Here is a 57,457-nt window from a genome sequence, read left to right on the forward strand (position 1 = left end):
GTGTTTTGGGCGCCGCCTGGGGCGTCGCGGGTTCGGGGCCCCCTGGGTCTCGTTCTTCACTCCCGGCGCTCAGTCGCTGCGCTCCTTCGCTCTGGTCGCTCCAGAACGAGACGGGCCCCGAACCACCAACGCTGACCGACCGCATGCGGGAAACTGGGGTGGGGACGGATGCAGGCCGAGTGGCGGTAGGGATCAAACGCGCCCAGGGGCGACGGAAGATCGGTAGTGGCGTCAGGGCCTCGTGAGACTCGGCGTCGCCGCGGGGCGCGTTCGGTTTGGACGTGGGCCCAGGCCGCTCATGGCCTTGCTGGACACAGTGGGTCTCTCGGGTTCGCCAGGGGTTACGTGTCGGGGTTCAGGTCTGTCAGGGGTTTGCGGAGGAGTTTGCCGGTGGCGTTGCGGGGGAGTTCGTCGAGGAAGATCACTTCGCGGGGGACCTTGTAGCGGGCGAGGTTCGCCTTGACGTAATCCTTGATCTCCTGCTGGTCCCGTTTCGAGCCGGGGCCCGGGACCACTACGGCGCGCAACCGTTTGCCGTACTCCCGGTCGTCCACACCGACTACGGCGGCCTCGAGGACGTCGGGGCGGTTGGCGATGAGGTGTTCGACTTCCTGGGGGAAGACGTTCTCGCCGCCCGAGACGATCATGTCGTCGTCGCGGCCGTCGATGAACAACAGGCCGTTCTCGTCCAGGTGCCCGACATCGCCGGAGGACATCAGGCCGTCGACCTGTTCCTTGGTGCGGCCGTCGGTGTACGCCTTGAACGCATGCGGGTTGTCGATGAAGATCGTCCCGGTCACGCCGGGTTCGGTGATCCGGGTGCGGTTCTCGTCGTACAGCGCGATCCGGACCCCGACCGGGGGCCGGCCCGCCGTCGTCGGCGCCGCCCGCAATTCCTGCGGGGTGGCCACGGTGATCACGGCGCATTCGGTGGAGCCGTAGAGGTTGTAGAGCACATCGCCGAAGTACTCGCCGGTGCGGACGACCACATCGGGCGGTATCGCCGAACCGGCCGCGAAGATCACGCGGAGCGAGGACACGTCGTAGCGGTCCAGAATCTCGCGCGGCTGGTCGAGGATACGTTGCAGCATGGTCGGCACCACGATGAGCGAATCCGCGTGGTAGCGCTCGATATTGGCGAGGGTGAGTTCGGGATCGAAGCGGCGCTGCTGGAAGATCACCCGGTTGCCCAGGCCGAGGCCGAGGCTGAACTGGGACAGTCCGGTGCCGTGGAAGATCGGGGCCGCCATCACCATGGTGCCGTTACTGGGTAGCGGCACCCGGTCGATGAACTGGGCGGATATGAACGGGCTCACCTTGTCGCGGGGGGCGCCCTTGGGAGTGCCGGTGGTACCGCTGGTCAGGATGACCGTACCGCCGGGTGCTGGAGGCGAAGCCGGTGCGGCGGTGGACCGACCGGCTGATACCGATTCGACCGTCGGAATCGACGAGTCGGCGTTATCGGCCTCGTCGACCCAGGTGAGGATGCGCGGGATCGTCGCCGGGATGGCGCTCATCAGGTCGAAGAACTCGCTGTCGTGCAGGACGGCTTTGACCTTCTCGCGTTCGGCCACATCGGCGAACTGCGGTTTGGCGAACCCGGTGTTCATCAGTACGGCGCGCAGTCCCAGTTTGCCGGCGGTGAGCATACTCAGGACCATGCCGCGGTGGTCGCGGGCCAGGATGGCCACCACATCACCGGCACGCAGGTCGCGTTCGACGAGTCCGCGGGCGAAGGCATTCGACTGTTCGTCGAGTTCACGGAAGGTGAGTTCGCCTTTTTCGTCGACGATGGCGGGGGCGTCCGGCCGGGTTGCCGCGGCGTGCATCACCACCCCGGCGAACGGGCCGAACTTGCCCGCGTTGATCATCGACTTGGCCGCGTGATCGAGCCGTAGCGGATCGAACAGGCCGCGTTTGCGCATCACATTCACGGCCGATGCGATATCGCCGGCCCTGCGAACGGGACCGGGCAGCGACAGTGTCATCGGCGACAACCTTCCGCGGCGTGACCGCCGGGACCGGCGGTCTACCTCCTCGAACTCCAGTGCTGCGCCAACCCTAGCAATACCGTCCGCCGGTACGCCGATATTGTCTCGGACAGTAATGAAACCGGGTACATCCTTGTGGGATGTCCCGGTTTCGTACCCGAGAGGTGTTGTCAGACCTCGTATTCCACCAGGACCCGGCGCAGCAGTTTGCCCGTGGGGTTACGCGGCAGATCGTCCAGGAAGACCACCTCGCGGGGAACCTTGTACCGGGCCAGGTTCTCCTTCACGTAGGTCTTGATCTCGTCCTCGGTGGGGGTGTGGCCCGGTTCGGGGACGATGAACGCGCGCAGGCGTTTGCCGAATTCCACATCGTCGACACCGACCACGGCGACGTCGAAGATGTCCTCGCGTTCGAGCAGCAGGTTCTCCACCTCCTGCGGGAAGACGTTCTCCCCGCCCGAGACGATCATGTCGTCGTCCCGGCCGTCGACCATGAGCAGGCCGTCCGCGGTGAAATGACCGACATCGCCGCTGGACATGTAGCCGTCGATGATCTGCTTGTGCCGGCCGTCGGTATAACCCTCGAACGGTGCGCCGCTGCGGACGAAGATCCGCCCGGTGACGTCGTTGCCGGTGACCTGTTTGTCGTTGTCGTCGTACAACCGCACGTCACAGGTCAGTGGTGGCCGGCCGACGGTGCCGGGGGCCTTGGCGAGATCGGCCGGTTGCGCGACGGTGGCGATGGCCACTTCGGTGGAGCCGTAGAGGTTGTAGACCACGGGGCCGAAGACCTCGGCGGAGCGGATGCTCAGCTCCGGGGAGAGCGCCGAACCCGCCAGCACGATCCCTTTCAGGGAGGATGTGTCGTACTTCGCCCGGACCTCTTCGGGCAGCTCCACCATCCGGTGCAGCATGGTCGGTACCGCGACGAGCAGTTCGGCCTTGTGCTCGGAGACCAGCTTCAGAGTGGCCTCGGCGTCGAACCGGCGGCGCATGACGATCTTGTTGGTCAGGCCGGTGCTGACCAGCCAGGTGCCCAGGCCGGTGCTGTGGAAGATCGGCGAGACGATGACGACGGTGCCGCGTTTGGGGAACGGCATCCGGTCCAGGAACTGCGCGGTGGCCACCGGGGTCGCTTTCTCGCGCGGCGCGCCCTTGGGCAGACCGGTGGTGCCGCTGGTCAAGATGATGAACCCGCCCGGTTTGCTCGGGACGGGCAATGCCTCGAGGCCGTTCTCGGCGATCAGGTCATCGAGACTCTTCGCGCCTTCGGGCAGTTCGGCGCCCTCGTCGATCCAGGTGAGGAAACGGGGCATATCGGCGGGCAGCGCGTCGAGCAGGCCCAGGAACTCGCTGTCGTGCAGCACCGCCTTGACCTTTTCCCGTTCGCAGACCTCCGCGAACTGTGGTTTGGCGAAACCGGTGTTCATCAGGGCGATCTTCACGCCGAGTTTGCCGGCCGCGGCCATGGACAGGATCAGGCCGCGGTGATCCCGGGCCAGGATGCCGACCACGGTGCCCTCGGTGAGGCCGGCCTTGCGCAGGCCGTTGGCGATCTTGGTGGACTGATCGTCGAGTTCGCGATAGGTCAGTTGCCCGCGTTCGTCGACGAGGCCCGGCGCCTCCGGTGCGATCCGGGCGGAATGCATGATCAGCGTGGCCTGCGGGATGTAGGTCTTGGAATCCTTCAGAGTCCGCAGGGTTTCCCCCGGATTCTTCAGATCGATGAATCCGCTGGACTGCAACAGGCCGTATGCCTTGACCGTCTCCAGCGTATGCGCCAGGTTCACCCTCGAACACCTCCACAGATTCTCGCGTCGGCACTCGCCCCAGCGATTCCGAACGGCATATCTGGGCTCACCGTAGCAGTGAAAGTGCACCGGCTCACAACGTACGCACCGGACAAAAAAGACACCGCGGCGGCGGTCCGTACCTCGGACGACAGGGGCACGCGTCGGATATTCGACGCGTGCCCCTGGAGTGAGCTGTGCGGATCCGGTCAGTTGTAGACCGAGCCCAGCGACGGGAAGGTGATCTCGCCGCGTACGTACTGGAACCCATCCGGATGCTCCGTGCTCACCGGAACGGGCCACCGGTGCCACAGGGTGCCGTACACCGCGGCCACGACCATGCCGGGGCCGGGATCGATCACCCGGGTACGGATGGTGGTGTCGGCGATGATGTCGACATGTTCGGTCAGCGGCTCCATCCCGCTGCGCCCGTTCGACAGGTTCAGCCAGACCACGTCCAGCCGTGCCCCGGCCTGATTGGGGGCGATGGTGCCGGGCCCGCCGAAGAAGGCGAACCGGAATCCGTCGAGGTTCAGGGCCACGCCCGATCCGTACATACCGGGGCCGCCACCGCGGCCGATATTCGACTCGGCCGGGACCTGGAACGGCTGCGCGGGCAGCGCGGTCTCCCGCGCGGCGTCGGTGACCCGCGGATCGCCGAGCAGCGTATCGACGGCGCGTTCGGCGCCGGGGTTACCCGTGGCGGCCGCCCGCAGCTGCTGGGTCGCCGAGACCCAGTCGACCTGTGCGGGCTCGGCGGTGGCATAACCGGTGAACAGCGTGGTGGCCGCGGCCGTCGCGGCCAGCGTGGTGAGGAGCCGACGGGCGAAGCCCTGTGTGCGCATAACCAGTCTCCTTGCAGATACGTTGTCCGGGGTGCTTCGTCCCGGGGTGGGTTCAGCGGGGTGGAGATGGTGGAACACGTATCGGCGCATCCGGCGTCGTGCGGGTGTGAACCCGCCCGGCCGGACAGCCGGAAATTCGGTCGTCACCAACATGTCACCCGGTCGGCACGCTGTCCAGAACGCCGCGCGGGGTTCGGGCGGGAATCTCGGTTTCCACCTCACCCGGATCGGGTCGTGGTGACTACTTCTCGACCATCGGAACGTTCAGCTCTTCTACCTGGGGCGGTGCCATCGTGGGCGGGGAATGCAGGCCCGGCGGCGCCGTAATTCACCCGTGCCGGATGATCCGGCGGCGTGGATCGGCCGAATAGCGTCGGACCCGACCGCCACCGGATTTTCGCTGAAGAAGGGTGCGACTCATGCCCGGCAGTTTCGCCGATCAGAAGATGACTCCGGACTACGCACGGGCGGTGGGTCGCGCCGCTTACTTGTGGGGCTGGCCGCTGGTGAATATGCACAACCGGCGCGTTTTCATGGAGCAGTTACCCGAGCCGGGGTTGCTGGCCGGGATCGTCCCCGCCGGACCCCCGGGAACGATCGGGATGCTGCGCGACTACATCCGCCCGGAAGAGCGGGTGGTCGCCTGCCCGAACCAGGACGTGGTCTACGGGTTCGGTGTGCTGGACGCCGAGCGCGGGCCCTCGGTGGTGCAGGTGCCCGATTTCGGTGACCGGTTCTGGGTGTACCAGGTGGTCGACCAGCGCACCGATTCCTTTGTCCGGCTCGGCAAGATGTACGGGACCGCGCCCGGGTTCTACCTCCTCGCGCACGAGTCCTGGGACGGTGCTGTTCCCGCCGGGATCACCGATGTGTTCCGCTACGACACTCGCTCGGGCGTCGTGATCCCGCGGGTGTTCCTGGACGATACGGCCGCCGACCGGGCGGAGATCGGGCCGCTGGTCGACCGGATCGGCATGTATCCGCTTGCGGAATTCGACGGTACGGAGAAGGTTTTCGACTGGGCGAATGCGCCCGCCTTCGGCGGCGGTGCCGCGACCGGCGATCAGGGTGAAACGCAGTGGGTGGATCCGGAGACGTATTTCACCGCACTCGGCGACGTGCTCGACGAAGTACCGCCCAGACCCGGTGAGGAGGCGCAGTACGACTGGTTCCGGTCGCTCCTGGCCGCCGCCGAGCACGACGAGGACCTGGCCGAGGTACTGCGGAGTACAGCGCACGATGCGGATGCCGTGGTCGCGGAACTGTTCGAGTTCCGCAATATCGGGATCCCGGTGGCGCACAACTGGACGACCCAGCGCAACGGGGCCGCGTTCGGCACCGACTATCTGTCGCGTACCGCGATCGGTAAATCGAATATCTTCGTCAACACCGTCAACGAAACCGCCTACTACTACCAGGATCTCGACGCCACCGGTAAACGCCTGCACGGTGCGAACACCTACACGGTGCGGTTCCCGGCCGGGCAGCTACCGCCGGTGCGCGGGTTCTGGTCGCTGACGGTCTACAACAAACACCATTTCTTCCATCCGCACGACCTGGACCGGTTCTCGCTCGGCACCAAGAACCAGGACCTCTCCTACGGTGACGACGGCTCGCTGACCTTGACCGTCGGCGGAGTCGGTCCCATGGACCCGGGGCCGCTCGCCAACTGGCTACCGGCCCCCGACGACGAGTTCACCCTGTATTTGCGTGCCTATTGGCCCGAGCAGAGCATTCTCGACGGGACCTGGGAGCCGCCTCCCGTGACCAGCTGACGACCTGCGGGCCCCCTGCGCCCGTAGGCCCGGCCGATGCCGGTCCGTGCCACGGCGGCGCGGACCGGCATCGTATGTGCTACCGGTTACTTCAGCTCGGCGCTGGTCTTGTTCAGCACCCGGCGGGCCACGATGAGCTGCTGGATCTGCTGGGTGCCCTCGAAAATGTCGAGGATCTTGGAGTCGCGACCCCACTTCTCCAGGAGCAGCCGCTGGGAGTAACCGACGGCGCCGGCCAGTTCGACGGACTTGAGGGTCACATCGGTGCCGGTGCGGCCCGCCTTCGCCTTCGACATGGAGGCTTCCAGCGAATTCGGCTTCTTGTTGTCGGCCATCCAGGCGGCGCGCAGCGCCAGCAGATAGGCGGATTCGTAGTCGGCCTCCATCCGCAGGAATTCGGCCGCCGCCGCGTGCTGGCTGTTCGGCGGGGTGTCGTAGGAGATATCGATCCCCGCCTCGGTGAGGATGACGCGCAGTTCCTCGAGGGCGGCCCGGGTGACACCGATGGCCATCGCGGCGACCATGGGGCGGGTGTTGTCGAAGGTCTGCATGACCCCGGCGAAACCCTTCTCCACGTTGACTTCCGGGCTGCCGAGGATATTGTCCTTCGGGATCCGGCAGTCCTGTAGCAGCAGGACCGCGGTATCGGAGGCCTTGATGCCGAGTTTGTGCTCGAGCCGGGCTACCGACAGGCCGGGTGCGTCGCGCGGGACCACGAACGATTTGATGGCGGCGCGACCGAGGCTACGGTCCACCGAGGCCCACACCACGATATGGGTGGAGCGCTCACCGGCGGTGACGAAGATCTTCTCGCCGTTGAGTACCCATTCGTCGCCGTCGAGGACGGCGGTGGTGGTGACGGCGGCGGAATCGGAGCCGAAGCTCGGTTCGGTGATGGCCATCGAAGCCCACACCTTGCCGAAACGTTCCAGCTGGTCGTCGGTGGCGACCGCCGCGATCGCCGCATTGCCCAGACCCTGGTACGGGATCGACAGCATCAGCCCGACATCGCCCCATGAGGTTTCCAGGGCGTTGAGCAGGGCGGACATATTGCCGCCGTTGGCATTGGGGACGGTATCGGGGACCGGTGCCGCCTCGGCCTCGTCCGACCGGCCACCGGCCGCGCCGCTGATCTTCTGGGTGCCCGAATCACTGAGACCGTCCACCATGGCGGCCATCGTGTCGAGCTCCACCGGATAGTCGTGCTCGGCGAGATCGTATTTCCGGGAAATGGGCCGGAAGATCTGCGCGGCCACCTGATGCGCCTGATTGGCACTGGCCCGCAGCTTCTTGGGAAGTTCGAGATTGATCATCAAAGTCTCCTGAGCAGGGATCGTGAATCCGCGCCGCGTGCCCGCGGCGTCCGGGACTCACACCAATACGATGCCTTCGGCGATACCGATACCGCGCAGGTCGCGGTACCAGCGTTCGACCGGGTGTTCCTTGGTGAACCCGTGCCCACCGAGCAACTGGACCCCGTCCAGGCCGAACCGCATACCCTTGTCCGTCGCCAGCTTCTTGGCCAGCGCCGCTTCGCGGGCGAAGGTCAGGCCCTGTTCCGCACGGGCGGCGCCGCGCAGCGTGACCAGGCGCAGGCCGTCGAGTTCGATGGCGATATCCGCGACCATGAAGGCGACCGCCTGCCGGTGGCTGACCGGTTCGCCGAACGCTTCCCGCTCGTTGACGTAGGGAATCACGTAGTCGAGTACAGCCTGACCGGTGCCCGCGGCCAGCGCCGCCCAGCCCAGCCGGGCCAGCTGGACCGCGTCGCGATAGTCGGCGGCGTGCTGTTTGGCATCACCCTCGCCGAGGATCGCGTCGGCGCCGACGGCCACATTGTCCAGGACCAGCCGTCCCAGGCCCGCCGCGCGCAGACCCATGCTCGGGTCCGCTTCCACCGATACGCCCTTGGCGTCGGATTCCACGATGAACAGGGCCGGGCGTCCGTCGAGTTCGGCGCCGACCACGAAGATCTCGGCGTCGGCCGCGGCCGGGACCAGGCTCTTCACGCCGTTGAGCCGGTAGCCGCTGGGGGAGCGCACCGCCTTGGTCTGCAGGCTGAACGGATCGAACAATGCCCGCGGCTCGCTGATCACCACGGAGGCCTGCGGAACGTTCTCCCCGGTGAACGCGGGCAGATAGGTCTGCTGCTGGGCATCGGTACCCCATTGGGACAGCGCCACCGCGACGCCGCTGGGCGCCAGCAACGGCAGAGCCAGACCCATATCGCCGTGCGCCAGGGCTTCGGCCACCATCACATTGGTGGCGGCGCCGCGCTCGGTCGCCGCGCCCTCGAGTTCCTCGGGCACGTTGATCAGGGTGATGCCCAGTTCCGCGGCGCGGCCCAGTAGATCCTTCGGCGCGGCGGCCGCCTCGTCGGCGTCGTGCGCGGCGGGCCGTAGGATCTCGGCCGCGAACTCGCGGACGGTTTCGACGATCATCTGCTGTTCGTCGGTGGGGGTGAGATCGAAGTAGTCCTTGGTCTTCGACTCGTTGTCGGGCAGCCGTTTGGGCGCACCGCCGCCGGCGACCTTGTTGAACGCGCGGGTTGCCGCACCCAGGGTCCGGAATCCGGTCTTGGTGCTCTCGTAGGTGACCCGGTCGATCGGTTTGCGCAGGTTGTACTTCTCGGCGAGTTCCGAGCCGGTGATCGTCGACATGACTCGCATGGCGGCGCCCATCCAATCCCGTTTGGGTTGGTGCAGGCCCACCCCGTTCTCCTGGCGGGCGCCGTGGTCCGGACGCCGCTTGGTAGCGCTCTCTCGAATGCTCATCATCACCTGTTTTCTCGCGCGGGGTGAGGGTCGGCCCCAGGTATCTTACTGCGGAGTAAGGCTATCTTACTGCGGAGTAAGAACGGCGTCGAGTCACGGGCTCGTCCTGGTGAGCGGACACAACGGAGGCCGTCGGGCGCCGAACCGCCCGCCCCGGGATCGGGACGGGCGGCAGCTCGGACGGTTCCTCGGTCGGTCGCTATTCCCGGACGTACCAGCGCAGCGTCGCGTACGCGGTGAGACCGGCGAACACGACACCGACCGGCATCACCATCAGCGCGATGGTGAAGATGTCGTCATAGGTGATCTGCGGGAAGACATTGCTGGCGAACAGATCGCCCAGGGCGCGGTCGATGACCAGCGGCCGGGCCGCGAACAGGCCGGCCGTCGCGAGCAGGCCACCCGCCAGCGCGGCGACGACGGCTTCCAGTAGGAACGGTAACTGGGTGTACCAGCGGGTCGCGCCGACCAGACGCATGATGTGCACCTCGGTGCGCCGGGTGAACGCCGCGATCTGCACCATATTCGCGATCAGCAGCAGCGCCGCCACCGCCTGCAGCAGCGCCAGACCGAACGCCGCGTTGCGCAGACCGTCGAACAGACTGACCAGCCGGTCCACGATGTCCTTGTCGTTGCGGACCATACCGACACCGGGGCGGTCGTAGAACTGCTCGTAGATGGTCGGGTACAGCGACGCGTCGGTCATCTTGACCCGCAGCGACGCCGGAAGCGGGGTCTCGCTCACATACTCGGCCAGTTCGGGCTGGTCCTTGAAGGTTTTCTCCTTGGCCTCCCGGACCGCCGCGTCCCGGTTGAGGTACTGCACGCTCTCCACGCCGTCGACGGATTTCAGATCCGCGGTGAGCGTGCGGCAGGGATCGTTCGCGCAGTCCGGGTCGGTCGCGGAGACATCCTCGGTCAGGTAGAGGCGCACCTCCAACCGGTCCAGGAAGTACTGCTCGGTCTTATCGGCGATCCGGACCGCCAGCAGGCCGCCGCCGAGCATCGTCAGCGATACCGCGGTGGTCAGAATCATCGCGATGGTCATGGTGACGTTGCGGCGTAGGCCCTCGGAGACCTCGCCGAACAGGAATCCCAAACGCATTACCGGCCCACCTCGTAACCGCCGGTCGCCTGATCGCGGACCAGATGGCCGTCGTAGAGTTCCACCACCCGACGGCGCATACCGTCCACGATCAGGGGGTCGTGGGTGGCCATGAGCACGGTGGTGCCCATCCGGTTGATGTGCTCGAGCAGGAGCATGATTTCGTAACTCGTCTCGGGGTCGAGGTTGCCGGTGGGTTCGTCGGCCAGCAGTACCAGCGGACGGTTCACGAAGGCTCGGGCAATGGCGACCCGCTGCTGTTCGCCGCCGGACAGTTCACTCGGCAGCCGGTCGGCCTTACCGCCCAGCCCTACCAGTTCCAGTACCTCGGGAACGGTCCGCTCGATGAACTGGCGCCGCTTACCGATCACCTCCAGGGCGAAGGCGACATTCTGTGCGACCGTCCGCTGCTGCAGCAGCCGGAAATCCTGGAAAACGCAACCGATACGCTGTCGCAGCTTGGGTACTCGCCGGCCGGGAAGCCCGTCCACCCGGTAATCCGCGACATGTATCTCCCCCTCGGTCGGGGCCTCTTCCTTGATCAGCAACCGCATGAAGGTCGATTTACCGGAACCGGACGGGCCGATGAGGAAGACGAACTCACCCTTGTCGATATGTACGGTGACGTGCTCCAGCGCGGCTCGTGTAGCGGTCGGATACGACTTGCTGACGTTGCGCAGGGTGATCACGAGGGATCAGTGTAACCATTCGATAACGAAGGCGCCGGTCGGCCGCATCCGGGGTGCTATGGGATGCGGACGGCGATCGCCGGGGTGGCCTTTTCCGGGTCCGCCGGGTGCACGCTGGATATGGGTGCGGGGTTGTGCTGGACGATATCGTCCGGTTTGACGAACAGGTACAGGACGAAGGTCGCCAGCCAGGTACCGGCGAGTATCACTGTCGATCTACGTGCGCGCATGCAATCCCTCCCGGCGCATCGCGGCGGCCACCCGGACCCGCAACTCGCGGCTCACCTCGAACTGTTTGCCCGGAAGTGTCCGGGCCACCATCCGGATGTTCATCTGGTCCACGGTCAGATCCTCGACCCCCATGACCGTCGGTTCGTCCAGCAGCAGCGGTTCGAGCCGGGGATCGCGGTAGGCCTGCCCGCCGACCTCGTGCAGCACCTCGTTGATCCGCAGAATATCGGCGCTCGCGGCGACCGGCACATCGATCGCCGCGCGCGCCCAATCCTTGGACAGATTGGTGACTTTCACGATCTGGCCGTTCGGGACGGTGACCACCTCACCGTCCGGGTTGCGCAATTTGGTGACCCGCAACGTCACATCCTCCACCGTGCCCTCGGCCGGGTCGGAGATACCGGTGACCGCGATCCGCACCACATCGCCGAAACCGTACTGGCGCTCGGTGATCAGGAAGAACCCGGCCAGGATGTCCTGCACGATGCGCTGGGCACCGAAACCGAGCGCGGCGCCCAGGACCGCGGCGGGTGCGACCAGCCCCGACATGGAGAACCCGAGCCGTTGCAGCACTTCCATCGCGACCAGTACATACGCGACGGTCAGTACGACCCAGGTCAGCACCTGCGCCAGGGCGTGCCGGTGTTTGGCCTCCTCGGACCGTACGAGTGCGTCGCCGCCGCGGAATCCGGAATCGATCCGGTGGGTCACCCGGTCGCGGACATAGGTCGCGAAACGCGCGAACAGCATGGCGCCCAGGATCAGCAGGATGATCTCCAGACCGGATGAACGCAACCAGGAGGTCACATCCGAGGACGCCGTCAACGCTGCGGCGAGAGTTTCGGTCCCCTCCGAACCCATCAGTCCACCTGCTCCTACTTGCCGCACCGGATGGCTTGCGATTCCCGGGATCCGGGGCCGCTAGCTCTCCTGCAGAACTGTACTCATCCGCCAGCGGATTCCCGATTCGATGAATCCGTCGATATCGCCGTCGAGTACCGACGAGGGGTTGTTCACCTCGTAGTTGGTGCGCAGATCCTTGACCATCTGGTACGGGTGCAGCACATAGGAGCGCATCTGGTTACCCCAGGAAGCGCCCTCGTTGGTTTTGAGCGCGTCCATCTGGGCGCGTTCTTCCTGGCGTTTGCGTTCGAGCAGTTTCGCCTGCAGGACCCGCATGGCCGAAACCTTGTTCTGCAGCTGCGATTTCTCGTTCTGGCAGGTGACCACGATCCCGGTGGGGATATGAGTGATCCGTACGGCGGAGTCGGTGGTGTTGACGCTCTGCCCACCGGGCCCGGAGGAACGGTAGACATCGACCCGGATATCGGTTTCGGGCACCTCGATATGGTCGGTGGTCTCGACCACCGGAAGCACCTCGACCTCGGCGAACGAGGTCTGGCGGCGGCCCTGGTTGTCGAACGGGCTGATCCGGACCAGGCGGTGCGTGCCCATTTCCACCGAGAGGGTGCCGTAGGCGTACGGGGTCTTCACCACGAATGTCGCGCTCTTGATCCCGGCTTCCTCGGCATAGGAGGTGTCGTAGACCTCGACCGAGTACTTGTGCCGGTCGGCCCAGCGGATGTACATGCGCATCAGCATCTCGGCCCAGTCCGCGGCATCCACCCCGCCCGCGCCGGAGCGGATGTTCACCAGCGCGTCCCGCTTGTCGTATTCACCCGACAGCAAGGTGCGCACCTCGAGCGCTTCGACATCGGTGTGCAGTGCGGCCCGCTCGGCGTCGGCGTCGGCGAGAGCGCTGGTTCTCGCCTCGCCCTCTTCCTCCTCGGCCAGCTCGTAGAGCACCGGCACATCCTCCAGGCGCTGCCGTAACTCCTCGACCCGCCGGAGTTCACCTTGAGCATGAGACAGCTCGCTGGTGACTCGTTGCGCGTGGTCCTGGTCGTTCCACAGCTCGGGGTCGGCGGCCTGGTGCTCCAGCTCGTCTATGCGACGGCGCAGCTCCTCGATATCGAGGACCGACTCGACGGTCTTCAGAGTCGCGTCGAGTTCGGCGAGGTCGGCGGTTACGTCTGGATGCACGGTAAACAAGGCTACTAGCAGCGTCCGGCGTGGTGAAACGGCGCGGCCCCGGTCGGCGCCCGGTGCCTTTCGCTCGCGGCGTCCTGGTGCACTCGTCGCGGCCGGCGCGGTGGCGGCCTGAGTCACAGATCGGTGGCACCGGCGGCGGATCCCGCCGCGCCGGATCCGACTCGATAGGGTTTCGATGTGGCTGCTCACTCCTCTGACCTCGAACTCGCGTTACGCCTGGCCGACGAGGCGGACGCGATCACCCGGGAACGGTTCGGTGCCCTGGACCTGAAGGTCGACGCGAAACCCGACCTCACCCCGGTATCGGACGCCGACCTCGCCGTGGAGGAGGCGATCCGCCGGATCCTGCGGCACGGCCGGCCCGAGGATTCGGTACTGGGGGAGGAGTTCGGCGGGAATGCCGAGTTCACCGGCCGGCAGTGGGTGGTCGATCCGATCGACGGTACGAAGAATTTCGTACGCGGCGTCCCGGTGTGGGCCACGCTCATCGCGCTGCTCGAGGACGGGGTGCCGGTAGTGGGCGTAGTGAGCGCGCCCGCTCTGGCGCGCCGCTGGTGGGCCGCCGCGGGACAGGGTGCCTGGTCGACTTTCCATCCCGGCGCGCCCCAGCCGATCTCGGTATCCGCTGTCGCCGATCTGGGGTCGGCCAGTCTGGCGTTCTCCAGCCTGTCCGGCTGGCGCGACCGGGGCCTGCGGGAGAAGTTCATCGGCCTCACCGATGAGGTCTGGCGGGTACGCGGGTACGGCGATTTCTTCAGCTACTGCCTGGTCGCGGAGGGGGCGGTGGATATCGCCGCCGAACCCGAGGTCTCGCTCTGGGATCTGGCCGCGCTGGACATCCTGGTCCGGGAGGCCGGTGGCACCTTCACCTCCCTCAGCGGGCAGGCGGGCCCGCACGGAGGTGATGCGGTGGCGACCAACGGGCGCGTACATCAGCAGGCACTGGATCGCCTGGGCGTCTGATTCCGGGCGGCCCCGCGGTCTCCCACGCGACCGAGCCCCGACCGGCAGAGTCGGACGGGGCCGGTCACCGGATCAGCCCATGGTTTTCTGGCCGTCGATCGCCTCACGAATGATGTCGGCGTGGCCGGCATGCTGCGCGGTCTCGGCGATGATGTGCAGTAGTACCTGCCGGGTCGACCACGCGTCCTCCTGGAACCACGGCGCCTGGGGCAGCGGCCACGCATGGTCCAGGTCGACGGTCGCGATCATGGCATCGGTACGGGCGGCCACCTCGGCATAGGTGTCCAGGACACCGGCGAGGGTTTCACCGGGCAGCAGCTGGAACTCGTCGACGCGGGCGGCGAAATCCTCGGGGGTCATATCGTCGAAGTCCTTCATGGCTCCGGTGCCTTCCACAATGAAATCCGCCCAGCTGCGCTCGACGCCGGTGACGTGTTTGATCAGGCCGCCGAGGCACAGTTCGCTGGGTGCCGGGCTGCTCGCCGCCTGCTCGTCGGTCAGATCGCGGGTGGTGAAACGCAGGAAGAAGCGTGTTTTGCCCAGTACCGCGAGCAGATCGGCGCGTTCGCCGGTCAGGGGGGTGGTGCCGGTTTCGTGGAGGGCGGTGGTCTCGGCCATGGTGTGCGCCTTTCGTCGGGGCTGCGTTGAAACGGTTCGTTTCCGTGTTCGAAGACCACGTTATGACCCATAGCGGCCACTTTTTGACCTCAATAACGCTGAGGAGGAAATTTCCCGACCGAAGACGAAGGTCGCCGGGCCGGCCCCGGGGTTGTGCTGGGGCGCAGCCGTTTTCCCGGGTTACCGCCGGGACGCGTCGGCGGGCGTGAGGTCGATACCGGCGGGCGGCCGGAGCCGGCGCAGGGTGCCGTCCATGCTGGTGACGTACAACGCCCACGCATCGCCGTCCCGGGCGATGCGGACCGAGGTGGCGCCATCCGGGGGTATCCGGATCGGGTCGGGGTGTTCGATCAGGCCGGTGATAACGGCGCAGCCCGTTCCCGTCTCCGGGTCCACTCGGTACACAGCGCCGGCGAGGTGGTCGGCGACGAAGAGGTCGCCGGCGCGGGTGGCCTCCATATCGTCGGGCAGGGCGACGAAACCGGGGAGACCGGCGACAACCGGTGCTTCGGCCGGTGCGTTCAGCGGAATTCGGAACAGACTCAGGGTCATATTGCTCGTGTAGATCGAGTTGCCGTCGGGCGCCAGCGCCAGGCCGTTGGTAAGTGGTACCGGGGACCAGGCGGGGGTGAACTCGCCGGTGGACGGCCGGTAGCGGGAGATTCCGGCCGGTCCGCCGCGCACGCCGATATTGGTGAACAGTAGATCGCCGTCCGGCAGCACGAGCAGTCCGTTCGGGCCGTTGAGGCCGGTGAGCAGCACTGTCACCGCGCCCGTCTCGGTGTCGTAGCGTTGCAGCGTGCCGGGCGCCTCCGCGAAGCCGTCGCCGGTGAGGAAGTACACCGAGCTGCCGGCCACCCGGACGCCCGCCGGATGATCGAGGCCGGTGACCAGTTTGTCGAATGCGCCGTCGGCGGAGATATGGGCCAGGTACCCGTCTCGGATACCGGTGACATAGAAGCCGCCGGCACCGTCGGAGTCCAGATTCTCCAGATTGCCGGCGCCCTCGAGCAGGGTCTCCGATTGCCATCCGTCCACGCACGACGGTGGCAGCACCTGGGCGTGGGCCGCGGGAACGGTGGCGAGCCCCCCTGCGGCCAAAGCCATCGCGCACAGTGCGGCGCGAGTCCGTGTCATCGCTGAAGCCATGGATCGCAACCTACGGGAAGCGATTCACCGATGCCCGGCATCGGATGATGACCGGCTCGACGGGCCGTGCACCCGAGTTGTCCCCATGGGGACAACTCGGGTGATCCAGCACTCCGGGTCGTACTTCTCGCGGCGGGGGTATCGCCGTCGCTCGTAGGATGGCCGCGTGGATACCGCCGAAGACACCGCTGTGGCACCTCCCGCTCACCCCGACGACCCCGCCCATGAGGTGTTACGCCGGGTCTTCGGGTACGACAGTTTCCGCGGTGAACAGCGCGGCATCGTCGAGCAGGTGATCGGCGGCGGGGACGCACTGGTACTCATGCCCACCGGCGGCGGGAAATCGCTGTGTTATCAGATACCCGCGCTGGTCCGTGACGGTGTCGGTGTGGTGGTATCCCCGCTCATCGCGCTCATGCAGGACCAGGTGGACGCGCTGAGCGCGCTCGGTGTCCGGGCCGGTTTCCTCAATTCGACCCAGTTCCCGGACGAACGCCGGACGGTCGAGGCGCAATTCGTGGCCGGTGAGCTCGATGTGCTGTATCTCGCGCCGGAACGGTTGCGGATGGAATCCACCGTCCAGCTGCTCGGGCGCGGGCGGATCGCCCTGTTCGCGATCGACGAGGCGCATTGTGTCTCGCAGTGGGGTCACGATTTCCGGCCCGACTACCTGGCCCTGTCACTGCTACACGAGAAATGGCCGGACGTCCCCCGCATCGCGCTGACCGCCACGGCAACGGAGAAGACGCGCGACGAGATCATCACCCGGCTCGACCTGGGCGGGGCACGCCGATTCGTCGCGAGTTTCGACCGGCCCAATATCCAATACCGGATCGAGCCGAAGAACCGGCCCGATCGTCAACTCCTCGAATTCCTGCGCACCGAGCATCCGGGCGATGCCGGAATCGTCTACTGCCTATCGCGGAATTCGGTGGAGAAGACCGCGGCGTTCCTCACCGAGAACGGGATTCGCGCACTGCCGTACCATGCGGGCCTCGACCACCGCACCCGTGCCGAGAACCAGGCCCGCTTCCTGCGTGAGGAAGGGCTCGTCATCGTCGCGACCATCGCCTTCGGGATGGGTATCGATAAGCCCGATGTCCGTTTCGTCGCCCACCTGGATCTGCCCAAATCCGTTGAGGGCTACTACCAGGAGACGGGCCGTGCCGGCCGGGACGGGCTGCCGTCGACAGCCTGGATGGTCTACGGGCTGCAGGATGTGGTCCAGCAGCGCAAGCTGATCGATTCCTCCGACGGCGATATGACCCACCGCCGTCAGCTGCAACTGCACCTCGACGCGATGCTCGCCCTGTGCGAGACGGTCGATTGCCGCCGCGCTCAATTGCTCGCCTATTTCGGCCAGGACCCCCGGCCGTGCGGGAACTGCGATACCTGTCTGAGCCCGCCCGAATCCTGGGACGGCACCGTCGCCGCGCAGAAACTGCTGTCGGCCGTATTGCGACTGAAACGGGAGCGCGGGCAAAGCTTCGGTGCGGGCCATCTCATCGATATCCTGCTCGGCAAGAAGAACCAGAAGGTGCAGCAGTACGACCACCACGAGCTGAGTGTGTTCGGGGTGGGTGCCGATCTGCGGGATACCGAATGGCGCGGAGTCGTCCGCCAATTGCTCGCGCAAGGTCTGCTCGCGGTGCACGGTGACTACGGTGTCCTCACGCTGACCGAGGCCAGCGAAAGCGTTCTCTTCGACGGTCGCACGGTCCGTCTGCGCCGGGAACCCGAGCGGCCGACTCCCTCGCGTGCGGCACGCAGTGCCAAGGCCGCCAAATCCGCGCCCGCCGACCTCACCGACGCGGATGCCGAGCTGTTCGAGAAACTCCGCCAGTGGCGTTCCGATACGGCCAAGGAACAGGGCGTCCCCGCCTATGTGGTGTTCCAGAACGCGACGTTGCGCGATATCGCGGCGCGTAAGCCCGCCGATATGGCCGCGCTGGGCGAGGTGAGCGGCGTGGGTGAGAACAAACTGGCCCGCTACGGCGAACAGGTGCTCGAGGTGCTGGCGGCTGGATGAACGGATCACCCCGGCCCCGAACAGCTTTCGTCCGATGATTCCTCCCGCCAGTGGTGATAGGGGACTGGACGCTGCACCTAGCCTGGATTTATGTCCGAGAAGCCGACACCGTGGTCGTTCTCGCGCCACGGAATCGGCTTGTCCGGACCGACTCCTGCTGCCGCCGGGGAACCCACGGTTACAGAATCCGCCGTGGAGCCGGCGACGGTGCCCATCGGAATCGGGGCCGTCGAGACCGAGGCGCAAGCACGGGGGACAGACGCTCGCCTTCCCCTCGCGGAACAAGCCCGTGCTGAAGCCCGGGTGCCGGTGGTGCAGGCCGGGCCCGATGCCGGGGATGCGGACCGTACCGCTCATCCGGAGCGGGACGGCGGCCGCCCGGTTCATTGGGGAGGGCACGCGCTGGTGGGGTTGGTACTCGGTCTCGTCGTCCTGCTGATCGCCGGTGGCTTCTGCCTCGGCCGCGAGACCGCACCCTCTGCGGCGGCCGGCCCGGGCGTCAGCACATTCGCCGCGGCGGCCCCCGCTACGGGTGGCGCTCGGCAAACGCCCACCGCCGCACCGGCACCCCCCGATCCTCCGGCAGACGGACCGGATTCACCCGATGTAGGAATCGGATTCGTCTTCGGCAAAGTCACGGACAATGACGGCGGTACCCTCTCGGTTCACAGCGAACTCACCCGGTCCGATGTCGTTGTGTACACCGATGGCGAAACCAATCTCTATGTCGCTATCGCGAGCGATCCGGCCGGGATCGATATCGGCGCTCCGGTGATGGTCTACGGCCGTAAGCACGCGGACGGTTCGATCAGCGCCCGCACCATCGCGGGAGTCTCCATGCACGGTAAACCCAAATAGGCCGGCCGGTATCTCGCGACCGGCGTGAACCGGCACCCCAGCGGTCAGAATCCGGCCGCAATTCGAGAACAATGGGGGTATGGCGAATACGAGCACGCGGACCCTGCGCCTGCTGTCGCTGCTGCAGACCCATAAGTACTGGCCCGGTAACGAGCTGGCCGGGCGGCTCGGGGTTTCGGCGCGGACCTTGCGGCGCGATATCGATCGCCTGCGCGATCTCGGCTATCCGGTGGAGGCGCAACGGGGCGTCGAGGGCGGCTACCAGCTCGCGGCAGGCGCGGCCCTGCCTCCGCTGATGGTCGACGACGACGAGGCGGTGGCGCTGGTCATCGGGCTGCAGACCGCGATGCAGGGCATGGTCGAGGGGGTCGCCGAATCCTCGGTGCGCGCGCTCGCGAAGGTGGTCCAGGTGATGCCGCCGCGGCTGCGCCGCCGGGTGGAAGCGATCCGGGCCATGACCGTACCCGCTGATTGGGGCGGCCGGCCCGGCCCGGGCCCGGACCCGGAGGCCCTCACCACCATCGCCCTGGCCTGCCGGGACAGCGAGCGGATGCGTTTCTCCTACACCGCCGCCGACGGCCGGCGCAGCGAGCGGTATATCGAGCCACATCGTCTCGTATCGCTGGGTCGCCGCTGGTACCTGGTGGCCTTCGACCTGACCAGGCACGACTGGCGCAGCTTCCGCCTCGACCGGCTCACCGCACCCGCCGGCGACGGCTCCCGTTTCCGTCCGCGTGAGCTGCCGACCGCCGATGCCGCGGAGTTCGTCCGGGCCGGGGTGGACAATATGCCGCGCCCGTATCGGATCGAGGCCCTGGTCGAAGCCCCGGCCGAGACCGTCCGTGAGCGGATCGGGCGCTGGGGTTCGGTCGAGGCGGTCGATTCCGGTCGCTGCCGGGTATCGATGACCACCGATTCGCTGGACTGGCCCACCATGGCGCTCGGCTCTCTCGAGGCCGAATTCCGCGTCCTCGAACCGCCGGAACTGCTCACGCAGATCCGCGCCTGGGGTGACCGTTTCGGCCGGGCGCAGAGTGGCCCGCCGGAATCGCTAGTCCGCGACTCGTAGCCGCCGCGGCTGCTGCCGCGCGTCCTCGCCGGGGATCTTCTCCGCGCTTCCGGCGGCGAACTCGCCGTCGTTCACCGCGTCCACGAGTTCGGTGGTCGCGGTCGCCAGCAGTTCGGGGTGGGAGAACGGCATCCAGTGCCCGGCCGGTACATCGCGACGCCACAGCCGCGAAACCCACTGGGCGGAATCGTCGTATCCGGCCGGCCGGACCGCGATATCGCGTCCCGCGACGATCAACTGGACCGGTACATCGGTTGTCCGCTCCCGCGGTTCGAGCATATGCGCGAGGATATTGGCCCGGTAGATCAGCAGGCCGTTCACCATGTCCTGCTTCAGGGTCGGGCCGAAGAAAATCGTCGACGGCGCTGTGTTGTTCATGATCTGGATGAACCGCCGCCAGCGCTGCTCGGTGGCGAGCAGACCGAAAGCCAGGCGCGGCAACCCGGGGGTCATGAAGAACCCGGTGTACGCCGAGGACAGCAGCTGGGTGAACGGCTGCCAGATATTGCGCGGACCGGGCTTGCGCAACCGGGCCCGCACCCACGCGGCCAGATGGTCCAGATTCGGGCCGGATACCGAGGTGAACGAGGCGATCCGGTCGGTGGCCCGCGGTTCGCATACCGCCTCCCAGACCTGTACCGAACCCCAATCGTGCGCGAGTACATGGACCGGCCGGTCGGGGCTCACCGCGTCGGCGACGGCGTAGAAATCGGCGGCCAGTTCCGCGAGCCGGAAATCGGCGACCCGGGCGGTGTGGGTGGAGGCGCCGTGCCCGCGCGTATCGTAGGCGACCACGTGGAAACGGTCGGCCAGCAGCGGAATCACACCGTTCCACAGGTGATGGGTATCGGGCCAGCCGTGCACCAGGATGACGGTCTCGGCGTCCGGATCGCCGTATTCGTGCACCGCGAGGTCGAATCCACGGTGGTGAACCGTCCGTTCGGTCGCGGGGATCTCCGATATCGATGCCGTCACGCTGTCTCCTCGTGCTGTGTGCGGGTTGTCGAGAGCTACAGGTCCAGTACCAGACGTCCACCCGCGCACCGTGATACGCAGACCAGGAGGTCGCCACGGTCGCGTTCGGTATCGGTCAGGGCACCGTCGCGGTGGTCGGGAACGCCTGCGAGCACCCGGACCTTGCAGGTGCGGCAGAAGCCTTGCCGGCACGAATACGGTTGATCCGGCCGGTGCCGCAGGAGTACGTCGAGGGCGGACCGGTCCGCGGGGACCGCGATCACCTGGCCGCCGGCACCCAGTTCGATCTCGAACGGGACGCCGTCCACGATCGGCGGCGCCGAGAACCGCTCGGAATGCAGTTCCACCTCCGGTATTTCACGTACCAGCGCGGCGACGGAGGTGACCATCGGAGCCGGTCCGCAGCAGTACACAGCCGTCCCGGGGACGACCCCGGACAGCAGTTCCGCGGCGGTGGGCAGACCGTGTTCGTCGTCGGTACGCACCGTGACGCGATCACCGAAGCGGCTCATCTCGTCCAGGAACGGCAGGGTGTCGCGGGCCCGTCCGCAATACACCATGGTCCAGTCGATACCGAGCGATTCGGCCAGTCGCAGCATGGGCAGGATCGGGGTGATACCGATACCGCCGGCCACGAAACGAACCCGCGCAGCCCGCGACCCGTAACCCGGCGCGGCGAACGGAAACGCATTGCGCGGGCCCCGCACCACCAACGCGCTGCCGACCGGCAGCGCCCGGTGTACCTCGTTCGAACCGGCACCGTCCGGGATGCGGCGCACCGCGATCCGGTAGCTGCGGGTATCGGCCGGATCGCCGCACAGCGAGTACTGCCGAAGGGCTCCCGACGGTAGTTCGACGTCCAGGTGCGCACCGGGTCGCCAGCGGGGCAGCTCGCGGCGGTCGGGTGCCTGGAAACGCAGGCTCACCACGTCTTCGTCGGATGCTTCCACCCGCCGCCCGGTGACCACGACAGGGATCCGCCGGTCGTCGGCCCGCGGCGCCGGGTCGCGCCGGTTGGTGAGCGCGGTCCAGTTCAGTCGCGCGTTCACCACCGCGTCGAGTAGGCGCAGCGTCCGGTCCCGGCGGTGTCTGCCGTGCAGGTCGGCGGGCAGTGGTAGGGACTGTTTCGGGGTCTGGACCGTCACGAGGCCGCCCGGGCCGCCGGTGACTGGGCCAGATAGGCGATGGCCTGTGCGGTGGAACCGACGGATTCCGGGCTGTAGCCGGGCTTGAAGGTCGACAGTGCACTGACCAGCAGGGCGGGAACTCCGGGGAGGGCCCCGCGCCACATCGATCCCAGGATCTCCAGGAGCAGCCGGGGGTATCCCAGGTCGGGCAGCGCGGGGTCCCGGTGCACCAGGTATTTGGTCCCGCGCACGAGCAGAACCAGGAACGTGGGGAAGACCAGCACCATCAGGGCGCCGCGGCGCAGATAGCCGACCCCGAAATATTCGGCGACATCGTGGGCCACATGGCGATGTTCGACCTCTTCGGCCCCGTGCCACCGATACAGATCGAGCATCCGCGGATCGGCGTCGAACCGCTCCAGTTCGCTGTTGAGCACCCAATCGCCGAGGAACGCGAAGAAATGTTCCAGCGAGGAGATCACCGCGAGCCGGTCCACCAGTTGCTGCCTTCCCGCCCGCGTGGCGGTGGATCGCCGCGGTCCGACGGTCTTACGGAACAGGTATTCGGTCTGCTGCACATACGGCCGCGGGTCGACGCCGTTGGCGTCGAAGAGCATTTCGTGGGAATCGGCATGGGTTTCGGCGTGCATGGATTCCTGCCCGATGAATCCGAGCATATCCTCGCGCAGTTTCTCGTCCCGCACGAACGGCAGCGCTTCGCCGAAGGTCGCCAGGAAGCTGCGTTCACCCTCGGGGAGTAGCAGATTCAGCGCGTTCAGCACATGCGAGGCGATGGGCTCGCGTTTCATCCAGTGCAGCGGCAGGGCGGTCCAGTCGAAGCGGACGTTACGGGCGGTGAGCGCTACCTGCCCCGGATCGGTCACCTGCCCGGAGGCAGGGTTGCGGAACAGCCTCATCGATCCTCCTCGATCGCCACCGGCAACTGCCGCGCCCGAATACGGTGGCACGCGACACCAGCTTCGCCCATGTTAGTGCGACAAGAAGTAACAGACAACCATGTCTATGGTGCGGCGACGGCCCCGAGCCATTCGACGATCGGCCGGAGGGTCTCCCATGACTTGCGGATCTCCGTGGCTGCCCGTGGTGTCGTCAGCCAGTCGGGGGCGCCGAACTCGCGGCTGAGCACCAGCGATTTGTGCCGTAGCAGGTCGATGCGCGGGTGGTCGATGGGGTAGCCCTTGGGGCGGGTCTTCAGCTTGTCGCCGCCGAGGGTGTACCCGGCCCGCACGAGCTTGTTCGCGATCTTCTCGAGCTCCGCGCCGCGCACGTCGTCGTCGATGGTGGTGCGCAGGCGGGCCAGCTGGTCCGGTGCGGCCGCGTACAGGCCGCCGGCCACGAACAGCCCGGGTGCGCCGATCTGGACGTACCAGCCGACACCGGGCGCGGTATGCACTACCGCGCCCTGATGGGTCTTGTACGGCGACTTGTCCTTCGAGAACCGCACATCGCGGTAGGGGCGGAAGATCTTGGCGGGACCGAAGCCGGGTTCGAGATCGGCGATCAGCGCGGTCATCGGGCGCTTCACGGACTCCTCGTATATGTGCTTGTTGGCGGTCCAGAATATCCTCGAGTTGTCGGCCTCGAGATCTTCGTAGAAGTCCGGCCCTGCGATCGGAAACCCCGCGAACTCGCTCATGACATCGAACCTATCGTCCGCCGCACGGGCGGACGATAGGGAGCCGATCGGTCAATCCCCGGGTTCGTCGTGAATCTCCATGGCCGCTGCCTCCGCGGGCCGCTTGTCCTCGGCGCGCACCTCCTCGCGATGCCGACGGCGACTCCACTCCTGGTCGAGTTCACTGGCGATGCCCAAGTGGCCGGTGTCGTCGTTTTCGTGATCGCGGATGACCAGCTCGTCCGGGGGTCGGTGATATAACGCTCGTACTCGCGGACCTCATCGGCCTGATCGTCGTCGCCCAAGTCGTAGTCCAGGTCCTCGCGCTCCTCGTCACCGATGTCGAGTACCTCGTCCATCAGTCGGTAGTCGGAACTCGCTCGGGCGCGGTCCTGACCGGGATCGCGTATTTCGGTCATGGCGCCACCTCTTTCGCAGACCGGCTCACCAGCGGCGACCACCGTGAGCTGTGGTTTCCACGCTACCGCCGACTGGTACCGGCGCCTACGGTCATCGCGCCGCCGTGGAGATCGGTTCCCGTCCGGCGGGCCCGGATCACGCATCGTCCGGCCCTCGACCTCGGCGAACGACGAAGGCCCGGTCCGTATGGACCGGGCCTTCGTGAGTGGAGCTGCCGGGAATCGAACCCGGGTCCTCCGCCGCGTCACCAGGGCTTCTCCGTGTGCAGTCCGCTATGCCTCTACTCGGATCTCCCGGTCTCGCGAACAAGCCGGGATGACGATCCCAGTCGCTGTTGGATGTCCCGCGTTACTCCGCGACCGAGTCGCGCGGTGAGCCCTCTAGCTGATGCCGGCACCGAAGCCGAGGGCGTACCTCGGGCCGACAGAGACGCTATCGCTTAGGCAGCGAGAGCGTACTCGCGCTGATGAGAATCGGCGCTTAATTGGTTGCAACGACGCTTACGGTGGTCTCTTGCCTGCACCGACACGCTTCCCCTGAATCTACGTACGCAGTCGAAACCGTTCAGCCCCGCACGTCCCGGCACCTTGCCGGGCTAGTCATATTAACACCTCGGCCGCCGTCGTTCATTCCCGTTTTCGGGTGCCGTCCGCGCCGTCAGCGCATCCCTTTGATCCGGCGGCCGATTTCACGGGTGACCTCGCGTTCGGCGGTTCGCCGGGCGAGGTCCTGTCGCTTGTCGTAGTCCTGCTTACCCTTGGCCAGGGCGAGTTCCACCTTCACCTTGCCGTCGGAGAAGTACATCGACAGCGGGACCAGCGTCTGGTTACCCTCACGCGATTTGCCGACCAGGCGTTCGATCTCGCGTTTGTGGAGCAGTAGTTTGCGGACCCGCCGCGGTGAGTGGTTGGTCCAGGTGCCGTGGCTGAACTCCGGGATATGCACACCGCGCAGCCATATTTCCCCGTTGTCCACGGTCGCGAAGGCGTCCACGAGAGAGGCCTTGCCCTCGCGCAGGCTCTTGACTTCGGTACCGACCAGCGCGATCCCGGCCTCGTAGGTGTCCAGGATCGTGTAGTTGTGCCGTGCCCGGCGGTTGGTCGCGATGACCTTACGCCCCTTCTCCTTCATGTCGACAACCTTAAAGCGCTGGAGCAACCGGATTATTCCCGGCCGGTACTCAGCCCGGTTGTAGCAGCAGGTAGAGGGTGAGAACCGCGATGAATGCGGCGACGAGCAGCACGGTGGACCATCGCGGCCGGTGACTTCCGCGCGGTCGGGTGCGCCGGTCGAGCCAGCCGCTGTCCACGCTGGGATCCGTATGCGAGGCGCGTGGTGGCGCATCGACCGGTTCGGCCGGTGGCCCCGGACCGCCGCTGTCTCCGCCGATGCTTTCCTCGGACCCGTCCCCGGATGCCATGCTCGCAGATTAGTGCCGCGGGCAGGTCTTCGGGAACGGGGCGCGCGAGTTCGGCAGTCAGCGCGGCGATCTCAGGATGCGCAGTGTGATTCCCAGGCCGACCAGGATGATGGCGGTGGCGATGAGTGCGGTCGAAAACGATTGGGTGATGGCGGCGATACCGGTGCCGAAAATGAGGCAGGTTGCAAGGGCCAGCAGTGCGGTGCCCCATTCCATACCGGCGATCCGGGCGGGTCGGTTACGCATTGCTGTCATATTTTCGGGGTACCCCACCTGCTGGGTTATCAAACCGTTATTGCTGTAGCGCTGGGCCGGTGCGTACACGGCCCGCAGATCTGCCGTACGGGGTTCGCGGTGGCTGACCATGGCGGGACCTCCGTCTCGGTGTCGATGCGGCAACTGTGTTCACCGTAACGGACAAATCTCTGCTTGGATACTGGGCAGCAAATCTAGAGAGAACCATCACAGCGATCGGTCCGCCGGTGTGCGATTGTGTGGTCGCTGCGTGATATTCAGGGTAAAAGCACTGTTCAGAGTGGCCGAGTCGGTTCGACACGCCGAAACCGTACCGGAGGTTTCTTTCCGGGTTTGCATCATGTTGCGGTCCCCGCATTTGGTTTGCCAAAAGTTAACCAATGTAGTTGCTGTTACCCGCTCCGTGATGGCAGTGGATGCGTCTGCCTAAGCTTGTGGTATGCGGATTCCATCTCGGTGCGCGCTTCGATCGCATGCACATCCTCGCGGGGCGTGCCCGCTTCCGGAGGGACGTCGGTGAGCGCATGGCACGAACGCACCGGCCGTATCGCGGTGCTGACGGGGGCGGGTATTTCCACCGATAGTGGTATCCCCGATTTCCGCGGGCCGCGCGGAGTGTGGGCCGAGGATCCCGTGGCGGAGTTGCTGTCCACCTACGACAACTACGTATCCGACCCCGAGCTCCGGGAGCGCTCCTGGCGGGCCCGTCGCGATAACCCGGCCTGGGCCGCGGAACCCAACCCCGCGCATCTGGCGCTGGTGGAATTGGAACGCGCCGGGCGCGGGCTCACCATCGTCACCCAGAACGTCGACCGGTTGCATCAACGGGCTGGATCCGATCCGCAGCGGGTGATCGAGATCCACGGGAACATGTTCGATGTGGTCTGCGTGAACTGCGGCTATACCGCGAGTATGGCCGCAACGCTCGAGCGGGTCGGAGCCGGTGAAGCCGATCCGCCGTGCCCGGAATGTGGTGGGGTCCTCAAGGCCGATGTGATCATGTTCGGCCAGGCGCTCGACCACCGCACCCTGCTCAAAGCGTCGCTCGCGGCCGAAACCGCGGAGATATTCCTGGCCGTCGGCACATCACTGCAGGTCGAGCCGGCGGCATCGCTGTGCGGGCGGGCAGTGGCCGCGGGGGCGTCGTTGATCGTCGTGAACGCCGAACCCACACCCTATGATTCGCTGGCGACCGAGGTCGTGCGCGAACCCATCGGCACCGCCCTACCGCGGTTGGTCGAGCTGATTCTGGCCCGCTGAGATCGGGCCGAGCACGCGGTCGAGGTAATTGTTGGTGAATCGGCCGTCGGGGTCGTAATGGCGGCGCACCGCGGCGAACCGGTCCCAATCCGGATACTTCCGGCGCAAGGTTTCCGCCGTCTGGAAGTGGCGTTTACCCCAGTGTGGCCGGCCCGCGTAGCGGTCGAAAATCGCCTCGCAGGCGCGGAAGAACGGCTCGTGGTCCATGCCTTGATATTGGTGCACGGCGATATAGCAGGTCTCGCGCCCGCCGGCGGGCGAGAGAAACGCGTCGTCGCCCGCCACCCAGCGCACCTCGATCGGCATGGGGCTGTCGAAACGCTGTGCGGTTTCCTTGATCTCCCGGATGGCTTCGACCGAGTGTTCGCGTGGAATCGCGTATTCCATTTCGGTGAACCGCAACAGCCGCGGGGTGGTGAACACGCGATAGGACCTGTCCACTTGCCGCCGATAGCTGAAGGCGTATGCGGCGGCCCGCTGCAGCGGCGGGATGAGAGTGGGCCGGCGGCGCGCCAGCCGGCACAGCGCGTCGCTCGCGTGATTGGACACGGCGATATCGGCGAACCAGTCGACGATCCGGTGGCGTGGCGCGGGCGGCAGTTCTACGCGGTTGTTGCGTTTGGTCATCGCCGTGGGGCTGTGGGCGAACATATAGAACTCGAAATGATCGTTGCCGGCGATATAGGAGTCCAGGTCGCGCAGGACCTCCTCGACCGGAACCGGTCGCTCCACGCCTTCGAGGACGAACGAGGGTACGAGCCGCAGGGTGCAGGCGGTGATCACGCCGAGGGCGCCGATACCGACTCGCGCCGCGCGCCATGCCTCCGCCCCGGAATTCTCGGTCAGTTCGACGGTCCTGCCGTCGGCGGTCGTCAGCTCGATCGCGTGCAGTTGCGCGGAGAGATTGGGTAACCGGCCGCCGGTGCCGTGCGTTCCGGTGGCGGTGGCGCCGGCGATGGTCTGCGCGTCGATATCGCCGAGGTTCGGGAAAGCGAGCCCGTATTCGTCGAGCCGGGGATTGAGTGCCGCGAGGGTGATCCCGGACTGGACTCGCGCCAGGCCGGCGTTCCGGTCGACGTCCAATACGCGGTTCATGCGGGAGAGGTCGAGTAGTAGCCCGTCGGTGAGGCAGGTGTCGTTGAAGGAGTGTCCGGAACCCACGACGCGGACGCGATGTCCGTCCGCGGCGGCTCGTGCGAGCTCTCCGCCCAGCTCCGCGTGATCGCGCGGAGCGGCCATCCGGGCCGGTGCGCACCGCTGATCGCCGGCCCAGTTCACCCATGAGTTGGTCACCTGTCCAACATTAGGGGATGGCGGCAGCGGCCGTCGGGAAAATTCGCGGAGAATATGACTGGTCAGCGGCGGCGCACCGAGCACGGTCCCGGTTTGGCGGCCTTGGCCTGTTCGACCTCGGCGAGGCTCAGTGCGTTCACGGTCAGTGCCTGCGGCGGTGTGTTCTCGGCCCGGATCCCGTTGAGCGTGATCGCCATATAGCGCCGCCAGATATCGGAATCGACGGGCCGGGCGAAATCGGCGAGCGAATCGACCATATAGATCAACGCGAACAGATCGGTGGCCTCGATACCCGGCTGCACCACACCCGCGTCCCGTGCCCGCTCCATCACCGCCGCGACCACCGGTCCGATCTGCTCTCGCGGGTAGCCCAGGCGCGCGGGATCATCCTTCATTTCCAGCATGACTTCGCTGAAGCCCCGGTTGGTCGCCATATGCCGGCACGCGTACTCGAACAGGCGCACCAGACCGTCCCACGGATCCTCGGCCGTGAGCGCATCCTGTGCGGCCTCGCCGAATTCGCGGATATGGCCGGCGAAGACCTCGGAGATGAGTTCGCGTTTATTGGCGAACCGGCGGTAGACGGTGCCCACCCCGACCCCTGCGCGTTCGGCCACATCGTCCAGGGTGATCTCCAACCCACGGTCGGCGAACAGTTCCCGGGCCGCGTCGATGATCCGCTGTTGATTGCGCGCCGCATCCACCCGGAGACGACGCGTCCGGGACGCAGTGGTGGCGAGGTTCACATCGGGAATGGTAGCAAGTTACGAATTAAGGCGAACCGTTTCGATCCGGCCGAACGCAACTCCCTGGTCTGCTGCGGATAACGTTGCCGCTGAACATCCGCCGCGCACGGTCCGTCGCCGTGCCCCCTGGATCGGAGGTGCCGGAGTATGAGCGAACCCGCAAAGCCCGGGCCGGCCGATGCTTTCGTGCTCGCGGCCGTCGCCTGCGGCGGGGGACTGGGGGCAGGGTTGCGGTATTGGCTCGCGCTCCGGATTCCGGCCCGGCCCGGGACGATTCCGTGGGCCACCTTGCTCGCCAACACCATCGGATGCCTGGCCATCGGCGTACTGATGGTGCTGATCACCGAGGTGTGGTCACCGCATCGGTTGATTCGTCCCTTTTTGGGGGTCGGGGTACTGGGTGGATTCACCACCTTTTCGAGTTACAGCTCCGAGGTTCGTACACTGCTCGGATCGGGTGCCACCGGTACGGCACTCGGCTATCTCGGGGGAACCGTGGTGGTCTGCCTGAGCGCGGTGGCCGCCGGAACCGGGACCACCCGGTGGATCGCCCGGAGACGCGGCGGGCCAGCGCGGTACGGCACGAGCTGAACGTAGGACGGTACGAGCGAGAGGGGTCGGGTCATGGTGGTGTCGGGGCGTCCGGATCTCCGTCGGCGAGCGTGCGCCGAGCGGAGGAGCCGGTGACGGCGGTCTGGGTGGTGCTGGGCGGAATGCTGGGCGCTCCCGCGCGCTACCTGCTCGACCGCACGGTGACCGCGTACACCCGTTCCCATCTTCCCCTCGGCACGCTGGCCGTTAACATTGTCGGCTCAGCGCTATTGGGTGCGTTGATCGGTGCGGAAACGAGCGGCATGGTGCTGGCGGGCGCGGGAATCGGATTCTGCGGTGCGTTCACCACCTTCAGCACGTTCGGATACGAGACGATGAGGCTCGCCACCGGCGGCGCCACCGGGTACGCGCTCGGAAATATCGTGCTGAATACCGGAATCTGCCTCGGCGCCGTCTATCTCGGTGCCGTGGCGGGGGGCCTTTTCGGATGATCACGATGACCAGCCGGGTCCGGCCGACCACGAAGGGAATTCCGAATATGGCGCACAACCGAGCCGGACGGCCCGCCCGCCCCGGCGATCTGGTGGACGTTCCGGGCCTGGTGACCGCGTACTACAGCCGCGTTCCCGACCCCGCCGAACCCACCCAGCGGGTGGTCTTCGGGACATCCGGCCATCGCGGCTCGAGCCTCGACGCCACCTTCAACGAGGCGCATATTCTGGCGATCACCCAGGCCGTCGTCGAATACCGTGCCACACGCGAGGTCACGGGGCCGGTGTATCTGGCCCGCGATACCCACGCCCTGTCCGAACCGGCGTGGACCACCGTGCTCGAGGTGCTGGCCGGAAACGATGTCAGCGCCGTAGTCGACGCGCGCGGACGTTACACGCCGACACCCGCGCTCAGTCACGCTGTGGTGCGCCACAATCGTGATATCACCCGGCCGCAAGCCGACGGCATCGTGGTGACCCCGTCGCATAATCCGCCGCGCGACGGTGGTATCAAATACAACCCGCCGCACGGCGGTCCGGCCGATACCGGTGCCACCGACGCCATCGCCGAACGCGCCAACGAACTGCTGCGCGGTGGTCTCGCCGAAGTGAAACGCGCACCACTGGCGCGGGCGATGGCCGCCGCCGGTCGCTACGACTACCTCGACCATTACATCGCCGACCTGCCCGCCGTGCTGAACCTGGATGCCATCCGCGGTGCGGGGATCCGGCTCGGCGCCGACCCGATGGGTGGCGCCAGCGTCGACTACTGGGAGGAGATCGGTCAGCGGTACGACCTCGAGCTCGAGGTCGTGAACCCGACGGTGGACCCGACCTGGAGTTTCATGCCCCTCGACGGTGACGGTCAGATCCGGATGGACCCCTCGTCCCCGCACGCGATGGCGTCGCTGGTGGCGATCCGGGACGATTACGACATCTCCACCGGCAACGACGCCGACGCCGACCGCCACGGCATCGTCACCCCCGACGGCGGCCTGATGAACCCGAACCATTTCCTCGCGGTGGCGATCGACTATCTGGTGGCGAACCGCCGCGGCTGGGACGCGCTCTCCAAGATCGGAAAGACCGCGGTCACGTCGGCGATGATCGATCGGGTCGTCGGGGTGCTGGGCCGGGATGTGCACGAGGTGCCGGTCGGATTCAAATGGTTCGTTCCCGGCCTGTTCAGCGGCAGCCTCGCCTTCGGTGGTGAGGAGAGCGCGGGTGCCTCTTTCCTGCGGATGGACGGAACCGTCTGGACCACGGAGAAGGACGGCATCCTGCTGGCTCTGCTGGCCGCCGAGATCGCCGCCGTCACCGGGCAGAGCCCGTCGGCCCGCTACCTCGAACTGGAGCGCAACCACGGCAGCCCCGCCTACGCCCGCATCGACGCCCCCGCCGATGCCGAGCAGAAGAAACTCCTGGCCGCGCTCGACCCCGGTCAGGTGACCGCCGCCGAGATCGCCGGCGAACCTATCACCGAGGTCGCCACCCGGGCCCGGGGCAACGGCGCCGCACTGGGCGGTTTGAAGGTGAGTACGGAAAACGCGTGGTTCGCGGCCCGCCCGTCGGGTACCGAGAACAAATACAAGATCTACGCGGAGTCCTTCCACGGCCCCGACCATCTCGCTCGAGTCCAGGACGCGGCACGCGAACTGGTCGGGCGAGTACTGGAAGACAACTAGATGTAACCGGCCACAACACCGGTCGGATTGTCGGCGTAGGTGCCCACGGTATCGATCCCGATTCCGCAACCGGGAGTAGATTCCGGCCCGGACGAACCGAGTTGAACGGTGTGCCGGGCGGCGCGGCTCCGCGATGTCCGGCGGCACCTCGATTGATCCCAGGGAATTGTGACGCCCGGCGCAGCGTTGGTTGCCTGGGTGAGTGGTGACCCCGTAGCTGACGATCGACCCGAATCCGGGAGCGAACACGGATCAGGTGGACGTAGCGCGGTCGCCGAGCCGACCCTCCGGCACCGGCTGCGCCACCGCATGAACAAGTCCGGCCGGGCGCCCCTGCCCAGTGAGATCTGGGTGCTGATCGCCGCCGCGTTCTGTATCTCGATGGGGTTCGGCCTGGTCTCGCCGGTGCTGCCGCAGTTCGCGTTGAGCTTCGGCGTCGGGGTGGCTGCGGCGTCCGCGATCGTCAGCGCGTTCGCCGCGATGCGTCTACTGTTCGCGCCGGTCAGCGGGCGATTGGTGCAGTTGCTGGGGGAGCGGCGGATCTACCTGGTCGGGTTGCTCATCGTCGCAATCTCCACCGGGGCGAGCGCCTTCGCCCAGACCTACTGGCAGTTGATGGTGCTGCGTTCCCTGGGCGGCGTGGGCTCGACCATGTTCACCGTGTCCTCGATGGCGCTGGTGATCCGGCTGTCCCCACCCGCCGAACGCGGTCGCGTCACCGGTTTGTGGTCGACGTGTTTCCTGATCGGCGGGCTGTCCGGTCCCCTGGTCGGCGGTGCGCTGGCCGGTTTCGGTCTGCGCGCCCCGTTCCTGATCTACGCGGTCGCCCTGCTCATCGCGGTGGCGGTCGTCTATTTCAATCTGCGCGATTCCCGGATCACCGAATCCGAATCCGCCGCCGACGTCACCACCGTGAGTTTCGTCCAGGGTTTGTCCCGGCCCGAATACCGGGCGGCGCTGTGGTCCAACTTCGCCAATGGTGCCGCGGTGTTCGGGGTCCGGATGGCGCTCGTTCCGCTGCTGGTGGTGGAGGTTCTCGGCCAGCCGTCCGGGATGGCCGGGGTGGCGCTCACCGTTTTCGCCGCGGGCAACGCGACCGTCCTGTTCTTCTCCGGGCGCCTCTCCGATACCTACGGCCGGCGCCCCCTGCTGATCTCCGGCGCCCTGGTGTGCGGTGTCGGAACCACCGGCCTCGGCCTGGCGCCGAACCTGACCTGGCTGCTGGTCACCTCGTTCGTCGCCGGTATCGGTTCGGGTCTGTTCACCCCCGCCCAGCAGGCCGCCGTCGGCGATATCATCGGCTCCCGGGCCCGTGGCGGCACCATGCTGGCCGGTTTCCAGATGTCCCAGGATCTGGGCACGGTCCTCGGACCCATCGTGGTCGGTGCCATCGCCCAGCGCCTGTCCTACGGTGCGGGTCTGGCGGTGACCGGTTCGCTACTGGCCGTAGCGGCCCTGGCCTGGTTCATAGTCCCCGAACCGATGCAGCGCGCCAGTCTCGCGAGCGACCCGGAGCGGCCCACTGATCCCGCCGCGCATCCCATCGCCCCGGAGATCGCCGCAGCCGAGGAAAGCGCCGGTTCCCCCGGAGAATCTGCCGTGCGGCCGCCCGCGGAACCGAAACACTGACCTGTGCGCGCGTGACCGGTTCGCCCGGATACGGCAGAGTGGTCGCGTGAGCAATTCGCCGTCCGACTACACCCCGCGGCCGATGTCCAACCGGACCACCTACGCCCTGGGCGCTGTGGCCCTCGTGCTGATCCTGCTGATCGTCTTCTTCGCGTATCGCTGGGGCTCCGGTGAAGCCGAGGTCCGCAACGACGGCTACGGCTCGGTCCGCAACCCGGCCGTCACGGCCGCGCTCCAGAGCGACGGCGGCGTCCGCCTCGGCCTCCCCGACGCCCCGAAAACCCTCGAAATCTACGAGGACCCCATCTGCCCCGGCTGCGGAAACCTCGAGCACCTCTACGGCCAGGAACTCTCCCAGAAGATCGACGAGGGCAAACTCGCCGTCCGCTACCGCTTCGTCAACTTCCTCGACCCCAAATCCGCCGCCGGCGACTACTCCACCCGCGCCACCGCCGCCCTCCAGTGCGTCGCTGACAGCGGCTCCGGTGTCGTCTTCTCGAAGTTCCACGAAACTCTCTTCACCACCCGCCAGCCGGAGGAGGGCTCCGACCTCTCCGACGACGAGCTCGCCACCATAGCCGCCGAAGCCGGCGCCCCGGCCTCCGCCGGCGACTGCATCACCACCGGCGCCCGCGTGGAGGCGGCCAGGACCCAGGCGAGCGGCGCCGTCGACGACCTGAAAGCCGCCCTCGAAGGCGATGCGGCCACCCCCAGTGTGTTCGACGTCGCTACCAAGATCGACGTCCAGAACCAGGGCTGGGTCCAGCAGGTTGCCCCCTGACCTCAGCGTTCACCCGGAATCCAGCCGATTTGGTGCCTGACGTGGAGGTGGTGTAACTTCGTTCAGGCAGCCGGGGAACCGGCGGCAACCATCCGGGGCTATGGCGCAGCTGGTAGCGCACCACACTGGCAGTGTGGGGGTCAGGGGTTCGAGTCCCCTTAGCTCCACCAGGGGTTATATGTTCTTCGCATGATGAAATAACCTGGTTTTACGACACTCTCTACGACAGCTGACCCTCACACTGAGATTCCGGTGTGAGGGTCTTTTTGTGTCAGCGTGGTGGTCATCGAACCAGGTCCGGCGGCTTATCTTGGCCACGCGTTCTGTGTGGCGTAGACCCCAATAACATCCGATGGACCCCTTGCAGTCCGTTCGACAGGCATGTGAGGACGCGTGCTGCCCAGACCTGTCTCCCCGCTTTCCGGTTGCCTACTACCGGACGGCCACCGTCAGCGCCCATCCGGTGCCGTCGCGTCCACGATGATCGCGCGTTCAGTCGGCGTTTCGATAGGCGGTGAGGGTCTGTTTGACGGCGGCGGTGACGGGGGGTTCTTCGGTGAGTGGGGTCCAGGTGTAGGCGTCGTGCTCGGTGAGCCGGACGGGTTCGGGAGCGGCGCAGTGGACGGCGAAGTTGAATTGGCGGCTGTGTTTGCCGCTTCCGGAGCGGTAGTCGAAGCTGTCGATGTAGCGGCCGATGCCGGTGACCTGGAGCCCGGTTTCTTCGGTGACCTCGCGGGCGAGTGCCTGGTCGAGGTTTTCACCGGGTTCGACTTTGCCGCTGGGCAGTTCCCAGATGCCGCCCATGAAATCGTTGCTGGGTCGGCACAGCAGCAGGATGCGTTCGTTGTGTTCGACGACCGCGCCGACGACGAGTTGCTGGACGCCGTCGCGTTCGGCTTCGGTGGTGAGGTCTTCGAGATGGGTCGTCATGAGGTCGATCCTTTCAGGTGGTTGGCGTGGCGGATGACTTTTTCGATGGCGTCGAGGTAGCGGTCGACGAGGGAGAGGTCGTGTTCGCGGTGCCACACCGGGAGCTTGAGTGTGTGGCGGTGCAGGTGTTCGGCGTGCGGGAATTCACCGGGGCGATAGGCGAATTCGCCAGCGTATTCGGGGAAGAGGGTACCGGGTGTCTGGAAGAGCTCCAGCAGGTTGAGAGGGCAGGTGGAGCCCGGTCGGTCGATTTCGCGGCAGCCCTCGGCGAGTAGCGCCTGGTGGATGCGTTCGACGGGGATTCCGCTGAGTTCCTCGGGCCGGTATTGCAGAGCTATCCCGTACCAGGAGGGCCGGATCTCGGGGCCAGGCCGGGGTGCGACGATCCCGGGTAAGCCTTCGAGTCGGTCGGCGATGTGGGCGGCGATCCGGTTGCGGCCGGTGAGGTAGTCGTCGAGGTGGCCGAGCTGGTCGAGGGCGATGGCGGCGGCGAGGGGGTGGATGCGGTGTTTGAGACCCATGCCTGTGACCGCCGCCTGGCCACCCTCGCCATGCAACTCGGCGACCCACGCACCGCCGCCGCGCTCGGTATGCAAGCTGTCACCGACGCCGCGCACTTCCACTCCCAACGCATCCGCGACGAACTCCGCGGCCTCGCCGCCGCCGCGACACCGCACCGCAGAATCACCGAGGTCGCCGAACTCCGCCCCACCATCGCCGCCCTACCGAGACTTGAGGTGACACTATGACCCCGGCCCCGGCAGCAGGCATCCTCGAAGAGGCTGCCACCCATGCCGGTCTCGACGCATCCACCGCAATCCCGCTCCGCACCGGAGCCCACGCCATCTATGAACTCGACGGCGGAATCATCGCCCGCATCGGGAAACCCGGCAGCGCAGACACCGCACGCCGCGAGCTACGCATCTCCCACTGGCTCAACCACTCCGGCATCCCCACCGTCCAAGCCGTGGAAACACTGCCGCAGCCAGTAGTCGTCGACAGCTATCCCGTCACCTGGTGGCAGCTCATCCCCGACCACCGCCCCGCCACCCCCGCCGAACTCGGCACCGCCCTCGCCCAGCTGCACATCCTCACTCCACCGACCACCTTCGACCTAGTGGAATACCAGCCATTCGCCGGGCTCGAGGACCGGATCACCACAGCCACCACCCTCACCGACGACGACCGGCAATGGCTGACCCGGCACTATGTGATACTCCGGCAACGATACGAACAGCTTCCGCCGGTGACCCGAGCCTCGGTGATCCACGGCGACGCCTGGCAAGGAAACCTCGTCGTCCCCCGCTCCGGCACACCGACATTCCTCGACCTGGACAAGGTCTCCCTGGGCCGACCTGAGTGGGATCTCGTCCAACTGGCCGTCGACCACACCGACTTCACCCGCATCGACACCGACGACTACGAAGCCTTCGTCGCCGCGTATGGCGGATACGACATGACCGCCGCGCCGGAGTTCCGGGTCTACGCCGACATCCAGGAACTCCGCTGGACTGCCTTCGTGATCAGCCTGTCCCACCACAAACCAGCTGCTCGCGCAGAGGCTGCCCATCGAATCGCCTGCCTCCGGGGCCACATCCCGAAACCCTGGCAGTGGAACGCGCTGTAAACGAAAGGCCTGAGCACCGCTCGGCGGCCCAATGATGAGACCTACAGTGCCCCATCCTCTCCTGTATTGCCCTGTCGGTCCGAGCGCCTCGCACCGGCACATCGGTCGCGTTCAAAGGGCGGGATCCCCGGAGGAGAACGAGTGATCGTTCAGCCACCGAAGTTCGGTTCCGGCCGCCTGTGTCAGGGTCATCCTTGCGGCCTCGAGGCGCTTCAGTCCCTCCTCAAACTTCTTCTCCAGGGTTTCTAAGGTCGTGCTGCTGAAATGGGGCATTGGTTCGTCCGCAGCAGCCCTGTGTGCCAGTGCCGTGGCAGCGCTGCGAAATCCACTATCGGTCACAGCCGCCTGAAGTTTGGCACTTGCATCGCCGACCAGGCGTGCATTGAGCATATGAAGCATGGCAGCAGTTGCACCGAGCTTGCGCGCGTGGTCCTCGACCAATTTGCGGAGCTCGTCTTCTTGTACCTCATCGAGGATGTCGTAGACCAGCCTGTCGTAGTCAGCCTGTGCGTGGAGCGCCGTTTCAACGGCTTCGCCGCACAATCGAAGCACAGCCTCTCGCTGCCATTTTCGATGTTCACGCTCTTCGGCGGCAGCGATTGCCAAGTTGTTCGTGCGATTGTTGATAGTGATGCCGATCAGCGTCACAGAGGCGATCAAGAGCGAGCCGATCAGGGGAAGCCATGATGTCACTGCGTCAGCATCGCACTGAGGTCTGACATGGTCAGGAGGTTATTGGCAGAGAAGAGGTTCCCGCGTGACCAACCGGCCACCGCCGAGAACCTGCGCCGGAAACGACCAGCAATCGAGAGCCCTTATAGCCAGGACCGCTCACAGGTGGGGTCACCACCGTCGCGGTAAAAACTATGCGCATCGTAAATACCCATGCTGAAAGATAAACATGTTCCGGCGGATTGCGCATATCACGTCCCAGAAAACTCAATTATCGATGGGACTGTAAAGACAACGGTGTAACTCCGAACCAAGGAGTAGCACTGTGACATCTGATGTGGCGGCAGCCGAAGTGGTCGATACTGCTGCGGTGGCCAGGCGTAAGGATCCGAAAACCTCGGCGGTGGATGCCGAACTGGTGGGCAAGCTGGTGGAGCAGGCCCGCGCCAGCGGGCTGCAGCTCAGCGGCGAAGGCGGGCTGCTGGCGCAGCTGACCAAGATGGTGGTCGAATCTGCCCTCGAGGGCGAGATCACCGACCATCTCGGCTATGACCACGGCGATCCGGCCGGACGTGGAACCGGTAACTCCCGCAACGGGACCCGCTCCAAGACCGTGGTCACCGACGTCGGACCGGTCGATATCGACGTCCCGCGAGACCGGGAGGCGAGTTTCGAGCCGCAGATCGTGCGCAAGCGGCAGCGCCGGCTCAACGGAGTCGAGAACATGGTCCTGTCACTGTCGGCGAAGGGCTTGACTCACGGGGAGATCTCGGCGCATTTGCGGGAGGTTTATGGCGCCGAGGTGTCCAAGCAGTCGATTTCCACCATTACCGACAAGGTGATCGACGGGATGGCCGAGTGGCAGAACCGGCCGCTGGACTCGGTGTATCCGGTGATCTTCCTGGATGCCATCCACGTGAAGATCCGCGATGGCAAGGTCGCCAACCGGCCGATCTATGTCGCGTTGGCGGTGACCGTGGACGGCACCCGCGACATCCTCGGATTATGGGCCGGTGACGGCGGTGAGGGCGCGAAATTCTGGCTGCAGATCCTCACCGAGCTGCGTAACCGGGGTGCCGAGGACGTGTGCATGCTCGTCTGCGACGGCCTCAAAGGACTTCCCGACGCCATCGGGCAGGTCTGGCCGGCCGCTGTTGTCCAGACGTGTGTGGTGCATCTGCTGCGGGCCTCGTTCCGATACGCGGCCCGACAGCACTGGGACGCGATCGCCAAAGCCCTCAAACCGATATACACCGCACCCACGGAGTCGGCCGCGCTGGAACGGTTCTACGAGTTCACCGAGGCCTGGGGCGGAAAGTATCCGGCGATCGTGAAACTCTGGGAGAACTCCTGGCCGGAGTTCGTTCCGTTCCTGGCATTCGACACCGAAATCCGGCGGGTGGTGTGCTCGACCAACGCGATCGAGTCGGTCAACGCCCGCATCCGCCGCGCCGTCCGTGCCCGCGGACACTTCCCCAACGAGCAAGCGGCCCTGAAATGCGTCTACATGGCGATCATGAGTCTCGACCCCACCGGTGCCGGACAGAAGCGCTGGGTCACCAGGTGGAAAGCCGCACTCAACGCCTTCGACATCACCTTCGACGGCCGACTCACCGCCGGACGAAAGTAACCGAATCACACCGAGTTACACCGTTATCTGGACAGACCCTTATCGATAGCTCGCAGCCGTTCATTCGATGGAACAGTTTCCGCCGGCAACGTGGTAAGGAGCAGCTCCTCTGCTGGACCGCGTCCATTGCGTGATGATGCGGTGTAGTTCAGGGTGACTGTTTTCCTCACAATCCGCCACGCCTTGGTACCAAGAAGTTCCCGGCTGCCGCGGTCGGGCTGCATCCGCCTTGCCGCGTAGAGAGCGTTGTCCTCGAGGAGGCGTGCGTCGAAGTCGTACGACAGGATCCACCGGAACTGCATGTGTCGCCGCAGGTACTCCGCGAGGCTTTCGTGTTGGAACATCGACATCCAGTCGAGGTCGGCCTCGGTGGTCTTCTTGGTCGAGTCGAAGGAGCGTCGATAGAGCTTCCCGGACTTCGACAGGTATGGGGGATCCAGATAGGCGACCACTCGGTTCGGGAGCAGTGTCTTGTAGTGCGAGGCGACTCCGCTGAGGGTTTCCCGCCAGTCGGCACGCCATACATCGATGATGCGGCCGGTGTCGTAGAGGTGGCCGACATAGCGGAGGCGCTCGGTGAGCGGTGCCAGATGGAACCGGCACCCGATTCCATAGCCAGAGGTCTGGGCGCGGCCCCCGATCGGCCCGGCTTGCCCGTGCAGGATTCCGGAGAACGTGGTCCGATTCAGGAATAGGCATTTTGTAGCGAGTTCCAGATCGGCTGCGGGTCGGCTGTCGCCGGGGACGGGGTTCCATGCTCGCCAGTAGTCCCAGCGATCGAGGGCGGCTGCTCCTCCGGGGGCGACGAAGCGATCGTGCTCGTCGGCAATGCGATCGATGAGCTCCTCGGTACGTCCGGCAGCGACCTGCCAGAACGCTGCTACCAAGGGATCGGCGTCCGCGAGGAGCGCACGTTCGACGATTCCGGCCCCGACCAGACGCAGAGCGGTTGATGCGCCTCCAGCGAACGGCTCGACAAGCAGTTCGACGCGCTGGATCTGGCGGGAAGTCTCGGCCGCAATGATCATTTCGCCGATGACGGTGGCCAGGCCGCTCTTCGCTCCGGGATAACGCAGTGGGCTCTGGTATCGGCCTCGCGCGAGCAAATGCTCGATCGTCGCTGGCGCAGCACTAATCTTCCGAGGCCGGTCGGCGATGGCGACGAGCCTCGGATCGGGACGCTGTGTGGCGCTCGCGCCAACCACTAGGTTCACCTGGATAAGTTATCTCGGGTTGCTGGCTCGAGTGTCGAGACCGAGTCTCTTCGTCGCAACGAGGCGAAGGACGTCGGTGCCGACGCCGATCGGGAAGGCGGCCTTGCCGTGGGCGGCGGCGACCGGGATGACCCCATCGATGTACATCGACGACCCCGTTCGGTCGATTACATCAAGGATCGCCGGTAGTGCCGGATAATCTTGGGGGTCAGTGAGCCCGCCTGACGTGTCGTAGGGAGATCCGGTCGGCGGCATGACGGTAGGTACGACGACGCGCCCGTCCAGTGTTCGGTAGATGAACTTGCGACCCCAGTATGTCTCTTTGCCGTACCCGAGGGCGTTGTTCGTGTTGGTCACGCGGCCAATGATGTCGACGTCGCAGAGAAGGAGATCGCCGGGGGCGAGGACGTCGTGGCGAGCGAGTTGACGGGCGTAGTCGACCATTGCACCGGTCTTCTCCAGGCCACAGACGTACGGAGCATTCCGGGGTGACGTCGTGGCCATCTTCTGGAAATACTCCAGCGCCCAGCCTCTGAGCTTCGCCGGAGGTCCGTACATCGCGAGCGGGCCATCGACGATGAACAAAGTCTGCCGCAGGATCTCCCTGCGGGATTGTTCCCAAAGCAGAGTTGCGAGTCCTACCAGGACAAGGAGTTCTACCACGGACATCAGCCGGCTGAGGGCCGACTGGTTCGTCCCCTCTTCGCCGACTTCTTCGTGGATGCGCAGCACATCGGTCGGGAACAGGTACTCGCCGCACTTGCACTCGATGCCAGCCGGGGTGACTGGGACATCTTTCTGGCAGCCGTCCGTGGGGCAGTTGACCGGGACATCTGAGGCTGGTTTTCCAGGCTCCCCGTGGAGCATGAACAGCAGATCGAGCAGGGTCTGGTTGAGTCGGTTGACCTCGATCTTCTTCAATCGGAAAAGTTGGTCGATCGCTTCTCGCCATGAGGTGGCGATGTCGACTCCCGCGCGCGTGTAGGCGCCGGAGACAGGGAGGTCCAGGGTGACGAGCGCGGAGTTCACTGCCCGGCTGATCTCGTAGGGATCGACGAACCGCTCGGCCTTCTGAGTCTCCATGATCCCCAGGTCTACGTACGCCGCCGCTGCTTGGGCAAATCCGTAGTGCACGGATGGAAGGCCATCCCTGATTTGCTCGACGACATACGACCCGTCAACGGCGATAGCCGAGGTGAGACGGACCTCTGCTGCAGGGAAAGCAAAGTCGGCTCGCGGTCTGATCCGCTTCGTCACCTCATCGAGGTCACGGAGCGCTTCGACGGGGACATGAAACGTGCGTTGATCGGCTACCGCGCGGACCGCGGCGGTGGAGTGGCTCAGCCGCGAGGCGATCTCGTTGGTACCGCCCACCGTCTCATACGGCATCAGAAGAGCACCTCAGTGGACAGGGGCAGAGGCTGGTCGCCAGCGGCCGCCCGTGCCTGGTTGACGAGTTCGGTGGCGTAGCGATCGATCTGGACCGGAACGATGTACGGCGAAGATAGCGTTTTCAGCCGTACATAGCCTCGATCCTCGGCCGAGAGGATTGCATCAGAGAACGACCCGAAGTCGTAGAACCTTCCGAGCTCGGTGAGTTCCTTGGTGTTATTCAGGTGGGCGACAACCCAATTGGCGGTATTCGCCTTCACCTGGTGGGCAACCCCTGAGACCTCTTGAGTGGCATACGTCATACCAAGGTTGAGCTTGCTGGCCTCCTTCGCGAGCTTGACCCACACATCTGCGTCGTCTTTGTATCGGTCACTTGCGAACAGGTTGTGCGCCTCTTCGAGCATCACCTGGATCGGCGGTGGCTTGACATCGGCACCCGACGTGAACACCTCGGTTTGCTTCGCAAGGATACGGCGCACGATGTTCTCGCTCAGAACTCGGGTGATATTCGGTGTGCCGACGTGGAGGTCCACGATGACGATACGTCCCTGGACCAGCTCGGTATAGATATCCTCGGCTGGGTCACGCTGGGTATCCGGGTTATGGAAATCCTTGAGTTCGATCAGATTTCGCCAGCCACGGACACGGCCCGATGAGCCCGAGGTAGAGCCGGTGTAGATGGGCTCCGTCGACTGCCAGCGGATGTCGTCGCAGAATTCGTCGGCTCTTTCGTTTCCGGCCTCTCGGAGCACGAGGATAGCGTCGATAACGGGTCGGATGTCGTTGGTCTGGATGCTCCAGATCCGTCCGGCTCGCTTGAAGGGGTCATGCCCGATGTGTCCGGTGATGTCAGCACGCAGGTCTTTATCCATGCTGATGAGGACGGAGTAGGGGTAGTTGGTGCCAGCGTTGAACCTCGGTACAGGGAAAGCCGCACGGAGTAAGCATCCGTAGAGCAGCAGCCTCCCACGCTGGGCGCGTGCCGTCTGTGAGTAGTCGTTTCGGACGTCGCCGAACTGAGTGGAGGCGAAATCGTTGACATAGCCGGAGGATCCGTCGGAGCGTAGCTTGTCGGCGATGAGGCCTTGGACGGCATCGATCTGCTGGGGGTCGAAGAAGTTGATGCCGAGTGGACGGACATGGGGCTGGGAGTTGTCGGCACCGAACTTGAAGATGCGGACATGTTGCTCCCCGATCGCGGCGATCTCGGTCCCGTCCTGGGAGTTCGGGTTGGCGTACTCCCCTTGCGGATCGAAGATGACCTGACCGATGGGAGGCTCGTCTGCGGCTCGACGTTCCTCGGACACCATGAATGTCCGTGCGATGATGGTTTTCGCTGTATTGGACTTGCCCATGCGGGTCATGCCGAGGAGTGCGGTCTTGTTGCCGATGAAATCGTGGATGTTGACCTCGACCGCTGCATCGGCCTGTTTGGACGCCTTCGCTCGCCTTCGGGTGGCGGAATACCGGACAGCGCCGAGGCGAACTTTCTTCACCTCGCGATCGGTCGGCTTGAGATAGGAGGCGATCGTCGACAGGCCCTCGCCGATGGGCTTCAGGACGCGGTAGGTCGAAGTGGCGTAGAAGTTGTCGACGTCGGCGCCGAACTCCAGGACCTTATCCCCGTCGACGTCGTCCTCGTAGAAGGTGCCCAAGACCTTGCATTTCAGGCCAGTGAAGGAGACCCGGTTCCGGGTGAACGGGTCCATCTCGACATCGAGGACTGCAGAGGGTGATGGGTCTTGCTTGTTGGACAATGCGGTGCGGAGAGACTCCTCCCGGACCGCATGGAGGTCGGCTTCCATGCTGAGCTGAGCGGTGCCTTCGACTCGAAGCAGCAGCACCTCGTCGTCATCGACCTGTGGTGTGTTGATATCCTGAGCGGTGGCGAGGAGGAATGAGAACTGGGGGAGGCCACCGGCATCGAACTTCCATCGGTCGTGGGTGAGTACGATTGCCTCGTTGTAGTCGAGGCGGAAGATTGCCCCGATCCGGGTCGAGTGGTCGTCGGCGAGTAACCGGGACTGCAGCAGGGAACCGGCGCCTACGCCGGGAATCAGCTCGGTCATGTGTCCTCATGCAACGGGGTGAAAGGGTAACGAAGACGAGGGTGTCACAGTCCACTGACAGAAATGGCGGGAATCGCCTCGATGTTCAGGTCTCGCCTTCAGCGACTGATATTCTGCTGGAGTAGCTTTCACCTGTGTTGCTCTGTTACCTGTCACGGCAGGCCAATCCTGGATCTGGCACGGTTTGCGTGATCGACCCGCCCCGGATTGCATACGGGGGCTTGATGATCGATCATGGCGCCGATGTTCTGATCTCGGGCCGACGGCGGTCTTGTTTCCTCACCTGGACGGGTTGCGGATCGGCGCGGTGACCTCGAACGGGTCGCGGGTGAACCTCGATGTGAGTACCTGCGGCGAGGCGGTGGCTTGTCCGGGCTGTGGGTCATCGTCGTGGCGGGTCCACAGACGCTACCAGCGGCGCTTGTCCGATACTGCGATCATCGGTCGGGAGGTATGATTCGGCTGCAGGTGCGGCGGCTGTTCTGCGACAACCCCGAGCTAGAGCGGAACCCGGAGGACCGAATCCCAGGTGGCGATGGCTCCAGGTGCCCAGCGTCCGCACGCACGAGCACGATGACAACATTTGTCCCCTTGAATGGGTGCATTTGTTGTCGTGGCGGATGTGACGCTGGCGCGGCTCGGCGTCATCGCGGAATAGCGGTGGGGCTTGTTCACGACGGCTCAGGCTGCCACTGTCGGTATCGCTCGCAAGCAGCTGTCTCGGATGGCCGCCGCCGGCGCGATCGAGCGCGTCGCGCATGGGGTTTACCGGATGGCCGGCGCGCCATCGGCCGAACACGAGACGATCTATGCGACCTGGCTCGCGCTCGGCGGCGTGACTGCCCCCGCGCCGGCACCGGGGTGTCCGCGCTCATGGCTGCCGGTACCACGGCGGCCACTGTCCACGGTATCGGAGACTTCCTGCTCGACGAACTCGACTACATCGTCTCCGCATGTAAGGGCACTCGTCTTCCCAGTGTGCGCCTACGGATCCGGCGCCTGGCCCCGGACGATGTGCTACCGGTCGACGGTCTGCCGACACTCACCGTCGAGCGGACGATCGCCGACCTCGTCGACCTCGGCACGGACATGTCACTCGTCGCCGGTACCGTAGGCGACGCTGTTCGAGCCGGAAAGCTACCTCCGCCGATCGGCTCGCCGAGCATCTCGGCGTGACCGGCCGTCGCACCGGCTGCGACGTCGCGGCGGATTTGTTCGAACTGGCTGGTATTCGTCCGGAAGGATTCCGCGTTCACTGACCGATCCGGCTACGCGGACTGGCGATCTCTGGAACTGGCGATCAAGGATGCGGCCAAGAAGGCCGCCCGCGCCGCCGGCCCTGGTATCAGTGCCGCGACCATCGACGTTCAGATCCGGTAGGCACGGTTCGATCAGTTCCTCTCGCGCGTATCCGCTGACGGTGAGAGGACCTCGGGCCCTCATCGTTGCCGCGGTGCTCGGGCGTCGTCGATCGTTGCCGAAAGGTGAGGCCAGGAGTTCGCCATCTCCAGCAGGTCCGGGGCGCTGAGTGCGGTGCCGGTCGCTGAGTCGGGGTCCGGCAGGAAGTGGACTGTTGTTCCGGTCGGGTCGGTGGTGTCGACGGGCAGGAGGTCACTCACCGGGATGCCGTGTTCGTAGCGTTGGGTCCAGGCGCCGGTGCGGCGGCGGTTGGTGTGGACGAGCCACTTGCTCAGAGCTGCGACGATGGAGATACCGCGGCGTGGGTGCCGATCCGGGAGGGTTTGCGTTTCCGGGTGGTCGAAGAATCGCAGGTCTTTCGTCGACATGATGGGTTTTTTGATCGGGCGGCCTCGGCCATCCGTCCGGGTGTCGGTGCCGCGGCCGTTGTCGGAGACCGATACCGAACCGTCGGGATGCAGGACGATGAGGCATCGGCCGGTTCCGGTGGCCTCTGCTTCGTCGGCCGCGTAGGCGACGACCTCCAGGATGAGATGCTGCAGGCCGCCGGGGGCAATGGTGGCCGGGTCGCGGCGGATGCTTTGAACATGCGCGATGTCCACCTCGGTGGTCCAGTCGTGGGTGGTGCTCGGCCATTCGGTTCCCCGCGTTTCGTGCATCAGAGAAGTCTGGGTAGTGGTTGTTGCTGTAGGCAAGTTGTGTCGACCTCTGCGGTGCAATCGACGTCATAGCGGGGACCCCGTGCCGAAACCCGTCACTGCTCCTGACACCCGAGAGGACGCGCGATCTGCCCGGCGACGTGGTTCTCGGCTCTTGGTTCGGATAGGTTGGAGGAGAGCTATTTCGGAGGATTCTGATGACTACGGGGGATGGCCTGCCCGCTCGTAACCGTCCTGTCGTCGCGGGCCGGGGTCGATCCCTGAGACCATCGCCCCCGCCCGAGCCGGTGGTTGCGCCCTCGCGGTTGAGCAGGTTCTTGCACTGGCCGGGCTGGGCGAAGCTGGGGGCGGTGGCGGCCACCTTCGCGACGCTCGGTGCGTCGGTGGCCGCGCTCGCCGCGCTGTGGTTCTCGGGTCAGTCGCTGAAGGTGTCCAACGACCAGCAATCCCTGGCTCAGAAAACGGCGATCACCGACCGCTTCCGGCTCGGTGCTGAACAATTGGCTTCCGACAAGGTCAACGTCCGTCTCTCGGGGATCTACCTGCTCGAAAAGCTCGCGAAAGATTCACCGGGCGATCACCCCACCGTTTTCGCTCTGCTCAGCTCGTTTCTTCAGACCCACGCACACAACGCGACATGCGCCGCGTACTTCACCGATCTTCCGGGGGTAGAGCCGCCGGGCTTCGATCCCGCCGCTCCCCGAAAGGCCTTACCTGCCGATGTCGAAACGGCGCTGACAGTTATCTCGCGGCGCGACATCACACACGATGACCCGGTGAACACACTGAATCTCCGCCGGGCCTGCTTGCCCGAGGCATGGGACTCCAGGAAGTCAGGGTCCGACAGTGCCGCGCCGCAGCTCGCCGGCGTCAACCTGACGAATGCCGTCCTTGACGGCGCGTACCTCCAGAATGCGCGCCTCACCGAAGCGAATCTCTCCAACGCGTTTCTCACCGTCGCCGTCCTCGGCTCCGCGGAGCTCACCCGCGCGAACCTCATCGGCGCGGAGCTTCTCGCCGCGACCCTCATCCACGCGAACCTCACCGAGGCCGACCTCTCCTGGGCCGACCTCTCCGACGCGTTCCTCACGGATGCGAATCTCACCCGAGCCGACCTCACCCGTGCGAACCTCTCCGGCGCGAACCTGGAAAACGCGAATCTCACCGCGGCAGACCTCTCCGGTGCGGACCTCACCGGCGCCTCTCTGGACGGTGCTGACCTCGCCGGAATCATCTACGACAGCGGCACACGGTGGCCGGAAGGGTTCGTTCCACCACCCTCTTCATGACGCGGTTGATACGAGGATCTCGTCCGCGCTCCGGCCACCCTGCCAAACCCTGAAATGGCCTCGGTGCCATAGGTTTAGAACAGAATTCGTGACGTCCGGGGTCAGACCGACAGAGAGTAGCGGTCCACGTCGGCGCTGGATACGGGATGGGATTCAGTGGGTGCGGCCAGTCGAACCGGCAGGCTGGTCAAACCATGGATCAGGAGGCTTTTTCGCCACGTCAGATCGCTGAATTCCCCGTCGAGCGATATATCCGGGAACTTGGCCAGCAGTCGCGAGATGGCGGTGGTGGCCTCCATGCGGGCCAGGGCGGCGCCGAGACAGTGATGGATGCCGTGCCCGAAGGCGATGTGGCGGCCCCCGGGTCTGTCGAGGTCGATCCGGTCCGGGTCGGCGAAGCGCGCCGGGTCGCGGTTGGCGGCGGCGAGTGAGATCAGGATGAATTCGCCCGCGTCGATATCCGTACCGCCCAGGGTGATCGGGGCGGTGGTGTAGCGAGCCGTCGCCACGTGCAACGACCCGTGACAGCGCAGGATCTCCTCGAGGTAGGCGGGTATCGCTTCGGGTTCGGTGCGTAGCCGCTCGGCCGATGCCGGATCGCGTAGCAGCTCCAGTATCGAATTGCCGATGAGGTTGACGGTGGTCTCGTGCCCGGCTATCAGCAGCAGGAGCAGCATGGCGATGAGTTCGTGGTCGTCCAGGCGGTCTTCGTGGTCTTTCGCGATGATCAGTTGGGATAGCAGGTCGTCGCGGGGGTCGTCGGTGCGTGTGGCGATCAATTTCGTCAGGTAGGTCAAGTAGCTGACCCCGGCCGCGGAGCGTTCCTCGATCGTGGCCGAGTCGCTGACGACGACGGCGGTCCACGAGCGGAAATCGTCCTTGTCCTCGTCGGGGACTCCGAGCAGTTCGCAGATCACCGCGGTCGGCAGCCGGAACGCGTAGCTGTCGATGAGGTCGACGGTCGTTCGCGCGCTGATATCGTCGAGCAGGGTGTCGGCGATCGAGGTGATTCTCGGCTGGAGATCGCGGATGGCGGGACCGGTGAATGCCTTGGCCACGAGACGGCGTAGCCGGGTGTGCTGTGGCGGATCGGCGAACAACATGTTGTCGCTGATGGCGGTGTCGAACATTTCGGCTGCGCCGTTTTTGGCCAGCACAGCCTGCCCCTCGGGCGACCCGATGCGTTTGCTGATGGTCGGCTCCGCGAAGGCCTGCTTGGCTACGTCATGATCGACGATCAGCCAGCCGAGTACACCGTCCAATCGAATTCGGTGCAGGGGACCGCGCTCACGCAGCGTCCGGTAGGTCGCGTGCGGATCTTGGTAGAAGTCGTCGGTCAGCTCGAGGATTCCCATCGCGCCGGTCACCGCCGACCGTCGGGCGAAAAGGTGGCCGAGCTCGAATCCATGTAGTGCACAGTCCCTCAGTCCTTTCGGCGAACGATCTGATCTTGCGCGCGATGCCGTCCGGAACGAAGTTGTCGATCAGGAGTGCATCAGCGAGAGGTCGAGCAGTTTCGATCGGGTGAACCAGGAAGCCCCTTCACGGACTAGCCCTGGTCGCTGTCCGCTAAACCTCCCACTGTGTGATGCAGTCATGTCCAAGTGCCTCGGCGAGTTCGATACGGTTCGGCGAACGCGACTGTGAGGAGACGGTGTCAGATGATCGAGCCCGAGAGCGAATTTCGAGGAGGAGGTGTGATGAGCGTCCGGGCCGAGCGTTTCCGCACAATCTACGACCCGAGCGCCGGCGAAGCGCAGCGATGGTACATAAACGACCACACTGTCATTCGTGACGAATCCGGCCGCTGGCACCTGTTCGGTATCACCCATAGCGAACCGGCGGATCCGTTCGACGAAATCGAGTTCGCTCACGCGAGCGCCGACGACCTGCACGGCCCGTGGACCAAACACCGTTCGGCGCTGGTTGTGGACCGCGAGCGCGGCGAGACGCATCTATGGGCGCCGTATGTGATCCGCGCCGACGGGCGCTACCACATGTTCTACGCGGGCGGCGGCGATGACCGCACCGCGGCGATGATCTGCGTGGCCACTTCCGATGATCTGTTCGAGTGGACCCGCGAACCGGCCGGGCCGGTCTTTCGTGACGGGTACGACGCCCGCGATCCCATGGTCGCCCGGATCGACGACCGCTGGGTGATGTACTACGCCGCGACGAGTTCGCCGTCGGGCGGCAACTATGTGGTCGCGTACCGCACAAGTACCGACTTGCGCACCTGGAGCGAGCGGCGGATCGCGTTCACCGACCCCACCTCGGGTACCGAGGCCGGTAACACCGAGTCGCCTTTCGTGCTGTGCCACAACGGTTCCTGGTATCTGTTCATCGGACCGCGACCCGCTTACGTCGGGACTGACGTGTTCCGCAGCGACGATCCCTACCATTTCCGGATCGAGGACCGTGTCGGCCATATCGCGGCGCATGCCGCCGAGGTGATCGACGACGGCGGGCTGTGGATCACCAGTTGCGGCTGGGGACAGGGCGGCGTATCACTGGCAGCCCTCGAGATCGGGAGAACTCCACCGGAAACCGCTCCCTGAGTGATATCTCTAGTGGTGCGAGCGCGGCCCGGAGGCGGCAGCCTGCGTCACCACGGAGGACCGTGCGAACACCGCCATCGGGTACAGCGAGTCCGACCGTTCGTCTCTTGGAGGGATCCGGCGTGGCACGTATCGGTGTAATCAGTATTTCCGACGGACGCGACTATGTGCACGACGGCATAGCCGAGTTCATCCGTACCAGCGAAGACCGGCTCGTCGCCGAACTCACCTCCGCCGGACACGAGGTGGTTCGTGGTTCCGCACCGGTCAGTGCCAACACTCTCGCCGTTTCGGTGGCGCGCGAAGTCGCGTCGGCCGGAGTGGACCTGACCGTGCTGCACTACGCAGTGTGGGCGTTCCCGCACTTCACGATGCTCGTCCAGGGAGCCACGCCGGGAGCGTTGCTGCTGCTGTCCAATATCGACCCGGTACAGCCCGGAATGGTCGGAATGCTGGCGGCCGGGGGAGCGCTGGATCAGATCGGTCGCGCGCATACCCGCCTGTGGGGCGATCCGGCCGACCCGGATCTGATCGAGAAGATCGGTGTCCAGGCAGTGGCGGCCTCGGCGGTGTCGAACCTCCGTGGCTCGACGTTCGGCCGGTTCGGCGGCCGGCCGATGGGGATGAACACCGCTGTCGCGAACACCGATCAGTGGCAGCGTGTTTTCGGTGTCGACGTCGAGGAGATCGACCAGTGGGAGATCGTGCGCCGCGCCGAACTGGCCGATGCCGCGGAGGTTTCGAAGGCCCGTGCATGGCTGGAGGAGACCACCGCCGGGGTGCACTACGACGGTGACAAACTCACTCCGGAGTTGCTGGAGCGCCAGATCCGTTCCTACCTCGCGGTGCGCGAGCTGATCGAGGAATGGAATATCGATTTCTCGGGTATCAAGGGGCAGCCCGAACTGACCCAGCACTTCGCCACCATGGACGTCACCGAGGCGTTCCTGAACGACCCATATGACTGGAACGGTGCGAAGCCGACGCATGTGTGCGCGACCGAGGCGGATATGGACGGCGCGCTGACCATGCAGCTGCTCAAGCAGATCGCGAAGACACCGGTATTGTTCGCCGACGTCCGGCACTACCACGCGGACCGCGATATCTGGGATCTGTGTAACTCCGGCCAGCACGCAACCTGGTTTGCCGCCCGCAGCGACGATCCGGCGGAGAACTTGTCCCGGGTGCACCTGTTCCCGGAGGTGTTCTTCTTCCCTGCCGGCGGGGCATCCGTGCACCATCTCGCGGCACCGGGGCGGATGACTTTCGGCCGGCTCACCCGTAACGACGGAAGCTACCGAATGCAGTTGATGCTCGGTGACTTCGAAACCTACGACGATGCCACCAACGAAGAATTGATGAACCAGTCGACTCGCGAATGGCCGCATGCGTTCGCCCGTCTGGACGCAGCTGCCGACGATTTCCTGTCCCGGTTCGGCGCCAACCATATCCACGCCGTGCCCGGTGACCATCGCGGGACGGTGCGGGCGGCGTGTGACCTGCTGGGAGTCACCGTGGACGAATTCACCCGGTGACCATGTTCATCGGAATCGATATCGGCACATCCGGTTCCAAGGGTGTTCTGACCGATGCCGACGGCACGATTCTCGCCCGGGCCGAGCGCCCGCACGAGGTATCGATGCCGTACCCGGGATGGGTCGAACACGATGCGGAAACCGTGTGGTGGGCGGATTTCGCCGCCATCGCCCGCGAACTGGTCGATGCGTCCGCGGGCGGGCGGCTGGAGGGCCTCGGGATCAGCGGTATCGGCCCGTGTCTGCTACCCGCCGATGCGGAGGGAAACCCGCTGCGGCCGGCCATCCTGTACGGCGTGGACACCCGGGCAACTGTCGAGATCGGCGAGCTGGGCCACGAATTGGGCCCAGGGGAGGTACTCGAGCGGGCCGGGTCGCCACTGACCAGCCAGGCGGTCGGGCCGAAGCTGCGGTGGCTGGCGCGGCACGAGCCGGAGATCTATGCGCGCACGCGCATGCTGCTCATGGCGAGCTCCTTTCTCGTGCGACGGTTGACCGGGCGCTACGTGCTCGACCATCAGTCGGCGAGTCAGTGCGTGCCCATGTACGACCTGCGCACACGGGAATGGGCGAGCGACTGGTCCGAGCACTGCGCTCCGGGCCTGCCGCTGCCCGAACTCGCCTGGCCCACCGAGGTAGTGGGCCGGGTGACCGCGGAAGGGGCGACCGCTACCGGTCTTCCGGAAGGGCTGCCGGTCACCACCGGCACGGTCGATGCATGGGCCGAGGCCGCCAGCGTCGGAGTGCGCGCTCCCGGCGATGCGATGGTCATGTACGGCACGACGATGTTCCTGGTTCAGATCCTCACCCGGCCGCGTCCGCATCCCGGCCTGTGGGGCACCTGCGGCGCGTGGCCGGACACCTACGCTCTGGCGGCGGGAATGGCCACCTCGGGTGCGGTCACCGAGTGGCTGCGCCGTCTGGTCGGTGGAGAATTCGGTGACCTGATCGCGGAGGCGGGCAAAGTACCGGCGGGTAGCCGGGGGCTGTTGATGCTGCCGTATTTCGCCGGCGAACGAACACCGCTGTTCGATCCCGACGCTCGCGGTGTAATCGCCGGTCTCACCACCAGCCACGGCCGCGACGAGCTGTATCGAGCCGCGCTCGAAGCCACCGGATACGGCGTGCGGCACAACCTGGAGGCCATGTCCGACGCCGGTGGCCGCGCCCGGCGCCTGGTCGCGGTCGGTGGTGGCACCAAAGGCGGCCTGTGGACCCAAATCGTGTCCGACGTGACCGGCCTGCCACAGGAGCTACCGGCGGAGACTGTCGGTGCCTGCCTCGGAAACGCCCTGCTGGCCGCTGAGGCCGCCGGCCTCGACACGTCCGAATGGAACCCGGTGACCACGATCATCGAGCCGGACGCCGAACGACAAGCGATCTACGACCAGTACTACCGGCGCTACCGCGAACTCTACGAATCGACCACGGATATCACGCATTTCCTGGCTACGGAACAACATCGGGCGGCGGACCATGGCTGAACTCTGGCATCTGGACGACGCACGTACACGCTCGATCAGCCCGGAGAACCCGACCGGTGCGGCGGGCGCGGGCGGACGTGCGGACACCGGCACCGGTTCGCGGGCGGCACGTGATCTCGGTGTGGGGTGGAAGGTGTCACCGTCGATCGACCTGGCGGCCGGTGCCACCGCGACACTGGCCGACGTTTCCGGACCGGGAGTGATCCGGCACTTCTGGCTGACCACCGACCGCTCGGTGCTGCGCCGGTTGACGCTGAGCTGCACCTGGGACGACGAGTCGCAGCCGTCGATCGACGTGCCGCTGGGCGATTTCTTCTGCAACGGCTGGGACGAGCTGGCGCTGGTGAGTTCGGAGATGGTAGTGGTCGCGCCCGCGGGCGGACTGAACAGCTACTGGCCCATGCCGTTTCGTGAACGCGCACATATCGTCCTGCGCAACCCGACCGATCGATCGGTACCGGTCTACTATCAGCTCACCTACGACGAGACCGAGGTGGGCGAGTACGCCGGCTACCTGCACTGCCGGCGGCGACAGAGCAATCCGCTGGGCACACCGGCGGTGCACACCGTCGTCGACGGTATCCGCGGCCGCGGCCGCTACGTCGGTACCTATCTGGCGATCGCACCGAATGCGACGGGTTGGTGGGGCGAGGGGGAGATCAAGTTCCATCTCGACGGAGACGCCGAGTTCCCGACGATCTGCGGTACCGGTACCGAGGACTATTTCGGCGGCGCGTGGAACTTCGACCTCGACGGCGCCTATCACGAGTATTCCAGCCCGTATCTGGGCCTGCACCAAGTACTTCCGCGTGACGAGATCTATACGCCGCGACAGCGATTCGGAATGTATCGGTGGCATGTGCGTGACCCGATCCGATTCCACCGGGAGCTGCGTGTCACGCTGCAGGCGCTGGGCTGGCAGGACGAGGAACGAGAGGCGCGGTATCTACCGTTGGCCGAAGCCGATATCGCCACCACCGCATGGTGGTACCAGGACAGGGGACCGTAATGCGCGCGCCCGCCACTACTGCCGCGAGAAATGACGTACGGCGACCGAGCTCGTATCACCGGCCACCGAGCCCGGACATCGCGATGCCGCGGACGAAAGATTTCTGCGCGAACGCGTAGATCACCAGCATCGGCAGCAACATCAGGATGGAGGTCGCCATGAGGATCGGCCAGTTCGTTTCGTACTGACCTTGCAAGCGGACCAATCCCAGTGTCAGCGTGGAGATCTCGTCGCGCTGGATCATCACCAGCGGCCAGAGGAAGTCGTTCCACACCGTCACCCAGGTGAGTACCGCGAGCACCATCACCGCCGGTCTCGCATGGGGTAGCAGAACCCGCCAGTACGTCTGCCACACCGAGCATCCGTCGAGGATGGCGGCCTCCTCCAATTCGGCCGGCAAGGTGATGAAGAACTGCCGCATCAAGTAGGTTCCGAACGCGCTGCCGAACAGCCCGGGCACGATCATGGCCAGGGGACTGTCCACCCAGCCGAAGGTGCGCATGAGGATGAACTGGGGAATGACCGTGACGGTCGTAGGCACCATCAAGGTGGCGAGATAGGCGACGAACAGGACATTGCGCCCTGTGAACGGCAACCGGGCAAAGGCATATCCGGCCAGTGAACAGAAGAACACCTGGCCCGCGGTGACACAGCCGGCGTAGAGCACGGTGTTGAAGAAGATCCGCCAGAACGGCATCAGGTCGAAGATATCGCGGTAGTTCGACCATGCCGGATGGGTCGGGACGATGCTGGTATCGGAGATGTCACCCTGCTTTTTCAACGAACTCGACAGTGCCCACAGCAGCGGAAACAGTGCACACCATGCCATCGCGACGAGCACGAGATACAGCAGTGCCCCGCGCACGGTACGGCGGATAACGGCACGATTCGCGGTCGCGGTCGCCACCTAGGCCTCGCCTTCGTAGGTATTGCGGCGGGTGAATCGCATTTGCAGCAGCGTCAGTGCCAGCAGGATCGCGAATATCACCCAGGCGAGTGCGCACGCGTATCCGATATCGCCGAAGGAGAAGGCATTCTGGTACAGCATTATCCCGAGCACGTAGGTGCCGGTTTCGGGACCCCCCTTGCCGCCGGTGAGGACGTACGCCTGATCGAACACCTGGAACGAGTTGATGACCGTGATGACGAACGCGAACGAGAGCGCGGGCCGGATCAGCGGCACGGTGATCGACCGGAACTGCCGGAACGTACCGGCGCCGTCGATACGGGCGGATTCGTAGACATCGGCCGGTATGCCCTGCATGGCGGCGAGTAGAACGATGGTGGCGAAGGGGACGCTCTTCCACACACTGACCAGGCACAAGGAGACCATCGACCAGCCGGGGTGCGTGAGCCACGGGACGGGACCGATACCGACCCATCCGAGGGCGGTGTTGAACACGCCGTAGTCGGTGCTGAAGGTGAGCCGCCAGACCACCGCCATCGCCACGGTCGAGGCGACCAGCGGCATGAACAGGATGCTGCGAAAGATGCCGATGCCCGTGAGCCTCCGGTTCAGGGCCGCGGCGACGGTGAGACCGATGACGATGGTCGGGATCAGCGTGCCGACGGTGAAGATCACCGTATTGCGCAGGGCCACCCAGAACAGTGGGTCGTGCGCGAAGAGCCGGCGGAAGTTACCGACGCCGATGAACGTCGGCGAACTGAACAGATCCCAACTGTGCAGGCTCAGGTACAACGTGAAAACCAGCGGGAACGCCATGAACACCGCAACCGCGATGAGGTTGGGGGCGATGAATATTCGTCCCGCGGCGGCCTTGCGCCGGCGCAGCGCGGAGGGGCGCGGTATGCCGAGCGTCGTCATACCGCATCCTGTGACTTGTGGCCGGCGCGGCGATCCACTGCGCGATTATCGCTCACTGTGCCCGGTGTTCTGCGGGACACCCGCACCCGGTCGGCCCAGCGAGCCGCTACGCCATTGTCGCTCACTGTGCCTCCAGCAGGTCGTTGATCTGTCCGGCAAGGCCTTGTTTGAACCATTCCGCGGGGGCGGCCCCGCGGAACACGCGGTCGTATCCCTGTTCGATCACCGCCTCGACGCGCGGCCACGCCGGCGTGACCGGCAGGTTGTTCGCATGGTCGCCGCCGGCGAAGACCTCGAGATTGTGCACCTTCGTATGTGCCCGCGCGAACTCGCCGGAGGCGAGCGCCGATTTCAATGCGGGGACGAACAGTCCTGATTCGGCGATGACCGCCTGACCGACCGGTCCGGTGGCGAATTTGACGAATTCCCAGGCTTGTTCTTTGCGTGGGCTGTCGGCTGCGATCGAGAGCCCGGTGGTACCGATATCGGATCGAGCGGCGGTACCGCGCGGCCCGACCGGTAGCACCGTGACGTCGAAGTCGAGGTCTTCCTGGCTGGTGTAGGTGCTGTACATCCAGTGCCCGGACAGCGCCATCGCGGCCTTGCCCTGGGCGAACATATCGGACGACGAGAGCGACTGCTGATATTCGATTTTCGGCATCACCTGATGCCGGGTGGACAGGTCCGTGTAGAACTGCACGCCCTCGATGAAGGCGTCGTCGTCGATATTGGTGCGGGCCGGGCCGATGGAGGGGGTGAACCATTCGACGCCGTTGTTCATGCCGAAGCAACTGGCGGAGTAGTAGGTGGTCCAGGGATCCACGAACCCCCACTGGGTGATATCGCCGGAGCTGTCCCGTTTGGTCAGTGCGCGTGCGGTGTAAAGGAATTCGTCGAAACTCCAGGAGTCTTCCCACCGTGCTGGTGGTGGTGGCAGTCTGGCGTCGGCGAAATGCTTCTTGTTGTAGTACAGGAAGATACCGGCCCACTGCTCGGGCAGTGCGTACTGAGCGTTCCGGAAGCGGAAGGTGTTGTACAGGGCCGTCGAGCTGTCCTTCCGCAGCTCGGCCGCGTACGCCGGGTCTTTGTTCAGGATCGTGTCGAGGTTCTCGAAGATGCCGCGTTCGGCGAGGAAGGAGTAGGACAGCTCCCACGACATCAGCACGTCCGGGCAGGTATCGCCCGCACAGTAGGTCAGGATCTGTGTCTGCGGATCGGGACCGGACATCTGGGTCCGGATCTTGATGTCCGGATACCGCTTACGGAACTCGTCGACGATCTTCAGCCGGACCTTCGCCTCGTCGGGTTTGGCCTGGAAGAAGAAGGTGAGTGCGTCGTCGTCGTTGGTACCGCACCCGGTCATCGAGGACGCTGCCGCTGCCGCTCCGGCCGCGACGGTGCCCCGCAGTAGCGTGCGCCGGTCGAACCTCCGAGTCGATCGCACCCGCGCCTCCGTCCGGCTGCAATAGGCGAACTTCTTGCTAGAAGAACGTAATACCGCAGTGGTGGATTCGTCTGGAGAACCGGCATGTGGATCTCGCCGACTGCCACTTCGGTGACTGTCCGGCTGGATCGGTCGACTCGGTAGCCGAGGGCGAGGACGCCCTCGCCGGCCGCGGTAGTCGCCGGCGCGCCGGGGCTGTACGACTCGGCCGACCGCGAAATCTATGAGTTGGCTAGTAAATGCATTGTCGTTCAATGATATTGGATCATGGCTGGGATTTCGGCCGTGTGGATTTCGTCGAATTGCTTGTATAGGTACGTTATAAGGCATTTGCGGTAAGGCTGAGATTCTTCGATAACCCTCCGTTCACCTGGTAATTTCCTGATTTTCTAGCGGTTCGATCGGTCCTTCGTCGCGGCTTCTCGACGAATCCGGGAATCACCGGCCGGCTTGGCGCCATTTCCCCCTGGTGATAATTCTTTATCTTGCATCC

53 protein-coding genes, 1 tRNA gene, 1 other RNA gene and 1 pseudogene are annotated in these 57,457 nt (G+C 65.5%); 22 read left to right on the top strand and 34 right to left on the bottom strand.

Annotated features, from left to right (window positions below):
- Positions 1-341 precede the first annotated feature (341 nt).
- The 3 genes from ABZ827_RS08625 to ABZ827_RS08635 form a co-directional block, all read right to left on the bottom strand.
- A complete protein-coding gene (locus ABZ827_RS08625) occupies positions 342-1,988 on the bottom strand; it encodes an acyl-CoA synthetase (protein WP_357234622.1) in 1,647 nt (548 codons plus the stop codon).
- A gap of 173 nt (positions 1,989-2,161) precedes the next feature.
- A complete protein-coding gene (locus ABZ827_RS08630) occupies positions 2,162-3,781 on the bottom strand; it encodes an acyl-CoA synthetase (protein WP_357234624.1) in 1,620 nt (539 codons plus the stop codon).
- A gap of 209 nt (positions 3,782-3,990) precedes the next feature.
- Positions 3,991-4,626, bottom strand: a complete 636-nt coding sequence (locus ABZ827_RS08635; RefSeq protein WP_357234627.1) for a hypothetical protein — start codon at positions 4,624-4,626, stop codon at positions 3,991-3,993.
- Between the two features lie 419 nt (positions 4,627-5,045).
- Between ABZ827_RS08635 and ABZ827_RS08640 the strand changes: the two genes are divergently transcribed.
- The gene (locus ABZ827_RS08640; protein ID WP_357234630.1) at positions 5,046-6,401 is read left to right on the top strand and encodes a DUF1254 domain-containing protein; all 1,356 of its coding nucleotides are present in this window, start codon (positions 5,046-5,048) and stop codon (positions 6,399-6,401) included.
- A gap of 86 nt (positions 6,402-6,487) precedes the next feature.
- On the opposite strand, the gene ABZ827_RS08645 is transcribed toward ABZ827_RS08640, so the two are convergent.
- The 7 genes from ABZ827_RS08645 to prfB all read right to left on the bottom strand — a co-directional run bounded on the left by ABZ827_RS08645 (position 6,488) and on the right by prfB (position 13,243).
- A complete protein-coding gene (locus ABZ827_RS08645) occupies positions 6,488-7,714 on the bottom strand; it encodes an acyl-CoA dehydrogenase family protein (RefSeq protein ID WP_357234633.1) in 1,227 nt (408 codons plus the stop codon).
- 57 nt (positions 7,715-7,771) lie between these two features.
- Entirely contained in the window at positions 7,772-9,178 is a 1,407-nt protein-coding gene (locus tag ABZ827_RS08650) for an acyl-CoA dehydrogenase family protein (protein ID WP_357234635.1), read from the bottom strand.
- Positions 9,179-9,374: 196 nt separating this feature from the next.
- Entirely contained in the window at positions 9,375-10,280 is a 906-nt protein-coding gene (gene ftsX / locus ABZ827_RS08655; RefSeq protein ID WP_357234638.1) for a permease-like cell division protein FtsX, read from the bottom strand.
- Complete coding sequence (gene ftsE, locus ABZ827_RS08660; protein ID WP_357234640.1) at positions 10,280-10,969, bottom strand: cell division ATP-binding protein FtsE; 690 nt, start codon at positions 10,967-10,969, stop codon at positions 10,280-10,282. The genes ftsX and ftsE overlap by 1 nt, the downstream gene beginning before the upstream one ends.
- 56 nt (positions 10,970-11,025) lie before the next feature.
- Positions 11,026-11,199 (bottom strand): hypothetical protein, encoded by a 174-nt coding sequence (locus ABZ827_RS08665; RefSeq protein WP_357234643.1) that lies wholly within the window; start codon positions 11,197-11,199, stop codon positions 11,026-11,028.
- Complete coding sequence (locus ABZ827_RS08670; protein ID WP_357234646.1) at positions 11,186-12,061, bottom strand: mechanosensitive ion channel family protein; 876 nt, start codon at positions 12,059-12,061, stop codon at positions 11,186-11,188. The genes ABZ827_RS08665 and ABZ827_RS08670 overlap by 14 nt, the downstream gene beginning before the upstream one ends.
- A 60-nt stretch (positions 12,062-12,121) precedes the next feature.
- Positions 12,122-13,243: a peptide chain release factor 2 gene (gene prfB / locus ABZ827_RS08675; RefSeq protein ID WP_357234649.1), complete on the bottom strand. Its 1,122-nt coding sequence runs from the start codon at positions 13,241-13,243 to the stop codon at positions 12,122-12,124.
- 186 nt (positions 13,244-13,429) lie between these two features.
- Between prfB and hisN the strand changes: the two genes are divergently transcribed.
- Positions 13,430-14,215 carry a histidinol-phosphatase gene (hisN, locus tag ABZ827_RS08680; protein WP_357234652.1) on the top strand — a complete coding sequence of 262 codons (786 nt, stop codon included), beginning with the start codon at positions 13,430-13,432 and terminating at the stop codon, positions 14,213-14,215.
- Positions 14,216-14,287: 72 nt separating this feature from the next.
- Here hisN and ABZ827_RS08685 read toward each other — a convergent pair whose 3' ends face one another.
- Both ABZ827_RS08685 and ABZ827_RS08690 read right to left on the bottom strand, forming a co-directional pair.
- Complete coding sequence (locus ABZ827_RS08685; RefSeq protein ID WP_357234655.1) at positions 14,288-14,833, bottom strand: DinB family protein; 546 nt, start codon at positions 14,831-14,833, stop codon at positions 14,288-14,290.
- 180 nt (positions 14,834-15,013) lie between these two features.
- Complete coding sequence (locus ABZ827_RS08690; RefSeq protein ID WP_357234658.1) at positions 15,014-15,982, bottom strand: SMP-30/gluconolactonase/LRE family protein; 969 nt, start codon at positions 15,980-15,982, stop codon at positions 15,014-15,016.
- A 166-nt stretch (positions 15,983-16,148) separates the two neighbouring features.
- Here ABZ827_RS08690 and recQ point away from each other — a divergent pair, with 166 nt between their 5' ends.
- From recQ to ABZ827_RS08705, 3 genes are all read left to right on the top strand, one after another.
- Positions 16,149-18,011, top strand: coding sequence for a DNA helicase RecQ (gene recQ / locus ABZ827_RS08695; protein WP_357234661.1), 1,863 nt, complete (start codon positions 16,149-16,151; stop codon positions 18,009-18,011).
- A 90-nt stretch (positions 18,012-18,101) separates the two neighbouring features.
- The gene (locus tag ABZ827_RS08700; protein ID WP_357234664.1) at positions 18,102-18,869 is read left to right on the top strand and encodes a hypothetical protein; all 768 of its coding nucleotides are present in this window, start codon (positions 18,102-18,104) and stop codon (positions 18,867-18,869) included.
- A 79-nt stretch (positions 18,870-18,948) separates the two neighbouring features.
- Entirely contained in the window at positions 18,949-19,938 is a 990-nt protein-coding gene (locus tag ABZ827_RS08705; protein WP_357234667.1) for a YafY family protein, read from the top strand.
- Here ABZ827_RS08705 and ABZ827_RS08710 read toward each other — a convergent pair.
- From ABZ827_RS08710 to ABZ827_RS08750, 9 genes are all read right to left on the bottom strand, one after another.
- Positions 19,921-20,913, bottom strand: a complete 993-nt coding sequence (locus ABZ827_RS08710) for an alpha/beta fold hydrolase (RefSeq protein ID WP_357234669.1) — start codon at positions 20,911-20,913, stop codon at positions 19,921-19,923. The two genes, ABZ827_RS08705 and ABZ827_RS08710, sit on opposite strands and share 18 nt — an antisense overlap.
- A 35-nt stretch (positions 20,914-20,948) precedes the next feature.
- The gene (locus ABZ827_RS08715) at positions 20,949-22,058 is read right to left on the bottom strand and encodes a PDR/VanB family oxidoreductase (RefSeq protein ID WP_357234672.1); all 1,110 of its coding nucleotides are present in this window, start codon (positions 22,056-22,058) and stop codon (positions 20,949-20,951) included.
- Complete coding sequence (locus tag ABZ827_RS08720) at positions 22,055-22,957, bottom strand: metal-dependent hydrolase (protein WP_357234675.1); 903 nt, start codon at positions 22,955-22,957, stop codon at positions 22,055-22,057. The genes ABZ827_RS08715 and ABZ827_RS08720 overlap by 4 nt, the downstream gene beginning before the upstream one ends.
- 104 nt (positions 22,958-23,061) lie before the next feature.
- Positions 23,062-23,697, bottom strand: a complete 636-nt coding sequence (locus ABZ827_RS08725; protein WP_357234678.1) for a DUF2461 domain-containing protein — start codon at positions 23,695-23,697, stop codon at positions 23,062-23,064.
- Positions 23,694-24,095, bottom strand: coding sequence for a hypothetical protein (locus ABZ827_RS08730; RefSeq protein WP_357234680.1), 402 nt, complete (start codon positions 24,093-24,095; stop codon positions 23,694-23,696). The genes ABZ827_RS08725 and ABZ827_RS08730 overlap by 4 nt, the downstream gene beginning before the upstream one ends.
- Before the next feature lie 204 nt (positions 24,096-24,299).
- Positions 24,300-24,668: a transfer-messenger RNA gene (gene ssrA, locus ABZ827_RS08735) on the bottom strand.
- A gap of 85 nt (positions 24,669-24,753) precedes the next feature.
- On the bottom strand, positions 24,754-25,227 hold the full coding sequence (gene smpB / locus ABZ827_RS08740) for an SsrA-binding protein SmpB (protein ID WP_357234682.1): 474 nt from the start codon (positions 25,225-25,227) through the stop codon (positions 24,754-24,756).
- Positions 25,228-25,276: 49 nt separating this feature from the next.
- Positions 25,277-25,516 carry a hypothetical protein gene (locus tag ABZ827_RS08745; RefSeq protein ID WP_357234685.1) on the bottom strand — a complete coding sequence of 80 codons (240 nt, stop codon included), beginning with the start codon at positions 25,514-25,516 and terminating at the stop codon, positions 25,277-25,279.
- A gap of 57 nt (positions 25,517-25,573) precedes the next feature.
- Positions 25,574-25,882 carry a hypothetical protein gene (locus tag ABZ827_RS08750; protein ID WP_357234687.1) on the bottom strand — a complete coding sequence of 103 codons (309 nt, stop codon included), beginning with the start codon at positions 25,880-25,882 and terminating at the stop codon, positions 25,574-25,576.
- A gap of 405 nt (positions 25,883-26,287) precedes the next feature.
- Between ABZ827_RS08750 and ABZ827_RS08755 the strand changes: the two genes are divergently transcribed.
- Entirely contained in the window at positions 26,288-27,031 is a 744-nt protein-coding gene (locus tag ABZ827_RS08755; protein ID WP_357234690.1) for a Sir2 family NAD-dependent protein deacetylase, read from the top strand.
- Here ABZ827_RS08755 and ABZ827_RS08760 read toward each other — a convergent pair.
- Both ABZ827_RS08760 and ABZ827_RS08765 read right to left on the bottom strand, forming a co-directional pair.
- Positions 26,996-28,324, bottom strand: a complete 1,329-nt coding sequence (locus ABZ827_RS08760; RefSeq protein ID WP_357234693.1) for a D-arabinono-1,4-lactone oxidase — start codon at positions 28,322-28,324, stop codon at positions 26,996-26,998. The two genes, ABZ827_RS08755 and ABZ827_RS08760, sit on opposite strands and share 36 nt — an antisense overlap.
- A 62-nt stretch (positions 28,325-28,386) precedes the next feature.
- Positions 28,387-29,070, bottom strand: coding sequence for a helix-turn-helix domain-containing protein (locus ABZ827_RS08765; protein WP_357234696.1), 684 nt, complete (start codon positions 29,068-29,070; stop codon positions 28,387-28,389).
- Between the two features lie 147 nt (positions 29,071-29,217).
- On the opposite strand from ABZ827_RS08765, the gene crcB reads away from it, so the two are divergent.
- The 6 genes from crcB to ABZ827_RS08795 all read left to right on the top strand — a co-directional run bounded on the left by crcB (position 29,218) and on the right by ABZ827_RS08795 (position 34,378).
- Complete coding sequence (crcB, locus tag ABZ827_RS08770; protein WP_357234698.1) at positions 29,218-29,661, top strand: fluoride efflux transporter CrcB; 444 nt, start codon at positions 29,218-29,220, stop codon at positions 29,659-29,661.
- Positions 29,662-29,753: 92 nt separating this feature from the next.
- Entirely contained in the window at positions 29,754-30,113 is a 360-nt protein-coding gene (locus ABZ827_RS08775) for a CrcB family protein (protein ID WP_357234701.1), read from the top strand.
- 47 nt (positions 30,114-30,160) lie between these two features.
- The gene (gene pgm, locus ABZ827_RS08780; protein ID WP_357235883.1) at positions 30,161-31,798 is read left to right on the top strand and encodes a phosphoglucomutase (alpha-D-glucose-1,6-bisphosphate-dependent); all 1,638 of its coding nucleotides are present in this window, start codon (positions 30,161-30,163) and stop codon (positions 31,796-31,798) included.
- 309 nt (positions 31,799-32,107) lie between these two features.
- The gene (locus ABZ827_RS08785) at positions 32,108-33,427 is read left to right on the top strand and encodes an MFS transporter (protein ID WP_357235885.1); all 1,320 of its coding nucleotides are present in this window, start codon (positions 32,108-32,110) and stop codon (positions 33,425-33,427) included.
- 46 nt (positions 33,428-33,473) lie between these two features.
- Positions 33,474-34,208 carry a thioredoxin domain-containing protein gene (locus tag ABZ827_RS08790; RefSeq protein WP_357234704.1) on the top strand — a complete coding sequence of 245 codons (735 nt, stop codon included), beginning with the start codon at positions 33,474-33,476 and terminating at the stop codon, positions 34,206-34,208.
- A 94-nt stretch (positions 34,209-34,302) separates the two neighbouring features.
- Positions 34,303-34,378, top strand: a tRNA-Ala gene (locus tag ABZ827_RS08795).
- A 322-nt stretch (positions 34,379-34,700) separates the two neighbouring features.
- Here ABZ827_RS08795 and ABZ827_RS08800 read toward each other — a convergent pair.
- Both ABZ827_RS08800 and ABZ827_RS08805 read right to left on the bottom strand, forming a co-directional pair.
- Positions 34,701-35,138 (bottom strand): NUDIX domain-containing protein, encoded by a 438-nt coding sequence (locus ABZ827_RS08800; protein WP_357234706.1) that lies wholly within the window; start codon positions 35,136-35,138, stop codon positions 34,701-34,703.
- Entirely contained in the window at positions 35,135-35,659 is a 525-nt protein-coding gene (locus tag ABZ827_RS08805; RefSeq protein WP_357234708.1) for a DegT/DnrJ/EryC1/StrS family aminotransferase, read from the bottom strand. The genes ABZ827_RS08800 and ABZ827_RS08805 overlap by 4 nt, the downstream gene beginning before the upstream one ends.
- On the opposite strand from ABZ827_RS08805, the gene ABZ827_RS08810 reads away from it, so the two are divergent.
- Both ABZ827_RS08810 and ABZ827_RS08815 read left to right on the top strand, forming a co-directional pair.
- Positions 35,645-35,887 carry a hypothetical protein gene (locus ABZ827_RS08810; RefSeq protein ID WP_357234711.1) on the top strand — a complete coding sequence of 81 codons (243 nt, stop codon included), beginning with the start codon at positions 35,645-35,647 and terminating at the stop codon, positions 35,885-35,887. The genes ABZ827_RS08805 and ABZ827_RS08810 overlap by 15 nt on opposite strands.
- Complete coding sequence (locus ABZ827_RS08815) at positions 35,884-36,765, top strand: aminoglycoside phosphotransferase family protein (RefSeq protein ID WP_357234713.1); 882 nt, start codon at positions 35,884-35,886, stop codon at positions 36,763-36,765. The genes ABZ827_RS08810 and ABZ827_RS08815 overlap by 4 nt, the downstream gene beginning before the upstream one ends.
- 111 nt (positions 36,766-36,876) lie before the next feature.
- On the opposite strand, the gene ABZ827_RS08820 is transcribed toward ABZ827_RS08815, so the two are convergent.
- A complete protein-coding gene (locus tag ABZ827_RS08820; RefSeq protein ID WP_357234716.1) occupies positions 36,877-37,458 on the bottom strand; it encodes a hypothetical protein in 582 nt (193 codons plus the stop codon).
- A gap of 331 nt (positions 37,459-37,789) precedes the next feature.
- On the opposite strand from ABZ827_RS08820, the gene ABZ827_RS08825 reads away from it, so the two are divergent.
- Positions 37,790-39,067, top strand: coding sequence for an IS256 family transposase (locus ABZ827_RS08825; RefSeq protein ID WP_357235886.1), 1,278 nt, complete (start codon positions 37,790-37,792; stop codon positions 39,065-39,067).
- Positions 39,068-39,090: 23 nt separating this feature from the next.
- On the opposite strand, the gene ABZ827_RS08830 is transcribed toward ABZ827_RS08825, so the two are convergent.
- The 3 genes from ABZ827_RS08830 to ABZ827_RS08840 are packed head-to-tail and all read right to left on the bottom strand — an operon-like array spanning position 39,091 to position 43,742.
- On the bottom strand, positions 39,091-40,272 hold the full coding sequence (locus ABZ827_RS08830; protein WP_357234718.1) for a DNA adenine methylase: 1,182 nt from the start codon (positions 40,270-40,272) through the stop codon (positions 39,091-39,093).
- A gap of 18 nt (positions 40,273-40,290) precedes the next feature.
- The gene (locus ABZ827_RS08835) at positions 40,291-41,670 is read right to left on the bottom strand and encodes a hypothetical protein (protein ID WP_357234721.1); all 1,380 of its coding nucleotides are present in this window, start codon (positions 41,668-41,670) and stop codon (positions 40,291-40,293) included.
- Positions 41,670-43,742, bottom strand: coding sequence for a DUF87 domain-containing protein (locus tag ABZ827_RS08840; protein ID WP_357234724.1), 2,073 nt, complete (start codon positions 43,740-43,742; stop codon positions 41,670-41,672). Before ABZ827_RS08840 ends, ABZ827_RS08835 begins: the two co-directional genes overlap by 1 nt.
- Before the next feature lie 667 nt (positions 43,743-44,409).
- Between ABZ827_RS08840 and ABZ827_RS08845 the strand changes: the two are divergent.
- Both ABZ827_RS08845 and ABZ827_RS08850 read left to right on the top strand, forming a co-directional pair.
- Positions 44,410-44,505 (top strand): annotated as a pseudogene (locus tag ABZ827_RS08845) (type IV toxin-antitoxin system AbiEi family antitoxin domain-containing protein); the annotation flags it as partial.
- Between the two features lie 110 nt (positions 44,506-44,615).
- On the top strand, positions 44,616-44,918 hold the full coding sequence (locus tag ABZ827_RS08850; protein WP_357235949.1) for a hypothetical protein: 303 nt from the start codon (positions 44,616-44,618) through the stop codon (positions 44,916-44,918).
- 263 nt (positions 44,919-45,181) lie between these two features.
- On the opposite strand, the gene ABZ827_RS08855 is transcribed toward ABZ827_RS08850, so the two are convergent.
- Entirely contained in the window at positions 45,182-45,820 is a 639-nt protein-coding gene (locus ABZ827_RS08855; protein ID WP_357234727.1) for a hypothetical protein, read from the bottom strand.
- A 305-nt stretch (positions 45,821-46,125) separates the two neighbouring features.
- On the opposite strand from ABZ827_RS08855, the gene ABZ827_RS08860 reads away from it, so the two are divergent.
- Positions 46,126-47,109, top strand: coding sequence for a pentapeptide repeat-containing protein (locus tag ABZ827_RS08860; protein ID WP_357234730.1), 984 nt, complete (start codon positions 46,126-46,128; stop codon positions 47,107-47,109).
- A 101-nt stretch (positions 47,110-47,210) separates the two neighbouring features.
- Here ABZ827_RS08860 and ABZ827_RS08865 read toward each other — a convergent pair whose 3' ends face one another.
- Positions 47,211-48,464, bottom strand: coding sequence for a cytochrome P450 (locus tag ABZ827_RS08865; RefSeq protein ID WP_357234733.1), 1,254 nt, complete (start codon positions 48,462-48,464; stop codon positions 47,211-47,213).
- Positions 48,465-48,809: 345 nt separating this feature from the next.
- Between ABZ827_RS08865 and ABZ827_RS08870 the strand changes: the two genes are divergently transcribed.
- From ABZ827_RS08870 to ABZ827_RS08885, 4 genes are all read left to right on the top strand, one after another.
- Positions 48,810-49,667, top strand: a complete 858-nt coding sequence (locus ABZ827_RS08870; protein WP_357234734.1) for a family 43 glycosylhydrolase — start codon at positions 48,810-48,812, stop codon at positions 49,665-49,667.
- A 122-nt stretch (positions 49,668-49,789) separates the two neighbouring features.
- Complete coding sequence (locus ABZ827_RS08875; RefSeq protein ID WP_357234737.1) at positions 49,790-51,202, top strand: L-fucose/L-arabinose isomerase family protein; 1,413 nt, start codon at positions 49,790-49,792, stop codon at positions 51,200-51,202.
- A 2-nt stretch (positions 51,203-51,204) separates the two neighbouring features.
- Positions 51,205-52,686, top strand: coding sequence for an FGGY-family carbohydrate kinase (locus ABZ827_RS08880; protein WP_357235888.1), 1,482 nt, complete (start codon positions 51,205-51,207; stop codon positions 52,684-52,686).
- On the top strand, positions 52,679-53,695 hold the full coding sequence (locus ABZ827_RS08885) for a glycoside hydrolase family 172 protein (protein WP_357234740.1): 1,017 nt from the start codon (positions 52,679-52,681) through the stop codon (positions 53,693-53,695). The genes ABZ827_RS08880 and ABZ827_RS08885 overlap by 8 nt, the downstream gene beginning before the upstream one ends.
- Before the next feature lie 55 nt (positions 53,696-53,750).
- On the opposite strand, the gene ABZ827_RS08890 is transcribed toward ABZ827_RS08885, so the two are convergent.
- The 3 genes from ABZ827_RS08890 to ABZ827_RS08900 all read right to left on the bottom strand — a co-directional run bounded on the left by ABZ827_RS08890 (position 53,751) and on the right by ABZ827_RS08900 (position 56,964).
- Positions 53,751-54,602, bottom strand: a complete 852-nt coding sequence (locus ABZ827_RS08890) for a carbohydrate ABC transporter permease (protein WP_357234743.1) — start codon at positions 54,600-54,602, stop codon at positions 53,751-53,753.
- Entirely contained in the window at positions 54,603-55,520 is a 918-nt protein-coding gene (locus ABZ827_RS08895) for a sugar ABC transporter permease (protein ID WP_357234746.1), read from the bottom strand.
- Between the two features lie 121 nt (positions 55,521-55,641).
- Entirely contained in the window at positions 55,642-56,964 is a 1,323-nt protein-coding gene (locus tag ABZ827_RS08900; RefSeq protein WP_357234748.1) for a sugar ABC transporter substrate-binding protein, read from the bottom strand.
- Positions 56,965-57,457: the final 493 nt, after the last annotated feature.

Origin of the sequence: Nocardia sp. NPDC019395 (assembly GCF_040632335.1) — a bacterium.
Lineage (GTDB): Bacteria > Actinomycetota > Actinomycetes > Mycobacteriales > Mycobacteriaceae > Nocardia.

Bases quoted from the DNA above. Each gene is read 5' to 3' on its own strand.
- ABZ827_RS08625 (WP_357234622.1), bottom strand. From the start codon at position 1,988: ATGACACTGTCGCTGCCCGGTCCCGTTCGCAGGGCCGGCGATATCGCA.
- ABZ827_RS08635 (WP_357234627.1), bottom strand. From the start codon at position 4,626: ATGCGCACACAGGGCTTCGCCCGTCGGCTCCTCACCACGCTGGCCGCG.
- ABZ827_RS08640 (WP_357234630.1), top strand. From the start codon at position 5,046: ATGCCCGGCAGTTTCGCCGATCAGAAGATGACTCCGGACTACGCACGG.
- ABZ827_RS08645 (WP_357234633.1), bottom strand. From the start codon at position 7,714: ATGATCAATCTCGAACTTCCCAAGAAGCTGCGGGCCAGTGCCAATCAG.
- ABZ827_RS08650 (WP_357234635.1), bottom strand. From the start codon at position 9,178: ATGATGAGCATTCGAGAGAGCGCTACCAAGCGGCGTCCGGACCACGGC.
- ftsX (WP_357234638.1), bottom strand. From the start codon at position 10,280: ATGCGTTTGGGATTCCTGTTCGGCGAGGTCTCCGAGGGCCTACGCCGC.
- ABZ827_RS08665 (WP_357234643.1), bottom strand. From the start codon at position 11,199: ATGCGCGCACGTAGATCGACAGTGATACTCGCCGGTACCTGGCTGGCG.
- ABZ827_RS08670 (WP_357234646.1), bottom strand. From the start codon at position 12,061: ATGGGTTCGGAGGGGACCGAAACTCTCGCCGCAGCGTTGACGGCGTCC.
- ABZ827_RS08685 (WP_357234655.1), bottom strand. From the start codon at position 14,833: ATGGCCGAGACCACCGCCCTCCACGAAACCGGCACCACCCCCCTGACC.
- ABZ827_RS08690 (WP_357234658.1), bottom strand. From the start codon at position 15,982: ATGGCTTCAGCGATGACACGGACTCGCGCCGCACTGTGCGCGATGGCT.
- ABZ827_RS08700 (WP_357234664.1), top strand. From the start codon at position 18,102: ATGTCCGAGAAGCCGACACCGTGGTCGTTCTCGCGCCACGGAATCGGC.
- ABZ827_RS08705 (WP_357234667.1), top strand. From the start codon at position 18,949: ATGGCGAATACGAGCACGCGGACCCTGCGCCTGCTGTCGCTGCTGCAG.
- ABZ827_RS08720 (WP_357234675.1), bottom strand. From the start codon at position 22,957: ATGAGGCTGTTCCGCAACCCTGCCTCCGGGCAGGTGACCGATCCGGGG.
- ABZ827_RS08725 (WP_357234678.1), bottom strand. From the start codon at position 23,697: ATGAGCGAGTTCGCGGGGTTTCCGATCGCAGGGCCGGACTTCTACGAA.
- ABZ827_RS08730 (WP_357234680.1), bottom strand. From the start codon at position 24,095: ATGACCGAAATACGCGATCCCGGTCAGGACCGCGCCCGAGCGAGTTCC.
- smpB (WP_357234682.1), bottom strand. From the start codon at position 25,227: ATGAAGGAGAAGGGGCGTAAGGTCATCGCGACCAACCGCCGGGCACGG.
- ABZ827_RS08745 (WP_357234685.1), bottom strand. From the start codon at position 25,516: ATGGCATCCGGGGACGGGTCCGAGGAAAGCATCGGCGGAGACAGCGGC.
- ABZ827_RS08750 (WP_357234687.1), bottom strand. From the start codon at position 25,882: ATGGTCAGCCACCGCGAACCCCGTACGGCAGATCTGCGGGCCGTGTAC.
- crcB (WP_357234698.1), top strand. From the start codon at position 29,218: ATGAGCGAACCCGCAAAGCCCGGGCCGGCCGATGCTTTCGTGCTCGCG.
- pgm (WP_357235883.1), top strand. From the start codon at position 30,161: ATGGCGCACAACCGAGCCGGACGGCCCGCCCGCCCCGGCGATCTGGTG.
- ABZ827_RS08785 (WP_357235885.1), top strand. From the start codon at position 32,108: ATGAACAAGTCCGGCCGGGCGCCCCTGCCCAGTGAGATCTGGGTGCTG.
- ABZ827_RS08800 (WP_357234706.1), bottom strand. From the start codon at position 35,138: ATGACGACCCATCTCGAAGACCTCACCACCGAAGCCGAACGCGACGGC.
- ABZ827_RS08805 (WP_357234708.1), bottom strand. From the start codon at position 35,659: ATGGGTCTCAAACACCGCATCCACCCCCTCGCCGCCGCCATCGCCCTC.
- ABZ827_RS08815 (WP_357234713.1), top strand. From the start codon at position 35,884: ATGACCCCGGCCCCGGCAGCAGGCATCCTCGAAGAGGCTGCCACCCAT.
- ABZ827_RS08835 (WP_357234721.1), bottom strand. From the start codon at position 41,670: ATGCCGTATGAGACGGTGGGCGGTACCAACGAGATCGCCTCGCGGCTG.
- ABZ827_RS08840 (WP_357234724.1), bottom strand. From the start codon at position 43,742: ATGACCGAGCTGATTCCCGGCGTAGGCGCCGGTTCCCTGCTGCAGTCC.
- ABZ827_RS08850 (WP_357235949.1), top strand. From the start codon at position 44,616: ATGGCTGCCGGTACCACGGCGGCCACTGTCCACGGTATCGGAGACTTC.
- ABZ827_RS08855 (WP_357234727.1), bottom strand. From the start codon at position 45,820: ATGCACGAAACGCGGGGAACCGAATGGCCGAGCACCACCCACGACTGG.
- ABZ827_RS08865 (WP_357234733.1), bottom strand. From the start codon at position 48,464: ATGGGAATCCTCGAGCTGACCGACGACTTCTACCAAGATCCGCACGCG.
- ABZ827_RS08870 (WP_357234734.1), top strand. From the start codon at position 48,810: ATGAGCGTCCGGGCCGAGCGTTTCCGCACAATCTACGACCCGAGCGCC.
- ABZ827_RS08880 (WP_357235888.1), top strand. From the start codon at position 51,205: ATGTTCATCGGAATCGATATCGGCACATCCGGTTCCAAGGGTGTTCTG.
- ABZ827_RS08885 (WP_357234740.1), top strand. From the start codon at position 52,679: ATGGCTGAACTCTGGCATCTGGACGACGCACGTACACGCTCGATCAGC.
- ABZ827_RS08895 (WP_357234746.1), bottom strand. From the start codon at position 55,520: ATGACGACGCTCGGCATACCGCGCCCCTCCGCGCTGCGCCGGCGCAAG.